The 56,407-nt window shown below is 70.6% G+C and carries 48 protein-coding genes and 1 riboswitch (1 of these 49 cut by a window edge); of the genes, 26 read left to right on the top strand and 22 right to left on the bottom strand.

Features of this window, described 5'->3' with window-relative positions; genetic code table 11:
- Together BMH31_RS02595 and BMH31_RS02590 are read left to right on the top strand one after the other, a co-directional pair.
- A protein-coding gene (locus BMH31_RS02595; RefSeq protein WP_099722564.1) for an endo-type 6-aminohexanoate oligomer hydrolase crosses the window boundary here: on the top strand, positions 1-959 show its 3' portion. The gene continues 109 nt to the left of window position 1, outside the view; the window shows 959 of its 1,068 coding nt (coding positions 110-1,068); the start codon falls outside the window, past its left edge; its stop codon occupies positions 957-959.
- A gap of 73 nt (positions 960-1,032) precedes the next feature.
- Positions 1,033-2,166 (top strand): C45 family peptidase, encoded by a 1,134-nt coding sequence (locus BMH31_RS02590; protein ID WP_099722563.1) that lies wholly within the window; start codon positions 1,033-1,035, stop codon positions 2,164-2,166.
- 280 nt (positions 2,167-2,446) lie between these two features.
- Here BMH31_RS02590 and BMH31_RS02585 read toward each other — a convergent pair whose 3' ends face one another.
- A complete protein-coding gene (locus BMH31_RS02585) occupies positions 2,447-4,477 on the bottom strand; it encodes a cyanophycinase (RefSeq protein WP_099722562.1) in 2,031 nt (676 codons plus the stop codon).
- 243 nt (positions 4,478-4,720) lie between these two features.
- On the opposite strand from BMH31_RS02585, the gene BMH31_RS02580 reads away from it, so the two are divergent.
- The gene (locus tag BMH31_RS02580) at positions 4,721-5,626 is read left to right on the top strand and encodes a MurR/RpiR family transcriptional regulator (RefSeq protein ID WP_099722561.1); all 906 of its coding nucleotides are present in this window, start codon (positions 4,721-4,723) and stop codon (positions 5,624-5,626) included.
- A 141-nt stretch (positions 5,627-5,767) separates the two neighbouring features.
- On the opposite strand, the gene BMH31_RS02575 is transcribed toward BMH31_RS02580, so the two are convergent.
- From BMH31_RS02575 to BMH31_RS02565, 3 genes are read right to left on the bottom strand one after another with little or no spacing between them, the layout of a single operon-like run.
- Positions 5,768-6,520, bottom strand: coding sequence for an amino acid ABC transporter ATP-binding protein (locus BMH31_RS02575; protein WP_099722578.1), 753 nt, complete (start codon positions 6,518-6,520; stop codon positions 5,768-5,770).
- A 53-nt stretch (positions 6,521-6,573) separates the two neighbouring features.
- Complete coding sequence (locus BMH31_RS02570) at positions 6,574-7,506, bottom strand: amino acid ABC transporter permease (protein WP_099722560.1); 933 nt, start codon at positions 7,504-7,506, stop codon at positions 6,574-6,576.
- A gap of 37 nt (positions 7,507-7,543) precedes the next feature.
- Positions 7,544-8,482 (bottom strand): ABC transporter substrate-binding protein, encoded by a 939-nt coding sequence (locus BMH31_RS02565; protein ID WP_099722559.1) that lies wholly within the window; start codon positions 8,480-8,482, stop codon positions 7,544-7,546.
- Positions 8,483-8,692: 210 nt separating this feature from the next.
- Between BMH31_RS02565 and BMH31_RS02560 the strand changes: the two genes are divergently transcribed.
- On the top strand, positions 8,693-9,865 hold the full coding sequence (locus BMH31_RS02560; RefSeq protein WP_099722558.1) for a M20/M25/M40 family metallo-hydrolase: 1,173 nt from the start codon (positions 8,693-8,695) through the stop codon (positions 9,863-9,865).
- Positions 9,866-10,049: 184 nt separating this feature from the next.
- Positions 10,050-10,565, top strand: coding sequence for a GNAT family N-acetyltransferase (locus BMH31_RS02555; protein ID WP_199068098.1), 516 nt, complete (start codon positions 10,050-10,052; stop codon positions 10,563-10,565).
- Between the two features lie 380 nt (positions 10,566-10,945).
- On the opposite strand, the gene trpS is transcribed toward BMH31_RS02555, so the two are convergent.
- From trpS to BMH31_RS02540, 3 genes are all read right to left on the bottom strand, one after another.
- Complete coding sequence (trpS, locus tag BMH31_RS02550) at positions 10,946-11,953, bottom strand: tryptophan--tRNA ligase (RefSeq protein ID WP_099722557.1); 1,008 nt, start codon at positions 11,951-11,953, stop codon at positions 10,946-10,948.
- A gap of 84 nt (positions 11,954-12,037) precedes the next feature.
- Positions 12,038-12,901 carry an exodeoxyribonuclease III gene (locus tag BMH31_RS02545; protein WP_099722556.1) on the bottom strand — a complete coding sequence of 288 codons (864 nt, stop codon included), beginning with the start codon at positions 12,899-12,901 and terminating at the stop codon, positions 12,038-12,040.
- Between the two features lie 81 nt (positions 12,902-12,982).
- Entirely contained in the window at positions 12,983-13,846 is an 864-nt protein-coding gene (locus BMH31_RS02540; RefSeq protein WP_099722555.1) for an AraC family transcriptional regulator, read from the bottom strand.
- A gap of 156 nt (positions 13,847-14,002) precedes the next feature.
- Between BMH31_RS02540 and BMH31_RS02535 the strand changes: the two genes are divergently transcribed.
- Complete coding sequence (locus BMH31_RS02535; RefSeq protein ID WP_199068101.1) at positions 14,003-15,532, top strand: DHA2 family efflux MFS transporter permease subunit; 1,530 nt, start codon at positions 14,003-14,005, stop codon at positions 15,530-15,532.
- Between the two features lie 159 nt (positions 15,533-15,691).
- Here BMH31_RS02535 and BMH31_RS02530 read toward each other — a convergent pair whose 3' ends face one another.
- Positions 15,692-16,144, bottom strand: coding sequence for a hypothetical protein (locus tag BMH31_RS02530; protein WP_199068104.1), 453 nt, complete (start codon positions 16,142-16,144; stop codon positions 15,692-15,694).
- Between the two features lie 76 nt (positions 16,145-16,220).
- Between BMH31_RS02530 and BMH31_RS02525 the strand changes: the two genes are divergently transcribed.
- Positions 16,221-16,547: a thiamine-binding protein gene (locus BMH31_RS02525; RefSeq protein ID WP_046454689.1), complete on the top strand. Its 327-nt coding sequence runs from the start codon at positions 16,221-16,223 to the stop codon at positions 16,545-16,547.
- Positions 16,548-16,574: 27 nt separating this feature from the next.
- On the opposite strand, the gene BMH31_RS02520 is transcribed toward BMH31_RS02525, so the two are convergent.
- Entirely contained in the window at positions 16,575-17,045 is a 471-nt protein-coding gene (locus BMH31_RS02520; RefSeq protein WP_099722553.1) for a YbaK/EbsC family protein, read from the bottom strand.
- Positions 17,046-17,224: 179 nt separating this feature from the next.
- Between BMH31_RS02520 and BMH31_RS02515 the strand changes: the two genes are divergently transcribed.
- The 5 genes from BMH31_RS02515 to BMH31_RS15645 all read left to right on the top strand — a co-directional run bounded on the left by BMH31_RS02515 (position 17,225) and on the right by BMH31_RS15645 (position 22,563).
- Positions 17,225-18,523, top strand: a complete 1,299-nt coding sequence (locus BMH31_RS02515) for an alpha/beta hydrolase-fold protein (protein ID WP_099722552.1) — start codon at positions 17,225-17,227, stop codon at positions 18,521-18,523.
- 2 nt (positions 18,524-18,525) lie between these two features.
- Positions 18,526-20,430 carry an ABC transporter ATP-binding protein gene (locus BMH31_RS02510; RefSeq protein ID WP_099722551.1) on the top strand — a complete coding sequence of 635 codons (1,905 nt, stop codon included), beginning with the start codon at positions 18,526-18,528 and terminating at the stop codon, positions 20,428-20,430.
- A gap of 8 nt (positions 20,431-20,438) precedes the next feature.
- Positions 20,439-21,674, top strand: a complete 1,236-nt coding sequence (locus tag BMH31_RS02505) for a pyridoxal phosphate-dependent aminotransferase (protein ID WP_099722550.1) — start codon at positions 20,439-20,441, stop codon at positions 21,672-21,674.
- Positions 21,671-22,129, top strand: coding sequence for a 23S rRNA (pseudouridine(1915)-N(3))-methyltransferase RlmH (locus BMH31_RS02500; protein WP_199068107.1), 459 nt, complete (start codon positions 21,671-21,673; stop codon positions 22,127-22,129). The genes BMH31_RS02505 and BMH31_RS02500 overlap by 4 nt, the downstream gene beginning before the upstream one ends.
- Positions 22,130-22,194: 65 nt before the next feature.
- Complete coding sequence (locus BMH31_RS15645; RefSeq protein ID WP_241898100.1) at positions 22,195-22,563, top strand: hypothetical protein; 369 nt, start codon at positions 22,195-22,197, stop codon at positions 22,561-22,563.
- Here BMH31_RS15645 and BMH31_RS02490 read toward each other — a convergent pair.
- Positions 22,560-22,877, bottom strand: a complete 318-nt coding sequence (locus BMH31_RS02490; protein WP_099722549.1) for a helix-turn-helix transcriptional regulator — start codon at positions 22,875-22,877, stop codon at positions 22,560-22,562. The genes BMH31_RS15645 and BMH31_RS02490 overlap by 4 nt on opposite strands.
- Positions 22,878-23,194: 317 nt before the next feature.
- Here BMH31_RS02490 and nrdH point away from each other — a divergent pair, with 317 nt between their 5' ends.
- From nrdH to nrdF, 5 genes are all read left to right on the top strand, one after another.
- Entirely contained in the window at positions 23,195-23,431 is a 237-nt protein-coding gene (gene nrdH, locus BMH31_RS02485; RefSeq protein ID WP_046454693.1) for a glutaredoxin-like protein NrdH, read from the top strand.
- An 18-nt stretch (positions 23,432-23,449) separates the two neighbouring features.
- Complete coding sequence (nrdI, locus tag BMH31_RS02480) at positions 23,450-23,851, top strand: class Ib ribonucleoside-diphosphate reductase assembly flavoprotein NrdI (protein WP_046454694.1); 402 nt, start codon at positions 23,450-23,452, stop codon at positions 23,849-23,851.
- Positions 23,851-25,986: a class 1b ribonucleoside-diphosphate reductase subunit alpha gene (nrdE, locus tag BMH31_RS02475; RefSeq protein ID WP_099722548.1), complete on the top strand. Its 2,136-nt coding sequence runs from the start codon at positions 23,851-23,853 to the stop codon at positions 25,984-25,986. The genes nrdI and nrdE overlap by 1 nt, the downstream gene beginning before the upstream one ends.
- A 205-nt stretch (positions 25,987-26,191) precedes the next feature.
- On the top strand, positions 26,192-27,679 hold the full coding sequence (locus BMH31_RS02470) for a tail fiber protein (protein ID WP_099722547.1): 1,488 nt from the start codon (positions 26,192-26,194) through the stop codon (positions 27,677-27,679).
- Positions 27,680-27,924: 245 nt separating this feature from the next.
- The gene (nrdF, locus tag BMH31_RS02465; RefSeq protein ID WP_046454696.1) at positions 27,925-28,893 is read left to right on the top strand and encodes a class 1b ribonucleoside-diphosphate reductase subunit beta; all 969 of its coding nucleotides are present in this window, start codon (positions 27,925-27,927) and stop codon (positions 28,891-28,893) included.
- Between the two features lie 89 nt (positions 28,894-28,982).
- Here the strand turns inward: nrdF and BMH31_RS02460 are convergent, their stop codons facing one another.
- Positions 28,983-30,737: an ATP-binding cassette domain-containing protein gene (locus tag BMH31_RS02460; RefSeq protein WP_099722546.1), complete on the bottom strand. Its 1,755-nt coding sequence runs from the start codon at positions 30,735-30,737 to the stop codon at positions 28,983-28,985.
- Positions 30,738-31,033: 296 nt separating this feature from the next.
- Between BMH31_RS02460 and BMH31_RS02455 the strand changes: the two genes are divergently transcribed.
- From BMH31_RS02455 to BMH31_RS02445, 3 genes are read left to right on the top strand one after another with little or no spacing between them, the layout of a single operon-like run.
- Positions 31,034-31,477 (top strand): DUF4440 domain-containing protein, encoded by a 444-nt coding sequence (locus BMH31_RS02455; RefSeq protein WP_099722545.1) that lies wholly within the window; start codon positions 31,034-31,036, stop codon positions 31,475-31,477.
- Positions 31,478-31,481: 4 nt separating this feature from the next.
- Entirely contained in the window at positions 31,482-32,282 is an 801-nt protein-coding gene (locus tag BMH31_RS02450; RefSeq protein WP_099722544.1) for an alpha/beta fold hydrolase, read from the top strand.
- A 54-nt stretch (positions 32,283-32,336) separates the two neighbouring features.
- Positions 32,337-32,723, top strand: a complete 387-nt coding sequence (locus tag BMH31_RS02445) for a DUF1304 domain-containing protein (protein WP_099722543.1) — start codon at positions 32,337-32,339, stop codon at positions 32,721-32,723.
- A 135-nt stretch (positions 32,724-32,858) separates the two neighbouring features.
- Here BMH31_RS02445 and BMH31_RS02440 read toward each other — a convergent pair whose 3' ends face one another.
- The 9 genes from BMH31_RS02440 to BMH31_RS02400 form a co-directional block, all read right to left on the bottom strand.
- Entirely contained in the window at positions 32,859-33,443 is a 585-nt protein-coding gene (locus tag BMH31_RS02440) for a peroxiredoxin (RefSeq protein ID WP_241898099.1), read from the bottom strand.
- A gap of 104 nt (positions 33,444-33,547) precedes the next feature.
- Positions 33,548-34,108, bottom strand: coding sequence for a DUF308 domain-containing protein (locus BMH31_RS02435; protein ID WP_099722541.1), 561 nt, complete (start codon positions 34,106-34,108; stop codon positions 33,548-33,550).
- A 146-nt stretch (positions 34,109-34,254) separates the two neighbouring features.
- On the bottom strand, positions 34,255-34,962 hold the full coding sequence (locus BMH31_RS02430; protein WP_099722540.1) for an MgtC/SapB family protein: 708 nt from the start codon (positions 34,960-34,962) through the stop codon (positions 34,255-34,257).
- Positions 34,963-34,974: 12 nt separating this feature from the next.
- Entirely contained in the window at positions 34,975-37,788 is a 2,814-nt protein-coding gene (mgtA, locus tag BMH31_RS02425; RefSeq protein WP_099722539.1) for a magnesium-translocating P-type ATPase, read from the bottom strand.
- Between the two features lie 316 nt (positions 37,789-38,104).
- Positions 38,105-38,275, bottom strand: a riboswitch (M-box (ykoK) riboswitch).
- A gap of 91 nt (positions 38,276-38,366) precedes the next feature.
- Positions 38,367-40,040: an ABC transporter ATP-binding protein gene (locus tag BMH31_RS02420; RefSeq protein ID WP_099722538.1), complete on the bottom strand. Its 1,674-nt coding sequence runs from the start codon at positions 40,038-40,040 to the stop codon at positions 38,367-38,369.
- A complete protein-coding gene (locus tag BMH31_RS02415) occupies positions 40,037-40,909 on the bottom strand; it encodes an ABC transporter permease (RefSeq protein WP_241898098.1) in 873 nt (290 codons plus the stop codon). Before BMH31_RS02415 ends, BMH31_RS02420 begins: the two co-directional genes overlap by 4 nt.
- Positions 40,906-41,949 carry an ABC transporter permease gene (locus BMH31_RS02410; RefSeq protein WP_099722537.1) on the bottom strand — a complete coding sequence of 348 codons (1,044 nt, stop codon included), beginning with the start codon at positions 41,947-41,949 and terminating at the stop codon, positions 40,906-40,908. Before BMH31_RS02410 ends, BMH31_RS02415 begins: the two co-directional genes overlap by 4 nt.
- On the bottom strand, positions 41,949-43,583 hold the full coding sequence (locus BMH31_RS02405; protein ID WP_241898097.1) for an ABC transporter substrate-binding protein: 1,635 nt from the start codon (positions 43,581-43,583) through the stop codon (positions 41,949-41,951). Before BMH31_RS02405 ends, BMH31_RS02410 begins: the two co-directional genes overlap by 1 nt.
- Positions 43,580-45,298 carry an amidohydrolase gene (locus BMH31_RS02400; RefSeq protein WP_099747339.1) on the bottom strand — a complete coding sequence of 573 codons (1,719 nt, stop codon included), beginning with the start codon at positions 45,296-45,298 and terminating at the stop codon, positions 43,580-43,582. The genes BMH31_RS02405 and BMH31_RS02400 overlap by 4 nt, the downstream gene beginning before the upstream one ends.
- 169 nt (positions 45,299-45,467) lie before the next feature.
- On the opposite strand from BMH31_RS02400, the gene BMH31_RS02395 reads away from it, so the two are divergent.
- Together BMH31_RS02395 and BMH31_RS02390 are read left to right on the top strand one after the other, a co-directional pair.
- On the top strand, positions 45,468-46,172 hold the full coding sequence (locus tag BMH31_RS02395; RefSeq protein ID WP_099722536.1) for a helix-turn-helix domain-containing protein: 705 nt from the start codon (positions 45,468-45,470) through the stop codon (positions 46,170-46,172).
- A 71-nt stretch (positions 46,173-46,243) separates the two neighbouring features.
- A complete protein-coding gene (locus BMH31_RS02390; RefSeq protein WP_099722535.1) occupies positions 46,244-47,602 on the top strand; it encodes a M20/M25/M40 family metallo-hydrolase in 1,359 nt (452 codons plus the stop codon).
- Here the strand turns inward: BMH31_RS02390 and BMH31_RS02385 are convergent.
- Positions 47,599-48,786, bottom strand: coding sequence for a helix-turn-helix domain-containing protein (locus BMH31_RS02385; RefSeq protein WP_099722534.1), 1,188 nt, complete (start codon positions 48,784-48,786; stop codon positions 47,599-47,601). The genes BMH31_RS02390 and BMH31_RS02385 overlap by 4 nt on opposite strands.
- Before the next feature lie 170 nt (positions 48,787-48,956).
- Here BMH31_RS02385 and BMH31_RS02380 point away from each other — a divergent pair, with 170 nt between their 5' ends.
- The 4 genes from BMH31_RS02380 (at position 48,957) to BMH31_RS02365 (ending at position 54,990) form a co-directional block, all read left to right on the top strand.
- Positions 48,957-50,288, top strand: a complete 1,332-nt coding sequence (locus BMH31_RS02380; protein ID WP_099722533.1) for an MFS transporter — start codon at positions 48,957-48,959, stop codon at positions 50,286-50,288.
- 52 nt (positions 50,289-50,340) lie between these two features.
- The gene (locus BMH31_RS02375; protein ID WP_099769551.1) at positions 50,341-51,981 is read left to right on the top strand and encodes a thiamine pyrophosphate-dependent enzyme; all 1,641 of its coding nucleotides are present in this window, start codon (positions 50,341-50,343) and stop codon (positions 51,979-51,981) included.
- A gap of 70 nt (positions 51,982-52,051) precedes the next feature.
- Positions 52,052-53,716: an amidohydrolase gene (locus tag BMH31_RS02370; RefSeq protein WP_099722531.1), complete on the top strand. Its 1,665-nt coding sequence runs from the start codon at positions 52,052-52,054 to the stop codon at positions 53,714-53,716.
- Positions 53,716-54,990 (top strand): M20 family metallo-hydrolase, encoded by a 1,275-nt coding sequence (locus BMH31_RS02365; protein WP_099722530.1) that lies wholly within the window; start codon positions 53,716-53,718, stop codon positions 54,988-54,990. The genes BMH31_RS02370 and BMH31_RS02365 overlap by 1 nt, the downstream gene beginning before the upstream one ends.
- A 4-nt stretch (positions 54,991-54,994) precedes the next feature.
- On the opposite strand, the gene BMH31_RS02360 is transcribed toward BMH31_RS02365, so the two are convergent.
- The gene (locus tag BMH31_RS02360; RefSeq protein WP_099750319.1) at positions 54,995-56,320 is read right to left on the bottom strand and encodes a D-alanyl-D-alanine carboxypeptidase; all 1,326 of its coding nucleotides are present in this window, start codon (positions 56,318-56,320) and stop codon (positions 54,995-54,997) included.
- Positions 56,321-56,407 lie beyond the last annotated feature (87 nt).

The following is a 56,407-nucleotide window of genomic DNA, read 5'->3' as shown; positions in this document are numbered from 1 at the left end:
ACTTCGACCTCGTGCCGCACCGCAGCACCGGCCGCGACACCCTCCGATTCGACTTCCCCGGGGTCCGCATCGGATCGGCCCACTATGAGGAAGGGCCCACGGGCGCCACGGTGATCCACCTGCCGGCCGGAGCACGCACCGCCGTCGATGCGCGCGGCGGTGCCGTCGGCCTCTCGGGAGGGTACGACTTCAACCACGCCATCTGCCTCGCCGGCGGATCGGTGTACGGGCTGGAGGCCGCGGCGGGCGTCGGCGATCTGCTGCTGCAGCGCGCGGAGCAGCGCACCGGATTCGCGGATCTGCAGCTCGTGTCCTCCGCCATCATCTACGACTTCTCCGCCCGCTCGACCGCCGTCTACCCCGACAAGGCGCTGGGCCGTGCGGCGCTCGAGCACGCCGTCGAGGGCGAGTTCGCCCAGGGGCGCGCAGGCGCGGGCATGAGCGCCTCCTCCGGAAAGGTGGACTGGGGGCGCACCGAGATCACGGGTCAGGGTGCGGCCTTCCGGCAGCTCGGCGATGTGCGGATCCTCGCGGTGGTCGTGCCGAACCCGGTCGGAGTGATCGTCGACCGCTCGGGCGCCGTGGTGCGCGGGAACTACGATGCCGCCACGGGGGAGCGACGGCACCCCGTCTACGACTACCAGGAGGCGTTCGCCGAGCGGGTGCCGCCCGTCACCCAGGCCGGCAATACGACCATCAGTGCGCTCGTCACGAACGTGAGGATGAGCGCGACCGAGCTCGGCCAGTTCGCGCGCCAGGTGCACAGCTCCATGCACCGCGGGATCCAGCCGTTCCACACCGATATGGACGGAGACACCCTCTTCGCGGTCACGACCGACGAAATCGAGCTCCCCGCTACGCCGGACTCCTCGCGCGGACGACTGTCGGTCAACGCGACCGCGCTCGGCGCGATCGCGTCCGAGGTGATGTGGGACGCGCTGCTCGAAGCAGCGAAGTAGATCGGTCGAGGGATCGCGCCGGGCGAGTCGACCGGCGCGAGCGCGGGAGGACCCCGCAGGAAGGAGGATCGGCGTGCAGATCAGAACCGCCGAGATCGAGGGACACGGGCCGGAGCAACGGGGAGCGGAGATCGGAACGCGCTTCGGCGCCGAGATCCGCGACACAGTCGCGAGATACCTCGAGTTCTTCGCGCTGAGCGGGCTCTCACGGGCCCGGGTCGACGGGATCGCGGAGCGCAGCCTCGCGGCCCTGCGCGCCTGGGCTCCCGGCCTCGCGCAGGAGATCGAAGCCACGGCGGCGGCGGGTGGCGTGCCGACTCTCGAACTCGCGGCGCTCAACGCGCGCACCGAGATCCTCGCCGCGGGCGAACCCGATCGCGAAGGGGAATGCTCCACCCTGGTCCTCGCGCCGGAAAGCGCTCGATCCCCGCTGACCCTGCAGACCTGGGACTGGCACGCGGACCTGTGCCCGACCGGACTGCTGCTCTCCGTCGCCCCCGATCCCCCGGAGGCCGAGCGCGGTCGTGGTCGTGGCCGCGTGGGTCGCGTGGGGCGCGTGCGGCTGTTCACCGAAGCGGGGATGCTCGGAAAGATCGGCGTCAACGATGCCGGACTCGGGGTCCACTTCAACATCCTGCATCACGCGAGCGACACGGACGCCGGCGGAGTGCCCGTGCACGCGATCGCGCGCCGGGTGCTGGACGAGGCGAGCACCGTCGAGGAGGCCGCGTCGATCATCAGGTCCGCTCCGGTGAGCGCGTCGACGGTGCTCACCGTCGTGGCCGACCGCGGTGCACGGCGTGCGGTCTGCTTCGAGATCTCGCCGGAGCGGGTCGCCGAGGTGCTCCCGGACCCCGACGGGGTGCTCGTGCACACCAATCACTTCTTGGCGCCCGAGCTCGCCGCGGGAGAAGCCGCGAGCGCCGCCTCCACGACGCGGACGCGGTTCGCGCACCTCTCGCGGATCGGGGGCCTCGGGGATCTGCGCGGCGCCGGGGCGAGCATCGAGGAACGGGCCGCTGATTTCTGCGGGCCCGAGGGTGCGCACGCGCCGGTGTGCATGCGGCCGGACCCGTCGCTGCCGCCGCACGATCAGTGGACGACGCTGCTGACGATCGGCCTGGACCTCGAACGGGGCCGGCTCGAATACCGGGCGGGATCGCCCGCGGAGCTCGTCGCTCGCGGAGCCGAGCGCTTCGGAGACTAGCGACCCGAGCTGTCCTGCTCTCCCCTCGAGCGTGTCTGGTGTGAGCGCTCCGATTTGAGCGCTCCCGGTTTGAGCGTGTTGTCGAGAAGGCCGGGCCTCCCGACTCCGGTTTTCCGCATGGGTCGCTGCCGCCGCGCGGATCCTGCCCCTCTGGCTGTCCTGCTCTCCTGTCGAGTGGCGCCAAACCGCTGTTTCGCAGGGCGCGAAGGAGCGGTTTGGCGCCACTCGATGCAGGTTTCGGGCGAGGGGTGGCTCGTCCGCGGGCCCGCGAGCCCGCGAGCTACGCGCGGGCGCGGAGGCGTGCGCGGGCGATCAGCGCGGCGGCTCCCGCGAGCAGCAGGATGCCCGCAGCGGGAAGCGCGAGGCCGTCCGCGGGGGTGCCGGTCTGCGCGAGCGAGCCCTGGCCCTTGGCACCGGCTCCCGTCCCGTCTGCCGCCCCGTTCGCGCCCGCCGACGTGCTGCCGGTCGCCGATCCCTTCGCGTCCGAGCTCGATCCACCCGAATCGCTCGACCCGTTCGCGTTCGCACCGGCGTTCGCACTCGCCTCGGCGCCCGAACCGACCCCGACGAACGTGATCGACGCGGTCTGCGGTGCGGTCGCGACGCCGAGCTCGGCTCCGTTCGCATCGACGGCGGTCGCGATGATCCGCAGAGCGAAGGTCTGCGAGCCCTTCGCGACGGTGCGGGTCGTCTGCAGCTGCAGGGTGCCGCCGGGGGCGACGACCGCGTTGGACGCCGGATCCGAAGCCGCCGCTGCGGACGAGACCGACGCATCGGAGGCGATCCGGAACCCGGTGAGCGGGGTGCTACCGGTGTTGGTCACGGTCACGGTGATCCCGGCCTGCGAACCCGCGGGGACCTGCGGGTTCGTGGTGCCGGTCGATCCGGTGGCGCGCGCCGCGGCCGAGAACGAGGGGATCCCGGTGATGCTCATGGCGAGGTCGGTGAAACCGCCGTCATCGTTCCACCGCGTGTCCGCCGTGCGGGTGAAGGTGGTGCGGAAGCGCGGGGACTCGGCCGGCGAATCGCAGGTGTCGCCGGTCGCGGTCGACGCCGAGGACTTCACGAGTCCCTGCGCCAGGTCCAGCGTTCCGAAGATGCCGCCCTCGCACTCGTACGAGCCCCAGATGTCGGTGGGCGCCGCGGGCGCCTCGGCGGATCCGGCCCCGCTGTGCGCCGTGCCCGCGAGGGTGATCGCGCCGGTCGCGAAGTCGATGGTGGATCCGGTCGTGAAGTAGGAGTACCGCACGCCGGCGGCGTTGCGTCCGTCGGAGGTCGCGGCGCTCGTATCGAGCAGGCTGGCTCCGAGCTGCCCGATCACCTCGCCGGTGCGGGCGGCGCGATCCACGACGAGCGCGGTCTTCTCCTCCACGCCGAAGCTGCGGTCGTGGCCCGTGGCGATCGCGAGGCGCACGATGCGGGGCTGGCGGTCGCGGCGCGCGAAGTGGGAGTCGAGCATGCCCTCGGTGAAGAAGCCGAAGCCGCCCGACGGGATCGAGGCGAGACGGTCGTCCTCGAACCAGCCGACGGTCGCGCCGTCGCGCCACGAGGGGTAGGGGTCCCCGCCCGAGATCATGTCGGCGCCCTGCTGGATCGTGAGGCCGGCGCTCGTGCCGGCGGTCACGCCGCCCGACTCGACGACCCCGCGGATCGCGGCCATGACTGGGGTGTCGGTGCAGGAGGTGAACGCGTAGATGTCGGCCGCGGCCTGGTCGGGCGCGGTGCAGTCCATGAACGCGCGGACGTAGTTGATCTGATCGCCGCCGCCGAAGTAGACGGCGTCGGAGTCGCGCACCTCCTGCGCGACGGCGGCGCTCTTCGCGTTGTCGGCGCTGTAGGGATCGCCGGGGTAGTCCTCCCCGGGGTTCACGTCGACGGGCACCGGGTACACGTCGGCGCCGTGCGCGGCGAACCAGTCGGAGTAGTAGAGACCGTTGGCGGTCGCGTTGTCGTAGGTGTTGCCGTCGGCCGCTTCGGTGGCGTTCGGCGCGACCTCCGAGGCGGTCGTGACGATCGCGATGCGGGGCTTCTTGTCGCCCGCGTGCTGCTTCGCGAGGTCGACGATCCGCTGGATGATCGCCTCGCTGTTGGCCTCGCCCGGCTTGATGGCTCCGCCGATCAGCACGATGCTGCCGTTCTGCGCGGTGGACGCCGTCGGCGTAGCCGGTGCCGCCGGTGCGTTCGGCTCGGCGGCGCGCGGCTGCGGTGCGGCCGTCGCGGCGGGGGCGATGGCGGTGGCGCAGAGCGCGCCCGCGGTGAGCGCGACGGCGACGGCGGTGCCGAGGCGCGCGCGGCGTGGGGGAAGGGGCATGCGGGATCTCCGGTCTCGTCGTTGAGGGGTGGACGGCGCAAGTATTTCACGCAAACCGAATGCCTGCAATAATCGAAACAAACATTTCAAGACCGGTGGCGACCGCGTCGGTGGAGCCTCCGTCGATAGACTGACGGCGTTTCACGTGCAACGCGGCGCTCAGGCGGCCCGCGCTGCCGGTACGGGCAGACCCGCGGCGCCGCTCGCTCGCGCGGCGGGCGCCGGACGGAGAGGATGCGACGCATGACAGGATCTCGCGAGGCGAACGGGCCGGCAGCGGAGGCGCTGCCGGGCACCGACTCCGTGGCGGCGCGGATCCGCGAACGCATGGGCGACTGCACGCCCTCCGAGCGCAAGGTCGCCCGCACTCTGCTCGCCGCCTACCCCGTCGCCGGCTTCGAGACCGTCGCCGGGCTCGCCGAGCTCGCCGAGGTCAGCGGCGCCACCGTCGTTCGCTTCACCACCCGCCTCGGCTACAGCGGGTTCCCCGACTTCCAGCGCGCGCTGCGCGGCGAGCTCGAGCAGCGCAGCGCGTCGCCCATGGCGCTCTACGAGCGCACCGGACTCGCGCGTCGCGCCGTCGCGCCCGGTGATCTCGCGGGGCTGGCCGAGGATCCGGTCGAGGATCTGCGCGCCACGTTCGCGAGCCTCTCCGACCACGATTTCGGCACGACGGTCGAGGCGATCGCCAACCCCAAGCACCGGGTCTGGCTCGTGGGCGGCCGCTACAGCACCTTCCTCGCCGAGTATCTCGCCGCCAGCCTGCAGCAGCTCCGCCCCGCGGTGCAGATGGTGCCGACGATGGCCAGCCTGCGCGCCGCGGCAGTCACCGGTTTCGACGCGAAGGATGTCGTGATCGCGTTCGATTTCCGCCGCTACGAGGCCGCCACCCGATCCGTCGTGCAGCTCGCGAAGGCACGCAAGTCGACCGTCGTGGTCGTCACCGACCGCTGGGTGTCGCCGTGCGCGACCGATGCCGACGCCGTGCTCACGAGCGTCGCCTCCGAGCGCGGCCCCTTCGATTCCGTACTGCCCGTCATGGCGCTCATCGAGGCGCTGTTCGAGACCCTCGTCACCCGCATCGGCGATCCGGCCCGCGACCGGATCGCCCGCATCGAGCGGACGGCGCAGCAGCTCGAGGTGATCTGAGGCGGGGCGGCGGCCTGAACCGGTTCGCGCACCGATCCATCCGCAATCGTCGCTTCGCTCCGATCGCTCCCGCCAGAACCGCCAGGCGACGCGAACCGGTTCAGGCCGCCGCCTCGCCTCAGATCAGATCGGACCCACGATTCAGCGCACCGCCGAGAGGAACGCGCGGGTTCGCTCGTGCTGCGGATCCCCGAGGACCTCGGCCGGAGTGCCCTGCTCGATGATCTGCCCGCCGTGCATGAACACGACCCGGTCGGCGACCTCGCGGGCGAAGCCCATCTCGTGCGTCACGACGATCATGGTCATGCCCGACGCGGCGAGGTCCCGCATCACCTTCAGCACGTCGCCGACGAGCTCCGGGTCGAGTGCCGAGGTCGGCTCGTCGAACAGCATGAGCTTCGGCTCCATGCAGAGGGCGCGCGCGATCGCGACGCGCTGCTGCTGACCGCCCGAGAGCTGCCGCGGGTACGACTTCGCCTTGTCGGCGAGACCGACCTGGTCGAGCAGCGCGAGCGCGCGCGGCAGCACCTCCGACGTCTTCTGCTTCAGCACGGTGCGCGGCGCGAGCATGATGTTCTCGAGCACCGTCATGTGCCCGAACAGGTTGAAGTGCTGGAACACCATGCCGGTCTGGGTGCGATCCTGGCAGATGTCGTTGTGGCTCTTCTCGTGCAGGGTGCGGCCGCGCAGCTCGTAGCCGACGACGTCGCCGTCGATCCAGATGCGGCCGCCGTCGAGCTTCTCGAGGTGGTTGATGCAGCGCAGCAGCGTGCTCTTGCCGGATCCGGACGCGCCGATGAGGCAGACGACCTCGCCGCGCTGCACTTCGAGGTCGACGCCCTGCAGCACCTGCAGGGATCCGAAGTGCTTGCGCACGCCGGCGGTGCGCACCATGGGTTCGCCCGGGGCCGCGATCCCGGCCCCGGCGGTGGTGATCGTATCGGTGCTCACAGCGTGGCCGCCTTTCCGGTCGCCTCGGGGGCGTGGACCCGCATCGCCTTGCGCAGGCGGTCGATCCACGAGGTCGGGGCGTGGCGGGAGGTGCCGCGCGAGAAGCGGCGCTCCAGCCAGCCCTGCCCGAGGGTGAACACGGTCGTCATGATGATGTACCAGAGGCTCGCGACGATCAGCATCGGGATCACCTGGAAGTTCTTCGCGTAGATCACCTGCGTGGAGTACAGCAGCTCGGAGACGGCGAGCACGCTGACCAGCGAGGTCTGCTTGAGCATGCCGATCGCCTCGTTGCCGGTCGGCGGAATGATGACGCGCATCGCCTGCGGCAGCACGACCTTCAGCATGGTCTGCATGCGGTTGAGGCCGAGCGCGCCCGCGGCCTCGCTCTGCCCGGCATCGACCGACAGGATCCCGGCGCGCACGATCTCGGACATGTACGCGGCCTCGTTGAGGCCGAGACCGAGGATCGCGGCCATGAGCGGCGTCACGATCTGGTTCGCGTCGAGGTGCAGGCCGGGGATCCCGAAGGTGATGTCGGGGTAGAGCGCGGCGAGGTTGTACCAGAGCAGGAGCTGCACCAGCACGGGGGTGCCGCGGAACGCGAACACGTAGAACCCGGCGGCGGCGCGCACCACCGGGTTCACGGAGAGGCGCATCACCGCGAGGATGATGCCCAGCACGATGCCGAGCAGCATGCAGACGACGGTGAGGAGCAGCGTGATCTGGATCCCGCGGGCGATGGAGACGTCGCGGAAATAGAGTCCGATGACGTCCCAGTGGAAGCGGGGGTTCGTGACCGCCGAGTACAGCAGCAGGCCGAACAGGGCGATGATGACGATCGCCGAGACCCAGCGCCACGGGTACTTCTTGTTGGCGATCGCGTAGTCCTCGTCCGCGCGCAGCGGTTTCACGGAGGTACTGCTCATGTCGATGCGTCCTTCGAGTGGTGGGGCCTGGGGTCGACTACTGGACGGGGACCTGATCCGGGGACACGTAGTTGCTCTCGTTGATGCCCCACTTGGCGAAGGCCTGCTTGTAGGCGTTCGTGGTGACGAGCTTCTCGAACGCGGCGGTGACGGCCGGGGTCAGCGCGGATCCCTTGGGCAGTACGAGTCCGGTCGGCTTGGGGGCGTAGTCGCCGCCCGCCGCGAGCTCGAACGCGCCGGTCTTCTTCGCCTGGTAGCCGAGCCCGGTCGCGCCGGAGGAGACGGCCTCGACGCGGCCCGAGCTGAGGGCGGTGATCGCCTTGTCGGATCCCGGGAAGAGCTTGATGTCGATGGCCTTCTTGCCGGCCTTCGTGCACTCCTCACTGAATGCGGGCAGGATCTCCTGGCCCTGCGTGGTGCCCGACTCTGCGCCGATGGTGCGCCCGCAGAGGCTCATGGCCTCCATCTTGAGCTTGTCGGGGTTGCCGGTCGGCACGGCGAGCCCGCTGCCCGACTGGTGGTAGACGACGAAGTCGGCGTTCTTCTTGCGCTCGTCGGTGACCGAGAAGGCCGACATCGACATGTCGTACTTGCCAGAAGAGAGGCCGGGGATGATGGCGTCGAAGCCGGACGGCGTGAACTCGACCTTGAGGCCGAGCAGCTGGCCGACGGAGTCGGCGAGGTCGACGTCGAGACCGATGAAGGTCTTGTTGTCGTCGGCGTAGCCCTCGAAGGGGAGGTAGGTGGGGTCGGTGGCGATGCGCAGCGTGCCGCGCTTCGACACGTCGGCGGGGAGCAGCTTCTGCGCGGATGCGTCGACGCTGAGCTTCTCGATGGTGTCGGGGGCCTGGGTGGACGCGGTCTTGCCGTCCGTCTGCTTCGCGGATTCCTCGGCGGCGTTGGTGCAGCCGGTCAGGGTGAGCGCGAGGATCGCCGACGCGGCGAGAGCCGCGGGCGCGAGGCGGGGGAGGTGCATGGTGGTCCTTTCTCGACACTGAGGTGAGCAAAGTGTTTCATGTAGAACGATTGATCGCAATCTCTGAAATATTCGTTACGGCTTCGTGATGCGGGTTTCGCGGCTGGCGCGACGTCGAAACCTGTGTTTCACTGTTGGGTATTCAGATCGCTAGTGACGCGATCGTTTCAGTAAATCCGTAGATCCGTGGACGATGGGGACCCCGTAGGTATGCGCGCAGGCGAGCTGCTCGAACGAGCTCAGACGATGCAGGAGGACTACGCGCGGGATCTCGCCGCGCTGGTCGCGATCGATTCGGGATCCGACGACCCCGACGGAGTGAACCGGGTCGCCGACTGGATCGAAACCCGGCTGCGCAGCCTCGGCTTCGCGGTGTCGCGCAGCTCCACCGACCCCGCCTACGGCGATGTGCTCGTGGGGCGCCGTCGAGGGGCGGGCTCCGGCACCGTCGTGCTGTTCGGGCACATGGACACCGTGTTCGAGCGCGGCGATGCCGTCCAGCGGCCGTTCTCGATCGACGCGGACGGCCTCGCGCACGGTCCCGGCGTGTGCGACGACAAGGCCGGCGTCGTCGCAGGCCTGCACGCGGCGGCGCACCTCATCGCCGCGGGCGACGAGCGCTACGGCGAACTCGTGCTCGTGTTCACGCCCGACGAGGAGATCGGCTCGCCCGTCGGCGGTCCGGCGCTGCAGTCGGTCGCCCGAGGCGCAGACGTCGCGCTGTGCCTCGAGTGCGCACGCGAGAACGGCGACCTGGTGCTCGCGCGCAAGGGTGCCGTCGACCTCGTGCTGGAGGTCGACGGCGTGGCCGCGCACTCCGGCATCGAACCCGAGCGGGGCGTGCATGCCGGGCTGGAGGCCGCGCATCTCACCGTGTTCCTGCAGGCGCTCGCGGATCCCGCCGCGCGGCTCACCGTCAACGTGGGCATGCTGCGGGCCGGGGAGCGCACCAACGTGGTGCCCGATCGCGCCGTGCTGCACGTCGAGGCGCGCGCCGCCGAGGCCGCGGTGCTGAACGGGGTCATCGACCGGATCCGTGCGCGTTGCGCCGATCCGGCGGTGCCCGGCGCCCGGATCACGGTGCGCGAAGTCGACCATTGCCCACCGATGGAAGCAGGCTCCGGCGCGCTGCGGGTCGGCGACCTGGCGCTCGAGGTCGCGGGGGAGCTCGGCTTCGCGCCGGCGCTCGCGCGGACCGGCGGAGTGTCGGACGCGAACCGGGTCGCCGCGCTGGGCGTGCCGACGCTCGACGGGCTGGGCCCGGTCGGTGGCGGAGACCACAGCCCCGTCGAATGGCTCGACCTCGCGAGCGTGCCGCAGCGCGTGGCGCTGCTCGCGACCCTCGTCGAAGAAGCACCCGCGCTGCTCCGCGGCGAAGGGTGAGGAACCTCTCCCTCCCTGCCTCGCCCTTTCCCTCACTCTTCTTCATCGAGTGGCGCCAAACGTCGGGAATGGCGCTCGATAGGAGCTGTTCGACGCCACTCGATGAGGGGCGCGGGCGTTGGCGCGCGCGTGCGTTCGCGTGCGTTCGGGTGTGCGGGGAGCAGAGGCTGACAGGATGAGGGCCATGCCCTGGATGCGCGCGCTACCGATCGAGACCGAGCGTCTGCACCTGGAACCGCTTCGCGTCGAGCACGCGGTCGAGATGCAGTCGGTGCTGTCGTCACCCGAGCTGTACGTCTTCACCGGAGGAGAGCCCCCGACCGAGGGCGATCTGCGGGCCAGGTACCTCCGGCAGTCCGCAGGACAGTCGCCGGCGGGTGACGCGGGGTGGCTGAACTGGATCATCCGGAGACGGGACACGCGATCCGCTGTCGGGTACGTCCAGGCCACGGTCTCGGAAACGGACGGAGCGATGGTCGCCGACGCGGCCTGGGTGCTCGGTGTCTCGGAGCAAGGGGCGGGCTTCGCAACCGAGGCGGCCGGGGCCATGCTCGACTGGCTGCGCCGACAGGAGGTATCGGCCGTCGTCGCGTGCATCCACCCCGAGAACCTCGCCTCCGCCAGGGTCGCTCGGCGCCTCGGCTTCACCCGGACGGAGCGCACGATCGACGGCGAATCGGTGTGGGAGCTGCGGAGCTGAACCTCCACCACCCAGCTTCCTCGCCCATCCTTCGCGGTCCCACGTCGAGAGGCGGCAAACGGCTGGAACAGCGACCCCGATGGAGCGGAATGACGCCACTCGGCGGGCACGGGCACGCGGAGACGCGCGCATTCTCGGCAGCACGCGCACGCGAAGGGCGCGCGCTGAGAGGCCCGGGCACACGGAGAGGCCCGCGAACCCGCTGCGGGGTTCGCGGGCCTCTCCGAATATGCGGGCCTTCATTCGTTCAGACGCCCGAGGTCACGCCACCGGCCACGCGTTGTCGGCCTCGCGTCGTCGCGCTCGGACCCTCGCGCTCAGACCGTCGTGTGCAGATCCTCGCGTTTCAGGCCTTCGCGCTCATGCGATCGGTGTCGGCGTCAGCGAATGAAACCGATGCGGTCGTAGACGCGATCGAGTGTGGCGGTTGCCACCTCGTTCGCGCGGTCGGCGCCCTTCGCCAGCAGGCGGTCGAGCTCGGCCGGGTCCGCGAGCAGCTCTTCGGTGCGTTCGCGGATCGGGGTGAAGGTCTCGTCGACGACCTCGGCCAGCGCCTTCTTGAGGTCGCCGTATCCGCGACCCTCGAACTCCTGCTCGATCGACTCGATCATGCGCCCGGTGAGCACCGAGTAGATGGTGAGCAGGTTCGAGACGCCGGGCTTGTTCTCGCGGTCGTAGCGGATCTCACCGTCGGCGTCGGTGACTGCGCGCATGATCTTCTTGCGCGTCACGTTCGCGGGGTCGAGCACCTTGATGAGGCCCGCCTCGCTCTCGGCCGACTTCGACATCTTCGCCTCGGGGTTCTGCAGGTCGTAGACCTTCGCGGTGCCCTTCTGGATCTGCGCCTCGGGCACCACGAAGGTGTCGCCGAAGCGGCTGTTGAAGCGGGTCGCGAGGTCGCGCGTCAGCTCGACGTGCTGACGCTGGTCCTCGCCCACGGGCACGATGTCGGTCTGGTAGAGCAGGATGTCCGCTGCCATGAGGATCGGGTAGGTGAACAGCCCGACCGAGGACGCGTCGGCGCCGTGCTTCTGCGACTTGTCCTTGAACTGGGTCATGCGGCTCGCCTCGCCGAAGCCCGTGATGGTGTTGAGCACCCAGGCGAGCTCGGTGTGCGCGGACACCTGCGACTGCACGAACAGGGTCGACCGCTCGGGATCGATGCCGGCGGCGATGTACTGCGCGGCGGTCCGGCGGGTGCGGGCCGCGAGCTCGGCCGGGTCCTGCGGGACCGTGATGGCGTGCAGGTTCACGACGCAGAAGAACGCGTCGAAGCTCTGCTGCATGTTGACCCACTGGGTCAGCGCGCCGATGTAGTTGCCGAGCTGCAGCGAGTCGGACGAGGGCTGCATGCCCGAGAAGAGGACGGGTTTGGTGTGCGAAGTCATGAGTGTCTCCCGCGGCCGATGCGCGGCCGCGTCAGGTGAGGGATTCGGAGGGTCTGCGAGGACCCCGGGGGAGCGTGCCCGTTGTTAGGCGCCGACTCGGTAGTCGACGACGACGGGAGCGTGATCCGACCATCGCTCGTCGTAGGAGGCGGCGCGATCGATCACGTAGTTCTCGACCCGCTCGCCGAGCTGCGGGGTGACCACGTGGTAGTCGATACGCCAGCCCGTGTCGTTGTCGAAGGCCTGGCCGCGGTTGGACCACCAGGAGTACGGGCCGTCGACCTCGCCGGCCCAGCGGCGCCCCACGTCGATCCAGCCGTGGCCGACGCCCTCTGAACCGTCGACGCCGACGACGGTCTCGCCGCGCGGCCCGAAGAAGCGGTCGAAGTAGGCCCGCTCGCGGGGCAGGAAGCCGGAACGCTTCACGTTGCCCTTCCAGTTCTTGATGTCGAACTCGCGGTGGCCGACATTGAAGTCGCCCACGATGGTGACGAGTTCGCGCTCTGCGGCCAGCTGGTCGAGGCGCACGCCCATCGCGTCGAGGAAGGCCCACTTGGCCTCCTGACGGGGAGTATCGACCTCGCCCGAGTGGGTGTAGTTGCTGATCACCGTGACGAGCTCGCCGCCCACCTCGAAATCAGCTTCGATCCAACGCCCGCTCGACTGGATCTGCTCCTGATCCTCCGCGGAGCCGAGGCCGACGCGGTGCGCGACGGCCGGCACCCGGCTGGCGATGGCGACGCCCGCACGGCCCTTGATGTTGCAGGGGTCGTGCAGGATCTGCCACTCGTCGCCGAAGAGTTCTGCCAGGTGGCTGTCGTCTGCCCGGACCTCCTGCATGGCGAGCACATCGACGCCGCGCGAGGTGAGCCAGTCGCCCATGCCCTTGCGGAAAGCGGCACGGACACCGTTGACGTTGACGGATGCGACACGCAGGGTTTGGGTCATGCCCACCATCCTAATTGGCGCCGCTGACATCCGGATATGGGAGGTGCGGTCGGAACGGACCGTCCCGACCGCACCTCCCGGTCAGGCGGGCTCGACGGGGAGCCGGAGCTCGCACCTGGCGCTCGTCCCCGTGAACTCCAGATAGCGGACGATCGACGGCCCCGGCCGCAACCGCCACGGCTGCGAGGGGAACCAGTCGGCGGCCGTCGCCGCCCATACCTGTTGGAGAGTCTCCGGGAAGGGGCCGTCGGCGGCGAACACGGCCCAGCGGCCGGCCTCCACCCGGATCGCGTCGAGATCGTCCGGCACGGGGGTCGTCGCTTCGAGGGCGACGCCGTGCAGATAGGTGAGCATCGATCCTTCCGGGGCCTCCGGGTCGATTCCGGCGGTGACCGCGAGGATCCCGGACGGATCGGCGTCGCCGAGGCGCTTGAGCCGGTCGTGCTCCTCCGGCGGGATCCCGGCGATGTGCTCCTGGATCTTCGGGTTGACGCCCGAGTGCACGAGCGGGACCTCGGTCGAGTACCCCGCGAGCACGAGCTCGGGCTGCTGGATGATGGTGACGTCCATCGGGATCCTTCCTTCGACGCTCAGGCGGAACCTGAGCACGGCCTGGGTGCGGAGCGGGCCGCCGTTCCGTACGGCTTCGGCGGGGGCGATGCCGTGCACCGCTCGAAACGCTCGACCGAAGGCCTCGGTCGATCCGTAGCCGCAGCGCACGGCGACGTCGAGCACCCGGGCCTCGCCCGTGGCGAGCTCCGCCCCGGCTCGGGCCATGCGGCGCCGCTTCGCGTATTCCGAGAACGGCATGCCCGCGAGCGAGGAGAACATCCGACGGAGGTGGTACTCCGTCGTGGCGTGCTCGGCGGCGACCGCGGCGACGTCGAACTCCGCGCCGAGGTCCCGCTCGACGAGGTCCGTCAGCGCGTTGAGCGCAGCGATCATGGGCTGCTCCTTTCCGTTCCCCTTCATCGTCGCCGATTGTGCAGAGCGGTGCCCGATCGTTCCGGTCCGACTCGATCGGGTGCCGGTTCCACTTGCTCGGATCCGATGTCGGACCCCGGGCGTAGGATGAGCGCGTTCTTCTCACGAAAGGCAGCGATGCGCACAACTGAAATCCGTCCATGGGCCGCTCTCTGGTCCATGGTGCTGGGCTTCTTCATGATCCTGATGGACACGACGATCGTGTCGGTCGCGAACCCCTCGATCATGCTCGGACTCGGCACGACCATGAACGCCACGCTGTGGGCCACGAGCGCCTACCTGCTCGCGTACGCGGTCCCGCTGCTCATCACGGGCCGCTTGGGCGACCGCTTCGGCCCGCGTCGTCTCTACCTCATCGGTCTCGTCGTCTTCACGCTCTCCTCGCTCGCCTGCGGCCTGTCGACCGAGATCGGCTCGCTCATCATCGCCCGCGTCTTCCAGGGGCTCGGCGCCGCACTCATGACCCCGCAGACCATGGCGGTCATCACGCGCATCTTCCCGCCGCGCCAGCGGGGATCCGCGATGGCCGTCTGGGGCATCACCGCGGGCGTCGCGACCCTGGTCGGCCCCATCCTGGGCGGCTTCCTGCTCGACGCGCTGAGCTGGGAGTGGATCTTCTTTATCAACGTGCCCGTCGGCATCGTCGGCTTCATCCTCGCGATGCGGTACGTGCCGAAGCTCGAGACCCACGCGCACCGCTTCGACTGGGTGGGCGTCGTGCTGAGCGCGCTCGGCATGTTCCTGCTCGTCTTCGGCATCCAGGAGGGCGAGACCTACGACTGGGGCATCATCTGGGGGCCCATCTCGGTCTGGCTGCTCATCATCGCCGGGGCCGTCGTGCTCGCGCTCTTCGTGGTCTGGCAGGCCGTGCAGAAGGGCGAGCCGCTGCTGCCGCTCAGCATCTTCCGCGACCGCAACTTCTCGGTCGGCACCGGCGCCATCACCACGGTGGGGCTGTCGGTCACCGCCATGGGTCTGCCGCTGATGTTCTACTTCCAGCTGGTGCGCGGACTCACCCCGACGCAGTCGGCGCTCATGCTGGTGCCGATGGCGCTGCTCTCCGCGGGCCTCGCGCGACCGGTCGGCCTGCTCATCGACCGTAGCGACCCCCGACGCCTCTCGACCATCGGCCTCGCGGTGTTCGCCGCGGGCATGCTGCTCTACATCCTGCTGATGAAGCCCGACACCGACATCTGGCTGCTGCTCATCCCGAGCGCGGTCCTGGGCGTCGCCAACGCCTTCATGTGGGGGCCGCTCGCGTCCATCACCACCTTCGGTCTGCCGCCGCAGCTGGCCGGCGCCGGCTCCGGCGTCTACAACACCAGCCGCCAGGTCGGCGCGGTGCTCGGCTCGGCGCTCATGGCCGTGATCATGCAGGCCCGACTCACCTCCCACCTCGGTGCCGCGGGTGCCTCGGGATCCGAGCACGGCACGCTCTCGCAGCTGCCCGAGCAGGTTCGGGAGCCCTTCGCGCAGGCCATGGCCGAGTCGCTCTACCTGCCGGTGGGAGCGATCGTCATCGGCGTGGTCGTCACGCTGCTCTTCGGCGCGCGCCCCGCGTCGACCCGCAGCACCCCGGTCGTCGGGGAGGCCGACGACGCCGCTGCCGAGGCGTCGGCCGACGCCCCCGCGCAGCGCGCCGAGTAGCGCGCGTCTCTCGACGCGCGAGGCGGGCACCGGGATCGACCGGCGCGAGGCGGGCACCGGGATCGACCGGTGCCCGCCTCACGCGTTTCCGGCCGGCGCGCGTTTCCCGCCGACTCTGTTCCGGACGTAGGGGGCGATCCCGGTCATCCGAAGCGCGCGCTATTCGGCGCGGTGCTTCGCGACCAGCCGACGACCCTGCGCGCGGCCGATCAGCATCCAGACCCAGCCGACGACGCACAGCCCGGCCACGACGAACGCGATGATCGTGAAGGTCATGGGCGTGCCGACCGATGACGCCGGCGTGTGACCCGCGGCGATCGCATCCTCGAGCCCGCGGCGGAACCAGAACGCCGAGGCGGCGATCGCGACGGCCGGCCCGAGGAGTCCGACCGCGAAGCCGCTCAGCAGCACGGCGCCGACGGTGCCGAGGAGCGCGACGGGCAGACCGAGCGATCGAGCGTCGTTGGTCGCGCAGCTGCCGCCGCCGCAGTCCCACTCGATCAGGTCCGCCGCGTAGGCGAAGCTGTAGCCGGCCCAGCAGGAGAGCGCGAGCAGCAGGATCGAGGCGATGAGGAACAGCGGTCTGCGGTATCGGGTCAGGATGGCACGCACGGGACGAGGCTAGCGGCGCTCGATCCACGTGTCACATACGCTTGAAGGAACGAGCAGTTCAGAAGGAGCCAACCGCATGATCCTCGCATTCTCCGTCGCCCCGAGCGGGGTCGGCCCCGCAGGTCCCGCCATGAACGAGGACGGGTCGGTGTCGGCCGCCGTCGCGGCGGCGGTGCGCGTGGTGCGCGAGTCGGGTCTGCCGAACCGGACGAGTTCGATGTTCACCGAGATCGAGGGCGAGTGGGACGAGGTGTTCGACGTGGTGAAGCGCGCCACCGAGGCCGTCGCACCCTTCGGGTCGCGCATCTCCCTCGTCATGAAGGCAGATATCCGCCCCGGTCACGTGGGCGAGATCGATGGCAAGCTCGAGCGCCTCGAGCGGGCGATCGACGCCGCGGAGTAGTCCCGCCGCACCGCCGCGCGATCCCCGCTACTCGGGCACCGTGATGTCGGCCACGGTCGCGTCGTAGGCGCGGATCAGGTCGTCGGCATCGACGAACAGGCTGAAACCGTGCGCGCCCGCTCCCATGGCCACCCGCTGCCCGACGATCGTCTCGTCGGCGAACACCGGCCACGCGGTGGAGCTGCCGACGGGGGTGATGGTGCCGCGCTCGTACCCGGTCGCCTCGAGCGCGAGCTCCGCCTCGGGCAGTCGGAGCTTGTTCACCCCGACGACGGCCCGCAGCTTCGGCCACGAGATAGACCGCCCACCGGGGACGAGGGCGAAGAGATAGGAGCCGTCGGAGCGCTTCACGACCAGGGTCTTGACGATCCCCGAGGGATCGATGCCGAGCAGCTCCGCCGCCTCCGGAAGGGAGCGGGCGGCCGGGCGTTCGCGGATCTCGATCTCGAGGCCGCGTTCGGCGGCCGCCTCCCGCACTCGGGCGTGCTGTTCCGGCATGGATCCCCCTCCGATTTCGACGGACCTCTATCATCCTCCCAGGAAGGGGATCGTCGTCGCCGGGCGGTGGGCGCCCCGCCCGCTGTCGGCAGTCTCACAGCGTCCGCGCAGCTTCCTCATTCGGGGTCCGAGCATGCTGATCTGCGGTACCCCGCACGTCCTCGTCGATCGGAACATCTATGGATTGGCTGCTGAAGCACCCGCTGACCAGCCCGCGAGTCATGCTCGCCGCGGCGATCGTCATGGGCGTGTTCGCGCTCTACCTGCTGATCCGGCCGACCTGGAAGCGGACCCTGCTCTCGATCATCGGTGCCGTCGTCGGCGGCGGCATCGGCGCGCTCGTGTTCTGGTGGGTGGTGGACGCGCAGAACATCTTCGGCGTCGATCTCTCGCAGGTGGTCCGCCTCTGGACGATCATCGGCTTCGCCGGGCTCGGGCTCGCCATCGTGAACCTGTTCAAGTCGCGCTGGTGGCGCAAGGCCGTCGCGATCATCGCGATCCCGGCGATGCTCGCGACGTCGGCGGTCGGGATCAACGCCGACTTCGGCGCCTACCAGACGCTGAACGAGGTCATCGGCGGGGTCAAGTTCGCCCAGCTGAAGGACACGACCGGGCAGCGGGGCGAGGTCGTGAAGGGCATGGTCGACTACTCCACGTGGCGCGCCCCCGCCGACATGCCGAAACAGGGGCAGATCGGGCAGGTTCCCATCGCCGGTGCCGTGTCGCACTTCAAGGCGCGACCCGCTGTGATTTATCTGCCGCCGGCCGCGCTCGTGAAGAACCCGCCCGTGCTCCCCGTGCTGATCGCGCTGTCGGGCCAGCCGGGGAGCCCGGGTACTCCGTTCTCCTCGGGTGCGCTCGGTCGGACCCTCGACGAGTACGCGGCGGCGCACAACGGCCTCGCGCCGATCGTGATCTCGCCGGACCAGCTGACCGACCCCGCGGTGAACCCGATGTGCGTCGACTCGAAGAAGTTCGGCAACTCGGAGACCTATCTCACTCAAGACGTGACCAACTGGGTGAAGGCGAACTACCGCGTCAGCAGCGATCCTCGGATGTGGGCCGTGACCGGCTTCTCGCAGGGCGGAACCTGCACGACGCAGCTCGTCGCCAAGTTCCCCCAGCTGTACGGTTCGGGCATCTCGGTCCAGGGCCAGATCGGGCCTATCCTGAACACTGTGCCGAACACCATCGCCGAGGGCTTCGACGGCTCGAAGGCCGCCTACGAGGCCGCGCAGCCGCGCGCGATCATGCAGGCCAACGCACCCTACCGCGACACGATGATGATCTACGGGGTCGGCACCACGGATCACAAGTACACCAAGTACGCGCACGAACTGCATCAGGCCTCGGTCGCGGCGGGCATGGACTCGCAGCTGATGGAGGAGCCGACGGGGCACGACTGGCGCACGGTGACGAGCGTGTTCGAACAGGCCATCCCGATCCTGGCGAAGCGAATGGGGCTCGACGCCGGATGAGTATGGGCAGGCCCGGCGGGGGAGGACGCGGCGGCGGAGGCGGTCGAGTTTCGGCGGCCGATGCCGACGCGCAGCGCGAGCTGAACCGCCAGGCCCCCGTGGTCCCCGATCTCGGGAAACGCATCATCGCGCTGTTCCGGCCCTATCGCCGGCAGCTCGTCGTGATCGCGGCCCTCGTGCTCGTCGCCGCTGCGCTCTCCGTCATCCCGCCGCTCATCACGCAGCGCGTCTTCGACGATGCGCTGTTCCCCAAGGACGGGCATCCGCAGCTGACGCTGCTCGCCTGGCTGGTCGGCGGCATGATCGCGGTGTTCGTGGCCTCGTCCGGGCTGGGCGTGGTGCAGACGCTGATCACGGCCCGGGTCGGCAACCGGGTCATGGGCGACCTCCGAGAGCGGCTGTTCTCGCACCTGCAGTCGATGGAGCTGGGCTTCTTCACCCGGACCAAGACGGGCGTGATCCAGTCCCGCCTGCAGAACGACGTCGGCGGCGTGGCCAACGTGCTGACCAATACGGTCTCGAACATCGTGGGCAACACGGTCACGGTGATCGCCGCGCTCGTGGCCATGCTGATGCTCAGCTGGCAGCTGACCCTGATCGCGATCGTGCTGCTGCCCGTCCTGGTCATCGCGCAGCGGCGGGTCGGCCAGGTGCGGGCCAAGATCGCCGGCCAGACTCAGGAATCGTTGTCGGAGATGACCGCGATCACGCAGGAGGCGCTCTCGATCTCGGGAGTGCTGCTCGCGAAGACGTACTCGCGCCAGGGCGCCGAGACCGAGCGCTACGCGGCCGAGAACCGCAACCAGATCGGCCTCCAGGTGCGGCTGACCATGAGCGGCCAGGCGTTCTTCGCGATGGTGCAGGTGTTCATGTCGGCCGTGCCCGCGATCGTGTACCTCGTCTCGGGCTGGCTCATCGCCTCCGCCCAGGGGCAGGGGTTCGACGCCGGCATCACGGCGGGAACGATTGTGGCCTTCACCACCGTGCAGTCCCGGCTGCTGTTCCCGATGATGGCGCTGCTGCGGATCGCGCTCGACCTGCAGACCTCGCAGGCCCTGTTCGCCCGCATCTTCGAGTACCTGGACCTCCGCCCCCGGATCGTCGACGCGCCCGACGCGAGGCCGATCCCGGAGGAGCCGGGTCTCGCGGGCCGGGTCGAGCTCGATCGGGTGTCGTTCGCCTACGAGGATGCGGCGGAGGACGCGCCGCCGACGCTCGACCGCGTGTCGTTCGAGGTCGCCCCCGGCGAGTTCGTCGCGCTGGTCGGCGCGTCGGGATCCGGCAAGACGACGATCGGGTCCCTGATCCCTCGCCTCTACGACGTGACCGACGGCGCCCTGCGGGTCTCGGGCGTCGACGTGCGCGAGCTGCAGCACGATTCGCTCATGGCCGACATCGGCGTGGTCACCCAGGAGCCCTACCTCTTCCACGCGACGATCGCCGAGAACCTGCGGTACGGCAAGCCGGATGCGAGCGACGAGGAGCTGGAGGCGGCCGCGCGCATGGCCAACATCCATGCGACCATCGCCTCCTTCGCCGAGGGCTACGACACGGTGGTCGGGGAGCGGGGCTACCGGTTGTCCGGCGGAGAGAAGCAGCGCATCGCGATCGCGCGCGTGCTGCTCAAGAACCCGAGGATCCTGATCCTCGACGAGGCGACGAGCGCGCTCGACACCGTGAGCGAGCGGATCGTGCAGCAGGCGCTCGACGGCGCCCGCAGCGGGCGCACCACGATCGCGATCGCGCACCGCCTGTCGACCATCGTCGATGCCGACCGCATCTACGTGCTGGGCGCGGGCCGTGTGCTCGAGCGGGGCACCCACGACGAACTGCTGGCCGCGGGAGGCGCGTACGCCGAGCTGTATGCGGCCCAGGCCGGGCGGGACCGCGTCGGAGAAGTGGAATAATCGGGATCGTGCAGCCGATCACCCAGTCGCACCGGCTTCGCGGTGTGCGGTACGACGTCCGAGGCCCGATCCTGCAGGAGGCCGAGCGGCTCGAACGCGCCGGCCACCGGATCCTGAAGCTGAACATCGGCAACCCGGCGCCGTTCGGCTTCGACGCGCCGCCCGAGATCGTCGAGGCGATCCGGGCCGCGCTTCCGCACGCGCAGGGGTACAGCGCGTCGCAGGGGATCCCCGAGGCCCGCGAGGCCGTCGCCCGCCGCTACGTCGAGGAGGGGATCGCCGACGTCGGCCCCGAGGACGTATTCATCGGCAACGGCGTCAGCGAGATGATCTCCCTCGTGCTGCAGGCGCTCGTGAGCCCCGGCGACGAGATCCTGGTGCCCGCACCCGACTACCCGCTGTGGACCGCGCAGGTGACGCTGTCGGGCGGGGACGCCGTGCACTACCCGTGCGACGAGGCGAACGGCTGGGTGCCCGACCTCGCCCGCATCGAGGAGCTCATCACGCCGCGCACGCGGGGGATCGTACTGATCAACCCCAACAATCCGACCGGAGCGGTCTACCCCGCTGAACTCGTGCGGGGCTTCGCGGCGCTCGCCGAGCGGCACGGCCTCGTGCTGTTCGCCGACGAGATCTACGAGCGGATCCTCTACGACGGTGCGGTGCACGAGCACGCGGCGAAGCACGTGAGCGAGACGCTCTGCCTCACCTTCAGCGGCCTGTCGAAGGCGCAGCGCATCGCCGGGTTCCGCTCGGGCTGGGTGGTGGCCTCCGGCAACCGCGCACGGGCGGCGGACTTCCTCGAGGGGCTGACGCTGCTCGCCAACATGCGCATGTGCGCGAACGTGCCCGCGCAGTACGCGATCCCGGTCGCGCTCGCGCCCGAGTGGCGGGATTCGGGGATCGGCGAGCTCTGCGCGCCGGGCGGGCGGTTGCGCGAGCAACGCGATACGGCGCACCGTCTGCTGACCGCGATCCCCGGGGTGAGCTGCGCGCTCCCCGGGGGAGCGATGTACCTGTTCCCGAAGCTCGATCCCGAGGTCTACCCCATCGCCGACGACCAGGCGTTCGTGATCGATCTGCTCCGCGCGACCCGGGTGCTCGTGACCAACGGCCGCGGCTTCAACCTGCCCACGCCGGACCATCTGCGGTTCGTCTCGCTGCCCGAGGTCGGCGTGCTCTCCGAGGCGATCGGGCGGATCGCGGAGTTCCTCGAGGGTGTGCGGAACGGGGCACGGGCGTGAGCGTCCGCGTGCTCGCCGTCGGGAAGAAGCACGAGGGCTGGGTGGTCGACGGGATCTCCCGCTACGAGAAGCGACTGCGCAAACCCTTCGATACCTCCTGGCAGCTGCTGCCGCACTCCTCACGCGACGGCGAGGCGGCCCGCGCCGAGGAATCGGACCGGATCCTCGGAAAGCTCGGCGCCGATGAATTCGTGGTGCTGCTCGATGAGCGCGGGCGCAATCTGGATTCCCCGGAGCTGTCGCGCGCGCTGCGCGAGGCCTTCGACCGTTCGCGGCCGGTCGCGCTCGTGATCGGCGGGGCGTTCGGCGTCGACGACCGCGTGCGGGACCGCGCCGATCTCGTGTGGAGCCTGTCGCGCTTGGTGTTCCCGCACCAGCTCGTCCGACTGATTGTCGCCGAGCAGCTCTATCGGGCGCAGGAGATCGCCGGCGGCCGCCCGTACCACCACGTCTGAGCACGGGGCCCAGGGGGCGGATCGCGCGCGGTCCGAATGTCAGTGGTCGCGCCTATCGTGTCGCCATGAATCCCTTCCGCATCTCCAGCCGCATCGTTCCCGCAGGCACCATCGCGTCCGGCGCGCCTCCCCCTGACCCGGCCCGACTGCGCGTCCCGGTCGCCGTCCCCTGGTGCGTGGTCCACCGCTCCGAGGACGGCGTGGTGGAGGTCGAGCAGCGCGCCGACGGGCCGTTGCGCGCGGTGCGCTTCGCGCTCGCCGGATCCGGGCTCCTGGGCCTGTCGCTCCCGCGTACGGTGTACCCGGGCGAGCGGGTGCGGGCGGTGCTGCGCGGCGGATCCGCGGATCGTGCGGGGACCGCGCCCGACGCCATGCTGGTCCTGCGCTGGTTCCAGCCCGACGGGACCGAGCTGCTGTGGCCCATCGCGCTCTAGGCGTCCCATTCGTCGTGGGTCCAGTGCCGGGGTTCGCGGGGCAGCAGCGGGCCGGGCGCGGGCGCGGGCTGCTCGTGGGCGCGTGTGGCGATGCTCCGGGTCAGCTCCGAGACCGTCGTGCCCAGCGCCGTCGCGACGCGGACGAGCGTGTCGAGGTTCGGGTTCGAGGTGCCGCGCTCCAACCGGCCGAGGTTCGAAGGGTGCAGACGGGCGAGCTCCGCCAGGCGGGTCTGGCTGAGCCCGAGCCTCGCGCGCAGGGCCTTGATCCGGGTGCCGACGGCCAGGGACGGGGAGTGCAGTGGGTGAAGATCCATGCCCCAACGCTCGGGGGTCCGGGCCCCACCGCGCACGGGGCGTTTTCGCCCTGTGGAAACCCCTCGGCGGCACCCGAGCGCGACACGCCGAGGGAACCGTGGACAGAGAATTTCCCCAGGGTCGCCGGCCCTGTGGATAACCCGCCCGCGGTGGCGGAAACGCGCCGAAAGTTGTCCCCAGGTCGGGCCTCCCGCCCGTGGACGACGCGTGGAAAACTACATTCGTGTAACTACAGCATGTTGTGTTTGCCGCTCGTGTGGGACACTAGATGTAGTGCCCCGAGCGGGGTGCGTCAGATTTTAGCGAAGGGCTCAAAATGGCTATCACGGTCTACACGAAGCCGTCGTGCGTGCAGTGCACCGCGACGTACCGGGCGCTCGACAGCAAGGGCATCGAGTACGAAGTCCTGGACCTCTCGCAGGACGAGGCGGCGCTCCAGGCCGTCAAGGAGCTCGGCTACCTGCAGGCGCCCGTCGTGGTGGCCGACGACGAGCACTGGTCGGGCTTCCGTCCCGACAAGATCTCGGAGCTCGCGAACCGCCTCGCCGACTAGCGCCGCAGGGAGGAGAGCATGGCCGACCTGGTCTATTTCTCCAGCATCTCGGGGAACACGCACCGCTTCGTCGAGAAGCTCGATCGGCCGGCTCTGCGGATCCCGCTCTACTCGCGGGAGGAACCGCTGGTCGTCACCGATCCGTTCGTGCTCCTGCTCCCCACCTACGGCGGCGGCCCCGAAACCCGGGCCGTGCCGAAGCAGGTCATCCGGTTCCTCAACGACGAGCGCAACCGGACCCAGCTGCGCGGGGTGATCGCCGCGGGGAACACCAACTTCGGGGAGGCCTACGGCATTGCGGGCGACATCGTCGCCCGCAAGTGCCGAGTGCCGTTCCTCTATCGATTCGAACTCTTTGGAACACCGGACGACGTCACCGCCGTCCGAGAAGGATTGGACCAGTTTTGGAAGCAGCAGTGATGGAGCACGAGTCCTCGAAGATCAGCGAGATGGACTACCACTCGCTGAACGCGATGCTGAACCTGTACGACGCCGACGGCAAGATCCAGTTCGACAAGGACCGCGAGGCGGCGCGCCAGTACTTCCTGCAGCACGTCAACCAGAACATGGTCTTCTTCCACAACTTCGAAGAGCGTGTGCGGTACCTCATCGACAACGACTACTACGAGAAGGACCTCTTCGAGCAGTACTCGGTCAAGTTCGTCGAGCGGCTGACCGACGAGGCGTACGCGATGAAGTTCCGCTTCCCGACGTTCCTCGGCGCCTTCAAGTTCTTCACCTCGTACGCGCTCAAGACGTTCGACGGCAAGCGGTACCTCGAGCGCTTCGAGGATCGCGTCGTCATGGTCGCCCTCGGGCTCGCTCAGGGCGACGAGGAGCTGGCGCGCGGTCTGGTCCGCGAGATCGTCTCGGGTCGCTTCCAGCCGGCCACCCCCACCTTCCTCAACCTCGGCAAGGCGCAACGCGGCGAGCTCGTCTCGTGCTTCCTGCTGCGCATCGAAGACAACATGGAGTCGATCTCGCGTGGCATCAACTCCTCGCTGCAGCTCTCGAAGCGCGGCGGCGGCGTGGCGCTCTCGCTCTCCAACATCCGCGAGGCGGGCGCCCCGATCAAGAAGATCGAGAACCAGTCCTCGGGCATCATTCCCGTGATGAAGCTGCTCGAAGACAGCTTCAGCTACGCCAACCAGCTCGGCGCACGCCAGGGCGCGGGCGCGGTGTACCTCAACGCGCACCACCCCGACATCATGAAGTTCCTCGACACCAAGCGCGAGAACGCGGACGAGAAGATCCGCATCAAGACGCTCTCGCTGGGCGTCGTCGTGCCCGACATCACCTTCGAACTGGCTAAGAAGGGCGAGGACATGTACCTCTTCTCGCCCTACGACGTCGAGCGCGTCTACGGCGTACCCTTCGGCGACATCTCGGTCTCCGAGAAGTACCGCGAGATGGTCGACGACCCGCGCATCAAGAAGACGAAGATCAATGCGCGCCAGTTCTTCCAGACCATCGCCGAACTGCAGTTCGAGTCGGGCTACCCCTACATCGTCTTCGAGGACACGGTCAACAACGCGAACCCCATCAAGGGCCGCATCAACATGTCGAACCTGTGCTCCGAGATCCTGCAGGTCAATACGCCGACGACCTACAACGAGGACCTGTCCTACGACCAGATCGGCAAGGACATCTCGTGCAATCTCGGCTCGATGAACATCGCGCTGGCGATGGACGGCGGCGACCTCGCCGGCTCCGTCGAGCTCGCGATCCGCGCGCTCACCTCGGTGAGCGACCAGAGCCACATCACGTCGGTGCGCTCCATCGAGGACGGCAACGACCAGTCGCACGCCATCGGCCTCGGCCAGATGAACCTGCACGGATACCTCGCTCGCGAGCACGTCCACTACGGCTCCGAAGAAGGCATCGACTTCACGAACATCTACTTCTACACGGTGCTGTACCACGCGCTGCGGGCCTCGAACCGCATCGCGATCGAGCGCGACTCCGTGTTCGGCGGATTCGAGGACTCGAAGTACGCGTCGGGCGAGTTCTTCGACAAGTACACCGAGCAGGCGTGGGAGCCCGAGACCGAGCGGGTCCGCGAACTGTTCGCGAACGCCGGCATCGAGATCCCGACCCAGGCCGACTGGCTCGAGCTCAAGGCTTCGGTCATGGAGCACGGCATCTACAACCAGAACCTGCAGGCCGTACCGCCCACGGGCTCGATCTCGTACATCAACAACTCGACCTCGTCGATCCACCCGATCGCCTCGAAGATCGAGATCCGCAAGGAAGGCAAGCTGGGTCGCGTCTACTACCCGGCCCCGTTCATGACGAACGAGAACCTCGCCTACTACGAGGACGCCTACGAGATCGGCCCCGAGAAGATCATCGACACCTACGCCGCGGCGACGCAGCATGTCGATCAGGGCCTGTCGCTCACGCTGTTCTTCAAGGACACCGCGACCACCCGCGACATCAACAAGGCGCAGATCTACGCGTGGCGCAAGGGGATCAAGACGATCTACTACATCCGCCTGCGTCAGCTCGCGCTCGAGGGCACCGACATGTCCGAGTGCGTCAGCTGCATGCTCTGAGACAGCACGCGCACAGCGCGTTCCCGCGACGGCGGGCGGTCACCGTGCGGTGACCGCCCGCCGTCGGCGTGTGTGCGCCCGGCTGCGTCGAGTGCGCAAACTGGTGCGCAAATTGGTTCACCGTTCAAGCAACTTCGGCACTACGCTCATTGTTCGCGCCCGCGCACGATCCGTGTCGCGTTCCGGCGTCTGTACTGGGGGAGATATGAACGGGTCGACGAAGACGCTGATCACGTGCGCGCTGGTCGCGCTATTGGCCGGAGGCGGCGGCGCATTCGCTGCGACGGGGCTGATGCAGGCGAACAGCGTGCGCGCGGGGGCCGCGCTGCAGGGGTGTCTCGATGCGAGCGAGGGCACCCTGGAACTGAGCTCCGCGGGCGGCGCCTGCGGAAGCGGGACCGTGCCCGTGGTCTGGCAGACGAGCGAAGCCGAGGCCGGCAAGGCCGGCGCGGCGGGCGAGAAGGGCGACGCCGGCAAGCCGGGGCCGACCGGCAAGCCGGGCGAAGCCGGGAAGGCCGGAGAATCCGGAACCCCGGGAGCGACCGGAACCCCGGGCGTCGCGGGAACGCCCGGATCGACCGGAGCCCCGGGGGCGCCGGGCCGCATCGGGGCCACCGGCCGGACCGGGACGCCGGGAGCCGCAGGCAAGGACGGCGCGCCGGGCCAGGCCGGGGCTCCCGGCGCGAAGGGCGACCAGGGAGACCCCGGTCTCCAAGGCGTCAAGGGGGACAAGGGCGATCCCGGCGTCGCCGGTGCCCCCGGGGCGAAGGGCGACAAGGGCGATCCCGGCCTGCAGGGGATCCAGGGCATTCAGGGCGTGAAGGGCGACACTGGCGACACGCCGTGGGCGACGGTCGGGGAGTGGTCGGCGACGGCCACCTACACCGCCGGCCCGCCGGCATCGCTCGTCGTCTACCAGGGATCGACCTACGTCGCTGCCCGCTCCTCCGTCGCGGCCGCGCCCGCCGTCTCTCCCTCGGACTGGATCCTCGTCGCCGCCGCGGGCGCGAAGGGCGACAAGGGCGACAAGGGCGATACCGGTGAGCAGGGGCTGCAGGGTGTTCAGGGAATCCAGGGCGTGCAGGGTGTGGTCGGCCTCACCGGCGCCATCGGTGCGACCGGTGCTGCCGGTCAGGACGGCGTGACGCCCTGGACCTTTCGCGGCGCGTTCGAGCCGACTGCGATCTACTCGGGCACGACCCCGGCAAGCGTCGTGACCTACCAGGGGGCGACCTACATCGCGACCAAACCGGGTGCGTTCTCGGCGCTGGTGCCGACCGACACGAGCGCGTGGGCCGTGCTCGCGGCCGCCGGATCGGCCGGCGCTCCGGGCGCGACCGGGCCCGCAGGGCCGCAGGGCATTCCAGGGCTTCCCGGGCAGCAGGGTCCCGCGGGTAACAGCCTGCTGTCGAGCTACTTCGGGCAGAACACCGGCAACGGCCAGCCGGGTCGCGGATCCGGTGAGTGCGTCATGGGCGAGGTGTACTTGAGCGCTGCGAACCGCACCGACGGCGTGCCGGCCAAGGGCCAGTTGGTCTCCATTCAGCAGAACTCTGCGCTCTTCGCGTTGATCGGCACCACCTACGGGGGTGACGGTCGGACGACCTTCCAGTTGCCCGACCTCCGGGCGATCGCCCCGAACAACATGAGCTACTACATCTGCGACATGGGCATCTTCCCGTCGTTCCAGTAGTGCCACATGATCTTGCGGTCCTGTCTCGCTTCGACCACAAGATGTAGGTATTTCGAGACTGTGTCGCGCACCCGACCGAGGCCGCGAACCGCTACTATTTGATGGAGCCAGCCGGTGATCCGCGAGCCTCGGACGAGGCTCGCGGATCACCGCGGCGCAGGGTCGTCCCCGTCCTCAGGAACGCGCGCGTGCGCGCGTGCACCGGGCGACCCGAGGTGCGAATCGATAGTGAGCAAAGGGAGCCGATGAACTTCAAGCTGGGGCACGCCGTTCGGGCGATCAACTGGAACCGGATCGAGGACGAGAAGGACCTCGAGGTCTGGAACCGCCTGGTCAACAACTTCTGGCTGCCCGAGAAGGTGCCGCTGTCGAACGACGTGCAGTCGTGGGCGACGCTCACGCCGCAGGAGCAGCTGCTCACCATGCGCGTGTTCACCGGCCTCACCCTGCTCGACACGATCCAGGGCACGGTCGGCGCCGTCTCGCTGATCCCCGATGCGATCACCCCGCACGAGGAAGCCGTCTACACGAACATCGCGTTCATGGAGTCGGTGCACGCCAAGAGCTACTCGTCGATCTTCTCGACGCTGTGCTCCACGCAGGAGATCGACGACGCGTTCCGCTGGTCGGTCGAGAACCCGAACCTGCAGAAGAAGGCGTCGATCATCGTCGACTACTACGAGGGCGACGACCCGCTGAAGCGCAAGATCGCTTCGACGCTGCTCGAATCGTTCCTGTTCTACTCGGGCTTCTACCTGCCCATGTACTGGTCGAGCCACGCCAAGCTCACCAACACGGCCGACCTCATCCGCCTCATCATCCGCGACGAGGCCGTGCACGGCTACTACATCGGCTACAAGTTCCAGAAGGGTCTCGAGAACGAGACCGAGGAGCGCCGTCAGGAGCTCAAGGACTACACCTTCTCGCTCATGTACGAGCTGTACGAGAACGAGGTCAAGTACACCGCCGACCTCTACGATCCGGTGGGTCTCACCGAGGACGTCAAGAAGTTCCTGCACTACAACGCGAACAAGGCGCTCATGAACCTCGGCTACGAGCCGATGTTCCCGAAAGAGATGACCGACGTGAACCCGGCGATCCTGTCGGCGCTGTCGCCGAACGCCGACGAGAACCACGACTTCTTCTCGGGCTCGGGCTCCTCGTACGTCATCGGCAAGGCCGTCGCCACCGAGGACGAGGACTGGGACTTCTGATCCCGATCCGTTGACCCCGTCCGCGCTCGCGCGGAGCTCCCGCAGGGCCCGGGATCGCGCACTGCGATCCCGGGCCCTGCGCGTTGCGGCTATTCGGCGGCCGGGGTCGCCAGCCCATCCGCAACCCCTACCCGCGAGGATCCGCTCGCGCGCTCGATCCAGCGGCGGTCGTGCGTGACGGTGACGACGGCGCCGTCGAACGCGTCGAGCGCGTCCTCCAGCTGTTCGACGAGCTCGGGCGCGAGGTGGTTGGTCGGCTCGTCGAGCAGGATCAGGTCGCCGGGCGCCGCGAGCGCGATCGCGAGATCCAGCCGGCGCCGCTGCCCGACCGAGAGCGCCGCCACCGGTCGCTCGAACGCGTGCTCGGGCAGCAATCCGAACCGGCCGAGCCGATCCACCGCATCGACCCGATGCAGGCCGACCGCACCGCCGAAGTGCTCGACGACCGAGCGCGCCGGCGCGGAGGCGACCTCCTGCCGCAGCCAGCTCGTACGCAGCGCGTCGTGGCGCTCGATCGTGCCATGCTGGGCGCCCAGCTCGCCCGCGAGCAGGCGCAGCAGCGTCGTCTTCCCGGCGCCGTTCGGCCCCGTCACGAGCCAGCGGTCGCCGCGGCGGACCGTCCACGCGTCCATCCGCAGGGCCGCGCCGTCCGTGCACCGGATCCCGCTCAACGAGATCAGCGCGCCCGTGTCGGGGCGCTGTGCCTCGGCGCCGGTCGGAGCCGAGGCCGCGATCCCGTCCGCCGTCTCGGCGAAGCCGGGGTCGAAGCGCAGCGGTTCGGGCGGGGGCGGCACGGGCGACGCGCGCAGCGCCGCGACGCGCGCCTTCGCCATGCGGATCCGGCTGACCGCGCCGTGCTCGCGGCTCCGCGCGCGGAACGCCCCGTGCCCGAAGCCGTCGAGCTCGAGCTTGCGGGGGATCGCGGCGAGACGCGAGGCGTTCGCCGACACGAGCGCCTCGCTCCGTGCCAGTTCGGTGCGCCACTCCTCGTGGAGCTCGGCCTGTCGCCGGCGCTCTGCGGCGCGCGCCGCGAGGTACCCGGCGTAGCCATCGCCCGACCGGCGCAGGCCGCCGTCGCGCACCTGCACGATGTCGTCGGCGAAACGATCGAGGAACGCGCGATCGTGGGTCGCGACCACCAGCGCACCGCGGTGCGCTGTGAGCCGGCCCTCGAGCCAGGCGAGCGCCTGGTCGTCGAGGTCGTTCGTGGGTTCGTCGAGCAGCAGCAGCTCCGCCCGTGAGGCCAGTGCGGTCGCGAGCGCGAGGCGTGCGCGTTCCCCGCCCGAGAGCGACGCGACCTGCCGCGAGCGGTCGAGGCCGCCGAGGCCGAGCTGCTCGAGCCCGGCGTCGACCCGCAGATCCACGTCGTGGCCATCGCGGGCCTCGAACCGATCGATCAGTTCGCCGAGCCGGTCGAGCAGCGCCGACTGCTCATCCGGGCCGACCGCCGCGAGGCGATCCGACACGTGTTGGATCTCGGCCTCGACCGCCCGCAGATCGGCGAGGAGCAGATCGATCGCCTGCGCCACCGTGGATCCTGCGGGGAAGCGGGGATCCTGCGCGGCGTGCGCGAGACCGCCGGGGAGGACGACTCGGGCCTCGCCGGCGACCGGGCGGACGGTGCCCGAGAGCAGCCCGAGCAGGGTGGACTTTCCGGCGCCGTTGTCGCCGACCAGGGCGACCCTGGCGGTGGGGCTGACGACGAGATCGACCCGGTCGAGCACGACCCGATCCGCGAAGCGGACCGTCGCGGATCGGAGCTCGCAGACCCGGTGGCTGCGCGCTGCTTGCGACCGGACCGCGGAGCGGGCCGGGGACGGGGAATGAACGGAAGACGGGAACATGGGGACTCCTCTGCGCGCGACGGAGGGTCGCGCGGGGAAGCGCATCGCAGATGCGGGATCGGATCCGGACCTCGGGCGCCGGGCAGCGGCGCGCGCTCAGGACCCGCTGCGGAGCAGGGCTCGACGCAGCGTCCAGATCTAGCGAATCAGAGTGCCCACGACCGGGACTCTAACAGGATGAGTCGCGGAGCGGAACCCTCGCCTTCGTCGACCGGCCTGTCCGGGTCTCACTACGATGGATCGGGGCCGCGCGCTGGTCGGCGGCCGAACCCCCGACGTGAGGACCCGCAGTGCCGATGGAGCCCCTGACCGATCCCGCCGCCGAAGTGCTGGCGCTCGTGGAAACGATGTACGCGGGGTATCTGAGCCGCGACACCTCTGCGATCGACGCGCTGCTGTCGCCCGAGCTGACCATGTTCGACTCGTCGGAGGATGCGCTCGTGCACGGCATGGACGAGTTGCAGGCGCTGCGTGCGCGGCGCGGATCCGGCTCGGATGCGCCGGCCGTGAACCCGGTCACCGAGACGGCGCTCGTCGTCGAATCGATCGAGGCGCGAACGATCGGGGGCACGATCGTCGCGACGTGGTGGCTGCGTGTCGACGCGGAGGACGCGAACGGTCGCTCGGTCTCGCCCGAGCGCTCGCGCAACACGGCGGTGCTCACCCGAGGCGCGGACGGCGCGCTCACCATCGCGCACATCCACGAGGATGTGCGCGAGCCGCTGGGCGGGGCACAATAGACGGATGCCCAGTCTGCAGTTCCCCGAGGTGCCCGAACCCCTGTACGTGATGTCGCAGGAGGGCTACCGCATCGCGACGTATATGTGGGGCGACGACGAGGCGCCGACCGTGATCGCCGTGCACGGCTTCGCCTCGAGCTGCAAGGACACGTGGGTCGACACCGGCTGGGTCGGCAGCCTGCTGCAGGCCGGGTTCCGCGTGCTCGGCGTCGACCAGCGCGGGCACGGGCGCAGCGAGAAGCCGACCGATCCGCGCGACTACACGATGCCGCTGCTCGTCAGCGACATCGAGACGGTGCTCGACACCTACATGGTCGACCCGGTGCTGTACCTCGGGTACTCGCTCGGCGCGCGGGTGGGGTGGCACGTCTGCGCCGACCTCGAGCACCGCATCGAACGGGCCGTGCTCGGCGGGATCCCCGATGGTCGCCCGCTCGGCCGTCTGGACCTGGACCAGGCCCGCGCCTACATCGCGTTCGGCACCCCGGTCACCGACCGGGCGACGCAGAACTACGTGCGGCTCGCGGAGCGGGTGCCCGAGAACAGCCTCCCCGCCCTCGTCGCCCTCGCCGGAGGGATGCGCTTCGGCGAGGAGGAGCTCGACCTCGGCAACGCCCCGATCCAGCCGGTGCTCGTCGCGACGGGCACGCTCGACGCGATCTTCGAGGACTCGAAGCAGCTCGCCGCGCGGCTGCCGAACGGCACCTTCGCCGAGCTCGACAAGCGCCACCACTTCAACGCACCGGGATCGCGGCAGTTCCGCGAGCTCGGCATCGAGTTCCTGCGGGCCGGCGTCGCCGCCTGACGGGCGCCGCGGAGTAGTCTCGGCTCAGACATCGGACGACCCGAGGAGACCCTGATGATCATCGCCGGACTCGTACTCGCGGCTATCGCCGCGCTGCTGCACGTCTACATCTTCGCGCTCGAATCGGTGCTGTGGACGAAGCCAGCCGCGCTCAAGACCTTCGGAACTTCGTCCGAGGAGGCCGAAGCGACGAAGGAGCTCGCCTTCAATCAGGGCTTCTACAACCTGTTCCTCGCGATCGTGACGGTGATCGGGATCATCCTCGTGGGGCCCGCCGCCGGCGTCGGCTACGCGCTGGTCTTCGCGGGCACTGGATCGATGCTCGCGGCGGCGCTCGTGCTGTTCGTCTCGTCGCCCGGGAAGCGCGCCGCGGCGATCAAGCAGGGCACGATCCCGCTGCTCGCGGTCGCCGTGCTCGCGATCGGACTGCTCGCGGGCTGATCGGATGAGCGCGGGTGCGCATGCCCGCGTGCCCGCGTGTGTGCACTCGCCACGCGCATCGACCGGACCCAAATTGACCATTCCTCGCGAGGAAAGGTCAATTTGGGTCCGGTCGAGAGGCGCGAGACCCGCGCCCTACGCCACCGGGTGCTCCCGCAGCCAGCCCAGCACCTGCTGCGCGTGCTCGTTCGGCGGGAACACCGGATAGAAGACGTGCTCGATGCGTCCGTCACGCACGATGAGCGTGAGCCGCGAGTAGAGGCGCGGGTGCGGCGGCGCGGCGAACGTCGGCAGGTCGAGCGCCTCGCCGAGGTCGAACTCGGGGTCGGAGAGCATGGGGAACGGCAGGCGCAACCGTTCGGCGGCCTCCCGCTGGTAGCCGGGGTCCTGGCTCGACAGCCCGAACACCCGCGCCGCGCCCGCCTCGACGAGTTCGGCGTGGTGGTCGCGGAAGTCGCACGCCTCGGTGGAGCAGCCGCGCGCGCCGGGGATCTCGTCCCAGCCGTCGGGCAGCGCGACACCGGGGCGGCCGGTCATCGGGTACAGGTAGATCACCGTGCGGCCGGGGCCGAGATCCTGCAGCGCGACCGTCTCGCACGAGCTCGTATGCAGGGCGAGCGGCGGCAGCACCGCACCCACGAGGTGCGCCGCGGCACCGTCGTCCTCGGGCACTGGCAGCCCTGCGGGAAGGCTGGTGAAATCGGTGAGCGGGTCGGTCATCGTCGACATCCTTCGCTGCGGGGACGGAACGGGCGGGGAACGGGTGGGGATCTGTGCGGAACGGACGGATCAGGCGGATCAGGCCGATTGGGCGGATCGGGAGCTCAGGGCGCGCGCGTGCCGGAGGCGAGCAGCCTGCGCAACGCAGTAGCCGAGAGGATCAGCGAGATGCCGATGAACAGCGTGAAGATGCCGGCGATCACGGCGACGAACTTCAGCGCGAAGTCGGGCCAGACGAGCGTGACGACACCGGCGAGGATCGCGAGGATCGCCGGCATGAGCACGAGCCCGCTGCGACCGCCGGCGCGGATCGCGAGGACCAGCCAGAACGCCCCGACGAACAGCACCGAGACGCCGACGAAGGTGACGAGCGCCGTCACCGTGAAGTCGGAGAAGACCATCGCGAGCACGCCGCCCGCGATGAGCACGATCCCCGCCGCGACGGCCGCGCCCGAGGGGCGCCGGACCAGGATCGCGAGGCCGTTCGCGATGAGCGCCGAGCCGAGCACGACCACGAGGAACCAGCTGGCCGCGATGAACGGCCAGAACAGCAGGCCCACGCCGGCCGCGGTCACGAGGATGCCCACGACGAGCAGGATCCACCAGGGGAATCGACGCGTCTCGGCGCGCGGTCCCGTGCTCTCCGGTACCACTTCCCAGGTCATAGCGGGCCTCCCTGCTCGTTCTGCTGCCGAGCCTAGCGGCGGAGCCTGAGCCGCGGCCCGCAGTTCGCGGGCCGCGGAACGGCCGTGATCCCGGCACGAACCGCGCACCGGGATCGCGGCCACGGGAGGCCGCAGAACGATCGGGATCAGTCCTCCCCGCGCAGCTCGGTCGCGTGCCACCGCACCGAGGTGACCTCGGCGATGGGGACCACGTCGGCGATCGCCTCCTCAAGGAATCCGTCATTGCGTTCCAGCGCGGTCATGCGCGCGGTGAGTTCCACCTGCCCGTCGCTGAGGTCGCTGGCCTCGAGCGAGTGGACGGTGAACTCCGGACGCTGCAGCGCCCGCACCACGGCGGAGCGCACCGACACCTCGGCGGCCGCGACCGACCGCACGACGAACACGTACTCGGTCGCGACGGATTCGAGCGCGCGCTCGCCGCGGCGGTCGAGCAGGCGACCGAGCGGCCGGAGCAGCGTGTTCGAGAGCATGATCGCGGCGGTGCCGCCTACGGCGACGAGCAGCAGCCCGCCGCCGGAGAGGGCGCCCACCGCGGCCGACGCCCAGAGCGTGGCCGCGGTGTTGAGCCCCGACACGGAGGCGCCCTGCTTCATGATCACGCCGGCACCGAGGAAGCCGATGCCCGAGACGATCTGGGCGGCCACGCGGGTGGGGTCGGCCCCGGCGCCGTCGAAGCTGAACGCGCCCATGATCACGAAGAGGGCGGCGCCGAGGCTGACGAGCGCGTTGGTGCGCACGCCCGCGGTGCGGGATCGGAGCTGGCGCTCCAGCCCGATCGCCGCCCCGAGGCCGAGGCCGACGGCGATGCGCAGCGCGAGATCGATGGGATCCATGCGCGGCTCCGCTCAGATCCAAACGCCGAAGCGGCGCACGAAGCGGCGCTTCGCGAACTCGACCACGAGGCAGTACGCGACGAGGGTGCCGATCAGCCAGGGGAAGTAGGTCCACGGCAGCGGCACGAGCCCGAGCGTCGCCCCGAATCCGGTGAAGGGCAGCACGAGGCCGAACACGCACACGGCGAGGGTCGCGATGAGCAGTGCCGTGCCCGGACGCGATCCCGGGGCGCCGCCGCTGCGGCGTTCGAAGAGGCCCGCGAAGGGCAGGCGGCGGGTGCGCAGCAGGTGCACGATGAGCGTCTGCGAGATGATCGACTCGATGAACCAGCCGGACTGGAACAGGGCCGCGTGGGCGGGGCTGTTCGCCGCGAAGACGAACCACATGAGCGCGTAGGTCGTGAGGTCGAAGATCGACGACAGCGGCCCGATGCGCACCATGAACTTGGCGAGGCTGTCGGCCTCCCACACGCGGGGCTTGCGCACCTGCTCGCGGTCGACCCGATCCCACGCGAGGGTGAGCATCGACAGGTCGTAGGCGAGGTTCTGGATCAGCGCGACGATCGGGATCATCGGCAGGAACGGCAGCATCGCGCTCGCGACGAGCACCGAGAAGACGTTGCCGAAGTTCGACGACGCGGTCATCTTGAGGTACTTCATGGTGTTCACGAAGGTGCGGCGGCCCTCGATCACGCCGTCCTCGAGCACGGTCAGGTCCTTCTCGAGCAGGATGATGTCGGCGGACTCCTTGGCGATGTCCACGGCGGTGTCGACCGAGATGCCGACGTCGGCGGTGCGCAGCGCGGGGGCGTCGTTGATGCCGTCGCCCAGGTACCCGACGGTGTGGCCGTGCTCGCGCATGGCCTCGATGATGCGCGCCTTCTGCGCCGGATTCGCCTTCGCGAACACGTGCGTCCGCTCGGCCAGTTCGCCGAGCTCTTCGAGCGAGAGCCCCTCGGTCTCCTCGCCGAGCACGACGCGGGTCGCGTCGATCCCGACCTCGCGGCACACGGTCGCGGCGACGAGCGGGTTGTCGCCCGTGATCACCTTGACGTCGATGCCGTGCGCGGCGAGGCTGCGCAGCGCGGGCTTCGCCGAACTCTTCGGCGGGTCGAGGAACGTGAGGAGCCCGACGAGGGTCATCTCGCGCTCGTCGGTGACGGCGTACTCGAAGATGTCGCCCTGGCCGCCGTCGACCGGGATCTCGCGGATCGCGACGCCGAGCACGCGCATGCCGAGCGCGTTCTGCTCGGCGACGAGCGCGTCGATCTCGCTGCGGCGCTCGTCGCTCAGCGGGCGGCGCTCGCCGCGCACGAGCTCCCACTCGGCGATCTTCAGGATCTCCTCGACCGCGCCCTTCGTCACGATCGTGTGCACGTCGCGGTCGGCGACGACGACCGACATGCGGCGGCGCGCGAAGTCGAACGGCATCTCGTCGACCAGCTGGAACCGGCCGACGGTGCGGTCGAGGTCGTCGCCGGCGGCACGCAGGATCGCCTCGTCGAGCAGGTTGCGCAGCCCCGTCTGGAAGTGCGCGTTCGCGGTCGCCCAGCCGAGCGTGCGGTCGCTCGAGCGCCCGGCGGTGTCGAGGTGCCGCTCGAGCACGATCCGGTCCTCGGTCAGCGTGCCGGTCTTGTCGGTCGCGAGCACGTCCATCGCGCCGAGATCCTGGATCGCGGGCAGGCGCTTCACGATGACGCGGCGCTTCGCCATGAGCTGGGCGCCCTTCGCGAGGTTCGCGGTGACGACGAGCGGCAGCATCTCGGGCGTGAGCCCGACGGCGGTGACGACGGCGAACAGGAACGCGCTGCCCCAGTCCTTCGTGAGGCCGTTGATGATGAACACGGCCGGCACGACGACGGCCATGAAGCGGATCAGGGTCCAGGTGACCTTCGAGATGCCGCGGTCGAACGCGGTCTGCGGGCGCGCGCCCTGGATCGAGGCGGCGAGGCCGCCGAACGCGGTGCGGTCGCCGGTCTGCAGCACGAGCGCGGTGCCGGATCCCGACACGACCGACGTGCCCATGAAGCCGAGGTTCTCGGCCTGCAGGGGGTCGCTCGGATCAGGAGCCGCCTCCGCGCGCTTCTCGACGGGCAGCGCCTCGCCCGTGAGCATCGCCTGGTTCACCTGCAGATCCTTGGTGCGGATCAGCCGCACGTCGGCCGGCAGCATGTCGCCGGCGGCGAGCTCGACGATGTCGCCGGGCACGATCTGCTCGATGGGGCGCTCGCCGGTCACGGGCACGCCGCCCACGAGCCGGGTCACGGCCGCGGTGGTGCTCACGAGCGCCGCGAGCTTGTCGGCGGAGCGACCCGAGCGGTACTCCTGCCAGAACCGCAGGCCCGAGCTCACGAGCACCATGATGCTGATCGTGATGACGCCCGTGAAGTCGGGGCCCTCGGCCGGGTCGGCGAGCACGACGTCGGTGACGAACATGATCGAGGCGAGCCCGATGAGGATCAGGATGAAGGGGTTCGCGAGGGTCTTCAGGTACTGCAGGATCGGCGGCAGGCGTCGCGAATGGCGCACCTCATTGGTGCCGAAGCGATCGAGCCGCTCGGCGACCTCGTCGGGGGTGAGACCGTGGCGGTCGGCGTCGACGAGCCGCAGGGCCGCCTTCGGCGTCGCGGTCATGGCCTGCGCGAGCAGGCGGGTGTCGACCTGGGCGTCGGCGGTGCGGCCGCGACGCGCGGTGCGCGCGCGGCGGGGCTTCTCGGGCCGGGGCGGGGTGCCGGGCCGCACGTCGGTGCGGGTCGCGGCGGCCTCCTGGCCGGGGCTGATGATGGGGGTCTGATCCGTCGGAGTCGGATCGATGCGGAAGGTCATGATGCGCGGTCCTTTGCACGCGGACGCGGCTCATCGCGGGCGCGCCGAAGAGCGGCGCGCGCCGGTAGGCAGCGTCGGAACGAGAGGGGAACGAGGTCGTCTCGCTCGATCCGCACGGCGGGGGCCGGGCTCGTGAAGAGCTTCGGCGCCGGAGCCGAGTCCGCGCTCAGGCCTGGGCGGCGGAGCGGGGCTCGGCGGGGCGCTCGGAGGCGGCGCCGTGCGGGTCGGCAGATCGACTATGGTCGTCGCTCACGGGTCACCTCCTCGGCTCGGCAGCGCTCGACAGATCGAGCGGGCCGGAACCGATGGTTCCGAGCGAACACCCCCACGTCAGAGCTTTGGCACTGCATGACGTATCCGAAGAGTTCGGAATCCGCTTGGGGCCGACCCTTAAGCCGGGAAGGCCTGTCCTCAGCCTGGGCGTCTCTCGACGTCGTGGGATGAGCGGACTGTGTTCACGCAGGAGCCTCGCCGAACGAAGCGCTACGCCGACAGAGTAGCCCCGAGCGCACGAGGGGCGCAACCCGGCGTCGTGGACGACGTCCGGATCGCGCCCCTCGAGCGCTCGGGCAGCGTCGCTACGCGGCCAGTTCGCGCTCCCACAGGGGCTGCGGCCGCGATTCGAGCAGCTGCACGGTGTAGGGATCCTGCGGTGCGCCGAGGATCCGGGCCGTGCGACCCTGCTCGACGGCGATGCCGCGCTGCATCACGAGGGTGTGCTCGCAGATGCGCGACACGACCGCGAGGTCGTGCGAGACGAACACGATCGTGAGGCCGAACTGGTCGCGCACCTCCTCGACGAGCGACAGCACCTGCGCCTGCACCGACACGTCGAGCGCGCTGGTCGCCTCGTCGAGCACCAGCATCGAGGGCGAGGCCGCGAGCGCCTTCGCGAGTGCGACGCGCTGCCGCTGCCCGCCCGAGAGCCCCTTGGGTCGCGATGCGAGGTGCTCGGGCAGGATCCCGACCCGGCCGAGCAGCTCGGTGGCCGTGCGCTCGGCGTCGGTGCGGTTCTGGCCGCGGTGCAGGCGCACCACGTCGGAGACGGCGCGGCCGACAGCGATGCGGGGATCGAGCGACAGGTACGGATCCTGGAACACCATCTGCGTGGTCGCGGCGAAGAGGCGGCGCTCGGCGGTGTTCAGCGGGCGCTGGGGCCGCACGGTGCCGTCGATCGTCAGCTCGCCCTCGGTGGCCTCCTCGAGGCCCACGAGGATCCGCGCGAGGGTCGACTTGCCCGAGCCCGATTCGCCGACGATGCCGAGGGACCCGCCGCGCTCGAGGGCGAAGCTCACCCCGTCGAGGGCGACGACGTCGTCGCGGCCGGGGATCCGGTAGCGCTTGACGATGCCCTCGGCGACGATCTCGGGCACGACGCCGTCGGCCGAACCGGCCGCACCGGCGGAACCGGCCGCACCGGCGGAACCGGCCGCACCGGCGGAATCCGGTGCGCCGCCCGCGTCGCCGAAGCGGTCGAGGTCGATGCGGGGCGTCGCCGCGAGCAGCTCGCGGGTGTACGTCTCGCGCGGGTCCCGGAACACGTCGGCGGTCGCGCCCTCCTCGACGACGAGGCCGCCGCGCAGCACCACGACGCGCTCGCACAGCGACGCGGCGAGGCCGAGGTCGTGGGTGATGAAGAGCATGCCCATGCCGCGCGCCTGCTGCTGCTCGCGCAGCAGTTCGACGATGCCCGCCTGGGTGGTGACGTCGAGCGCCGTGGTCGGTTCGTCGCAGAGCAGCAGCTCGGGCTCGTCGAGCAGGGCCGCGGCGATCATGACGCGCTGCAGCATGCCGCCCGAGAGCTGGTGCGGATACTGGTCGAGCAGCGCGGCGGCGCGGGGGAGCCCGACCTGCTCGAGCTGCGCGACGGCGCGGGCGGCGGCGTCCGCCTTCGAGAGCCCGTGCCAGCGCACGAGGGTCTCGGTGAGGAAGTCGCCGACGGTGCGCACGGGGTTGATGCCGGAGCGGGGATCCTGGAAGATCATCGAGGCCTTCACCCGGCGGATCCGGCGGAGCGCCCCCGCATCGGCCGTGACGGTGTCGACGCCGTCGACCCGCACCGAGCCCGTGAGGCTCGCCTGCTCGGGGAACAGGCCGAGCGCGGCCCGGGTGGTGAGGGACTTGCCTGATCCGGATTCGCCGACGAGGGCGACGGCCTCGCCCGAGCCCACCGTGAGCGAGACGCCGTGCAGCAGCGGCCCGCGGCCGGGAACGCGCAGGGTCAGATCGTCGATCTGCAGCAGTTCGGTCATGAGAAGTTGCCTCCGATGCGGTCGGACAGTTCCTCGCCGATCACGTTGATCGCGACGACGACGAGCACGACGACGAGCGCGGGGACGAACGTGGGCAGCAGGTCGCCGCTCATGAGCGCGCCGCGGCTCTCGTTGATCATGGAGCCCCAGTCGGCGGTCGGCGCCTGCACGCCGAGACCGATGAACGACAGGGCGGCGAGGTCGGCGAGCACGTAGCCGAAGTTGAGGGTGGACTGGGCGCCGACGGTCGGCACCACGTTGGGCAGTACGCGCGTGAACGCGATCCAGCTGCTGCGGAACCCGAGCACCCGATAGGCCTGCACGTAGGGGCGGGCGCGCTCCGCGACGATGAGGCCTCTGGCGAGCCGGGCGACGTACGGGACGTAGGCGATGGTCATGGCGAGCACCGGTGCGAACATGCCCTTGCCGAACAGCGCGACCGCGAGGATCGCGAGCAGCATCGCGGGGAACGAGAACAGGAAGTCGAACACCCGCGACAGCACCGCGTCGACCCAGCCCCCGCGCCATGCGGCGACGAGGCCGAGCACGAGGCCCAGCACGGTGGATCCGACGACCACGATGAGCGGCCCGATGAGCGAGGTGCGCGCGCCGAACAGCACGCGCGTGAGCAGATCGCGACCGAGGGAGTCGGTGCCGAACCAGTGCGCGGCGGAGGGGCCCGCGAGCACGTTCTGCAGATCGACGTGGTCGGGGTCGTACGGCGCGATCAGCGGCGCGAGCGCGGCCGCGACGACCACGACGGCGACGAAGCCCAGCGAGATCCGGCCGACGGGCGTCAGCAGGCGCCGGCGCTTCAGCTTGACGGGGACCGTGAGGGCCCGCGTTCCGGTGAGAGGTGCGGTGCTCATCGGGTCTCCGTTCCCGCGGCGATGCGCGGATCGATCAGCGGCTGGAGGAGGTCGACGATCGTGTTCACCGTGACGAAGGCGATGACGACGATCATGACGATGGCCTGCACGACGGGGAAGTCGAGCCGGTCGACCGACTGCACGAGCAGCGATCCGATGCCCGAGAGCCCGAAGGTCTGCTCGACGATCGAGCTCGACACGAGCAGGCCGGCGACGAGCACGCCGCTGACCAGCAGGATCGGGCTGATGGCGTTGCGCAGCACGTGCCGCAGGAGCACCGAGGGCTTCGTGAGGCCCCGGCTCGTCGCCACCTCGACGTGCTCACGTACGAACTGCTCGTTCATCGACGAGCGGGTGACGCGGGCGATGAGCGCGACGAACGCGAGACCCAGCGCGAGCGCGGGGAGCACGAGGTGGCCGAAGCGGTCGATGCCGGGATCCCCGCTGCCGAACGACGGGAACCAGCCCAGCTGCACCGCGAACAGCGCGATCAGCAGGATCGCGATCACGAACGACGGGATCGCGCCCAGCGCGGTCGACGAGATGAGGATCGCGCGGTCGGTGAAGCGGCCGCGGCGCAGGCTCGCGATGATGCCCGCCGCGAGACCGAACACGGTGATGAACACGGCCGCGAGCGCGACGAGCTGCAGCGTGACCGGCAGCCGGTCGAGCAGCACGTTCGAGACCGCGTCGCGGTACTGCAAGGAGCGGCCGAAATCGCCGTGCAGCACGCCGCCGATCCAGTTCAGATACTGCTCGACGGGCGACTTGTCGAGGCCGTACTGCTTCGTCACCTCGGCGATGGCCTCCTTGCTCGGGCTGCGGCCGCGCAGCAGGAAGCGGGCGGGATCGCCCGGCACGACGAAGCGCGAGAAGAACACGACGAGCGACGCGGCGAAGAGGGTGGCCGCGAGGCCCAGCACCCGGCCGCCGATGAACTTCGCCGTGCGCGCACCGGCGCCGGATCCGCCCTTCGCCCGCGAAGCCTCTTGGAGCCGGACGGCGCGGGTCGCCGTCTCGGTGGTCTGCGATTGCGGCATCAGTCCGCCTTTCCGATCTTCGCGGCCCACGGCGCGTACATGTAGGAGATCGAGGGGTCGACGCCCGTGATCTTCTTGCCGAGCCACAGGCCCGTGGGGATCTCGAACAGCGGGATCCACGGCAGCTGCTCGGTGGCGAGCCGCTGCACCTGTGCCGAGAGCTTCGCGCGCTCGCCGCCGTCGTCGGTGACGAGCGCGCGGTTGGTGAGGGCGTCGTACGCGGGGTCAGACCAGTGGCCGTAGTTCGAGAACTCCCCGGTGCGGATCACCGCGTACATCTCGAGCGGATCGGTGCTCGACAGGTACCACTGCGTGGTGAACAGGTCGACGCCCTTGACCGCGTTCGGGTCCGAGAACAGCAGCGTGTACGCGTTGGGTGTGCGGGTCTCGATGCGGATGTCGAGCCCGATCTCCTTGCCCGCCGATGCGACGGCCTGCGAGATCACATCGAACGACGAGTCGATGGGGGCGGTCACGTAGGTGATCTTCTTGCCCTCGGCTCCGGCCTCCTTGACGAGGCGTTTCGCCTCGGCGAGGTCGTAGTCGAGCTTCGGCAGCTGGTCGAAGGCCCGGGTGATCGTCTCGGAGCTCGCGTCGGTCCAGACCGACTTGGTGGTCAGGGCATCGGTGGGCTTCGCGTACCCCTGCACGGCAGCCTTGATGAGGGCCTGCCGGTCGAGGGAGAGCGCGAGCGCCTTGCGCACGCGCACGTCGCCGAGCGGGCCCTGCATGTCGCCGACGATGAGGCTCTGCACGGTCGTGTTGACGCCGAAGTACATCTTTCCGGTGTCGCTCGCGCGCATCAGGTCGATGGCGTTGGTCGGCACCTGCCAGGATCCGTCGATCTCGCCCGTGCGCAGCGCGTTCACGCGCGCATTCGGGTCGTTGAGGATCACGAACCGCACCTGTTCCGCCTTCGCCCGGTACTCGGGATCCCAGTAGTCGGCGAAGCGCTCCATCGTGATCGATTCGCCCGAGCGCCACTCCTTGAATGTGAAGGGGCCCGTGCAGTCGACGCCCGTGGAGGCGTTGCCGTAGTCGCGTCCGGCCGCCTTCGCGGCCTTCTCCGAGAACACGACGCCCGGCGCGGCCGACATCAGCTTGTTGAACGACGGATCGGGGATCTTCGTGTGCACCGTGACCTGATCGGCGCTCGTCTGGCGGATCGAGTCGACGTTCTTGAACGTGTCGAACCAGAAGGATCCGACTTCGGGGTCGAGGTGGTGCTCGAGCGAGAACACGACGTCGCTCGGGCGCATGAGGCTGCCGTCGTGGAACTTCACGCCCTCGCGGATCGTGTAGACCCAGGTCTGCGGATCCGGGTGATCGACCTTCGTCGCGAGCCCGGGCGAGACCGAGAGGTCCGAGTTCCAGCGCAGCAGCGACTCGCACATGTTCGACAGCACGGTGTTGTCGGCGTAGTCGAAGGCGTAGGCCGGGTCGAGCGAGAACGGCTCGGTCGCGAGCGCCCATGTGAAGGAGTCGATGCCGCCCTTCGCAGCCGGCGTGTGCGCGGTGAGCTCGTAGCTGCCGGCCTGCTTGCCGACCGCGCTCTGGCCGCAGCCCGTGAGCGCGGCGAGGGCGACCGCCGCGACGCCGGCCCCGGCGATCGCGCGGCTCAGCCGCCGCCTCACGCGACCGCCCCGTCCGCGGCGCGGCGGAACCGGCGCGCGCCGTCGATCCAGGTCTCGTCGATCCGCGCACCGTGCAACTCGGCCGCGGGCAGCTCGAAGAGGTTGCGGTCGAGGATCGCGAAGTCGGCGTACTTGCCGGGCTCGAGCGTTCCGGTCGCGTGGTCGAGGTGGTTCACCCGTGCCGTGCCCTGCGTGTAGGCGTCGAGGGCCTGCTTCAGGGTGAGCTTCTGCGAGTCGGGTCCGAGCTGCGACAGCTCGGACCCGGGAGAACGTCGGTTCACCGCGATGTGGATCGCCGCGATCGGGTCGGGCGTCGACACCGACCAGTCGCTGCCGGCGGCGAGCTGCGCGCCGGCAGCGACCAGCTCGCCGAAGGGGTAGTGGTCGCGTTCGGCGTCGTCGCGCAGGAACGGCAGCGTGAGCTGGTCGAGCTGGTCCTCGTGGCAGGCCCAGAGTGCCTGCAGGTTGGCGGTCGCGCCGAGCTCGGCGAAGCGGGGCAGATCGGCCTGCCGCACGAGCTGCAAGTGCGCGAGGTGGTGCCGGTTGCCGGTGTCGCCGTTCGCCGCCCGGGCCGCCTCGAGCGCGTTCAGCGCCTCGGTCACGGCGCGATCGCCGAGGGCGTGGAAGTGCACCTGGACGCCGTTCGCGTCGAGCTCGGTCACGAACTCGGTCATCTCGGTGGGGTCGAAGAACGAGATGCCGCGATTGCTCGTGGTGTGACCGTGCGGGTCCTTGTAGGCGTCGTGCATGGCCGCGGTCTGGTTCTCGGCCACGCCGTCGACCATCACCTTGACGCTCGCGATCGAGAAGCGATCGGGATCCGTTTCCGCCGCGACCTCGTCGCGCCGGGCGAGGACGTCGGCGAGCTGGCCCTCGCCGTTGGCGCGATCCCACCACTGGGCGCCGCGCACCCGGACGGCCAGGGTGCCCTCGCGCACCGCGCGACGGTAGATCGGGAGGGTGTCGAGGCTGCCCATGAAGACGCCGACGGCGGCGTCCTGCCACGCGGTGATGCCGTGGGAGAGCAGGTAGTCCTGGGCCGCGAGGAGGCCCGCGTAGGCGGCGTCCTCGGTCGGGCGGGGGCGCACGTGGTCGAAGAGATTCATCGCGCCCTCGTGCGCGGTGCCCGCGGGGGTGCCGTCGGGGCGGCGCTCGAAGCGGCCGTCCGCGGGGTCGGGGGTGTGCGCGTCGATCCCGGCGACCTCGAACGCGCGGGAGTTCGCCCACGCGCCGTGGTGATCGCGGTTCTCGAGGAGCACCGGGCGGTCGGGGACGACCGCGTCGAGCAGTTCGCGGGTCGGGGTGCCGCCGGGGAACATGTCCATCGACCAGCCGGCGCCGAGGATCCAGTCGAGTTCGGGGTGGGCCTCGGCGTAGGCGCGGATGGTCTCGACGGTCTCCTCGGCCGTATCGCAGCCGGTCAGGTCGCAGCTGAGCAGCTCGACGCCGCCGCTGACGGGGTGCACGTGGGCGTCCTGGAAGCCCGGGACGAGCAGGCGGCCGGCGAGGTCGATCCGCTCGGCGGCGATCTCGGCCAGCCGGGCGACCTCGGCGGGGTCGGTCGAGAGGATCCGGCCGTCGGCGATCGCGATGCCGCCGCGGTGCGGCGTCTCCTCGGTGCCGGTGTAGATCCAGCCGTTCTCGAGGACGGTGTCGACCCGGGGCGCGCCCGGTCCCGTCTCGGGCTGGGCGGTGCGGGCTGCGGTTTCGGGCATGGCGTCCTCCGGGCTGATCGTCATCGATTCAGCAGCACCATACGCAGGAGTCACGGCTCATGTCAATGTCATTGACATTCGAATTGACGACGTGTGACGCTGTAGTGATTGAATCGATACCGGGGCCGACGCGCGACGACGCGGCTCGCCCCGCGAACGGGAGGCCCACATGGCGAGCGAAACCGCCGCAGCCAGCACGCGCAGCACCGGCGCCCGGCGCGTCCGGCTGGACCCCGAGCGCATCGTCGACGCGCTGCTCGAACTCGCGCGCCGCGAGCCCCACGAGCGCCTCACCTTCAAGCGCATCGGCGAGGAGCTCGGCGTCGACGCCACGGCCATGTACCGGCACTTCCGCAACCGCGAGGCCATGACCCAGGCCGCGCTCGACCGGCTCAGCCGCCTCTCGGTCGAAGCCGGCCAGGACGTCGCGGGCGGGTGGCGCGCGCGCCTCGAAGCGCACCTGCTCGCCACCGCCGAGCTCTACCTGACCTACCCGGCCCTCGGTGCCGAGGGCGCCGTGATCGATCCGGCCGGTCCCGGCGACGCGGCCGCCGTGGAGTTCCTGCTCGCGGCCCTGCACGAGGCCGGGCTCGAGGGCGAGGCGCTCGTGCGCGCCTACGCCGCCGTCTCGGGCTTCGCCCTCTCGCTCAGCGCCGCGATGGCGCACGAGGTGATGCGCGCGGGCGGAGCGGCCGGCGCCGCGGGATCCGAGCCGTGGATCACCTCGTTCGGGCCCGCGCACCTGCCCGACTACCCCCAGCTCTACGCCAACCGCGACGCCCTCTTCGCGCTGAACGGCATGGACGTCTACCGCGCCGGCATCGCCGCGCTGCTCGACTCCGTCGAACGCCAGGCCGGTGAGCAGCGGCCCTGAGGCCGCCGCGCCCGGCGCTAGGCTGGGACGACGGTCGCCCGCGCGACCGGACGCAGGGTGAAGGAGCGCGCATGGACCGGCCGGAGAACAGTCTCGAAGACGCGGTCGCGCTGCTCCGGGCCATGATCCGCGAGGCGTGCGTCAACACGGGCGCCCCCGAGTCCGGCCAGGAGATCCGCAGCGTCCGCGTGCTGCAGCGCTACCTCGACGACGCCGTGCGCGCCGGCCGGCTCGACCTGCAGGTATTCGAATCCGCCCCCGGCCGCGCCTCCCTCGTCGCGCGCGTGCGCGGCACCGATCCCGAGGCGCCCGCGCTCGGACTGCTCGGCCACCTCGACGTCGTCCCCGCCGATCCGGACGGCTGGCGGCGCGACCCGTTCGGCGGCGAACTCGTCGACGGCGAGGTGTGGGGCCGCGGCGCCGTCGACATGCTGTACCTCACCGCTTCGTTCGCCGTGATCCTGCGCGAGGTCGCGCTCGCCGCCGAGCGTCCCCGCGGCGACCTCGTGCTGCTGGCCGTCGCCGACGAGGAGGCCGGGGGCGACTACGGCGTGAAGTGGCTGCTGCGCGAGCAGCCCGCCGCCGTGCGCGTGACCGAACTGCTCTCGGAGTCCGGCGGACAGCGCATGGGTGCGCACGTCGCCGTGGGCGTCGCAGAGAAGGGATCCGCCAGCCGGCGTCTCACGCTTGCCGGCGTTCCCGGGCACGCCTCGATCCCCTACGGCGCGACGAGCGCCGCCTACGGCATCGGCGAGGTGCTCCACCGCCTGCGCGAGGTCGCCCCGGCGATCCAGCTCGGGCCGCTCTGGTCGGCGTTCGTGGGCGCCCGCGTCGCGGATCCCGAGCTCGCGGAGCGGCTGCTCGATCCCGTCCGGCTCGACGCCGCGCTACCCGAGCTCGGCCGGATCGCGGGCTACGCGCACGCCGTGTCGCGCGTCACGATCTCGCCGACGGTGCTGCGCGCCGGGACGGCGCACAACGTGATCCCGGCCGTCGGCACGATTGACCTCGACATCCGCACGCTGCCCGGCACGAGCGACGACGACGTCGACGAACTGCTGCGTACCATGCTCGGCGACCTCGCCGACCGTGTCGAGATCACGCCGCTGCGCGGCTGGGTCGCGACCGGATCCTCGACCGAGGAACCGCTGTACGGCGCGCTCGAACGCGCGATCCGGGAAGTCTCGGGCGCTCCGGTCGTGCCGATCGCTGCGGCGGGCGGCTCCGACGCCCGGCACTTCCGCGAGCTCGGCATCCCGTCGTACGGCTTCGGCCTGCTCGGGCCCGAGTGGAGCTACGAGCGGTACCGCGACGGCGTGCACGGGCACGATGAGCGCATCGACCTCGAATCCATCGGGCTCGCGCTCGGCGCGCTGCGCCGGGTGGTGGCGGATCGGATCGGGCCGGATCCCGCTCCTTCGCCCGCCTAGCCGGCGGGGGCCTGGGCCCAGCCGATCACGAGCCGCGCTGCCTGCTCGGGCACCTGCGGATCGACGCCCGTCAGCTCGGCGAAGCGGCGGAGGCGATTCGCCAGGGTGTTCCGGTGGCAGAACAGCTCCTCGGCCGACGCCCCGACGCTGCCCGTACGGAGGAAGCTGCGCACGGCCTCCTCGAGGCGCGTCCGCTCCGCGTCGCCGCAGCGCGCGAGCGCGGCGTGCACGTCGGCCATGATCGGCGACCCCGACGCCAGCAGGCGACGGGCCGCGAGCCGCGCCCACCCGCGCGACCAGGTCATCGCACCCTGCTCGTCGGGCCGGAACAGGCGAGCCAGCTCCTGGGCCGTGCGGGCGCTCTGCCGCAGCTCCGCGAGGCCCGTGGACGCATCGACGATCCCGACGCGCAGGCGCACGAGCTGCGCGACCAGCGCCTCGACGCGCGATCCCGGGAGCTCCTGGGGCTGCGAGAAGGCGACGAGCGTGTCGCCGAGGTGGTGGGTGCGCACCGTCCCGCCGGCGCGCTCCACCTCCGAGACGAGCACGCGCAGGGCCGGGATATCGTCGCCGACCGCCGCGACCGCGACGAGCGGCGCCTCGAGCGGGAGGCCCAGCTCGTGCGCGATGGCGCTGAGGCGCTCCCCGGTCGGCTGCGGCTCCTGGAACAGCGAGGCGATGAGCCCCTGGCGCACCGAGGCCGCCTCCTCCCGCATGCGCTGCTGCTCGGCGAGGTACGCCCGCTGCGTCTGCCCCGCGTACTCGTCGACGGTGCGGAGCACGATGCCCGTGTGGCGCACGATCAGCTCGGCGTCGTCGGCGTCGGCGACGCGGGTGAGCGCCTCCCAGAGCACGGTGAAGTCACCGCGGATCGCGGTCATGAGCGCGGTGAGGGGGATCCCGGCCCGGGCGCGCGAGACGCCGACATCGCTCGAGACGGGGATCGGGCTCGTGAAGCCGCCCGAGCGCAGGCCGTCGACCAGCGCGATGAACGAGAGCCGGCCCGTGCGCCGCATCTCGGATACGGGGATCGGCGGCGGGTCGTAGCCGGGGACCGTGCCGACGAGCGAGAGGAAGGTGTCGGTCAGCTCGTCGACGTCGAGCCGGTCGAGCAGTTCGAGCCAGCGCGAGCGGTCTCCCGGTATCGGGGTACCGGTGAGTCGATGCGGAACGGAGTCGGTCATTCCCCCAGAATATGTGCATATGCACTGATTCGCGCGTCAAAACAGCGGCATCGGGCGGCGTAGTCGGGGCGAATCCCCTGGCATGCTCGATGGTGACGCCGCGACCCGCTCGCGAGCCGGCCCGCTTGCACACCGGATTCCCACCTGCGGATCCCTCGACGGAGAGAGACATGAGCGAGACCACGAAGACATCGGCCATCGAATACCAGGCCACCCAGGAACTGACCGTCGCGGAGGCCAACAGGGTCGCCCTCGGCGCACTCATCGGCACCGCGCTCGAGTGGTACGACTTCTTCCTGTTCAGCGCCGCCGCGGCGCTCGTGTTCAACGTCCAGTACTTCACGAGCGAGAACGCGACCGCCGCGGCCCTCGCCTCGTTCGCCACCTTCGGCGTCGGCCTCGCGGCCCGCCCCATCGGCGGCATGATCTTCGGACGCATGGGCGACCGCATCGGCCGACGCGTCGTGCTCATGATCACCATCGTGGGCATCGGCCTCGTCACCGGACTCATCGGCCTGCTGCCCACCTACGCCGCGATCGGCATCGCCGCGCCCATCCTGCTCGTGCTGCTGCGCGTGCTGCAGGGGCTCTTCGTGGGCGGCGAGTGGTCGGGCGCCATGACCCTCGTGGTCGAGAACGCCCCGCTGCACCTCCGGGCGCGCTACGCCGCGATCCCGCAGATCGGCTCGCCCATCGGCACGATCCTCTCGTCCGGCGGATTCTTCGTCGCGACCCTCGTCTTCTCGCAGCAGAACTTCGACGCCTGGGGCTGGCGCATCCCGTTCCTCATCGCGCTGCCGCTGCTGCTCATCGCCGTCTTCATCCGCAGCCGCCTCGAGGAGTCGCCCGTCTTCCGCCAGCTCGAGGAATCGGGCGAGGTCGTGAAGAGCCCCGTGCTCACCACCTTCCGCGACAGCTGGAAGCAGATCATCGTCGGCATGGCCGCGGCCCTGCTCGGCGTCGGCGGCTTCTACCTCGTCACCGCGTTCTGCGTCTGGTACGGCGTGAACGTGCTGCACTACGACTCCTCGCTCATGCTCCTCGGCAGCATGGTCGCGGCCGCCTTCGAGATCCTCGCGCTGCTCTGGGGCGGGCACCTCGGCACCAAGTACGGCGCGAGCCGCGTGATCCTGTGGGGCGGAGTGGCCTCGGCCGTCGTCGCGGTCCCCGCGTTCCTGCTGCTGGCCTCGGGCAACCCCGTGCTCGTCGTCATCGCGATGACCCTCGCGGTCTGCACCCTCTCGCTGCCCTACGCGGCATCGGGCACCGTGCTCACCGGCCTGTTCCCCGCGAAGACGCGCTACACGGGCGTCGGCCTCGCGCAGAACGTCGCCGGCATGCTCTCGGGCTTCATCCCGCTGCTCGCTACCGGCTTCGTCGCCTCCGCCGCGAACCACTGGTGGCCGGCCGCCGCGATGCTCGTCTTCCTCTCGCTGTTCACCGCGGTGGCCGGCGTGATCGCCCCGCGCCTCAGCGTCCGGCTGCCCGGCTTCAAGCACTGAGCCGAGCCGCACGGCCCGCCCACCAGACCGCACATCCCGGAAGGACCCCACCATGCCGCAGTCGGCAGGACACCTGATCGTTCGCACGCTCGAGACCCACGGCGTCTCCCGCGTCTACGCCGTGCCCGGCGAGAGCTACCTCGATGTGCTCGACGGCCTGCACGACTCGTCGATCGAGACGGTGGTCTGCCGCCACGAGGGCGGTGCCGGGTTCATGGCGCTCGCCGAGGGGCGGCTCACCGGCCGCCCCGGCGTCGCCATGGTGACCCGGGGCCCGGGCGCTGCGAACGCGATGATCGCGATCCACACGGCCTGGCAGGACGCCACCCCGCTCGTGCTGTTCGTCGGTCTCGTGCCCGTCGCCGACCGTGAGCGCGAGGCATTCCAGGAGTTCAGCCTGAGCGGCTGGTTCGGATCCACCGCGAAGCGCGTCATGACGATCGACGACGCGGATCGGGCGGGCGAGCTCGTCGCCGAGGCCATGCGGATCGCCGCCGCGGGCCGACCCGGCCCCGTGGTGGTGGGGCTCCCCGAGGACGTGCTCGTGCACCGCACCGACTCGGCCCCGGCCGAGCTCACCGCGCTCGTCGCGCGGATCGCGAGCGCGGAGCGCCCCGCGATCGTGGCCGGCGGCGACGGCTGGCACGACGGGGAGGGGCGCGCGCTGCTCGACTGGGCGGAGTCCGCCGGGGTGCCCGTGTTCTGCGACTGGCGCGCCTACGACGCGGTGCCGCACGCGGGCGGCGCCTGGGCCGGCTGGCTCGGCTACGGTCGCGCCGACGCGGTGGCGTCCGGCTTCGCCGAGGCCGACCTGCTCGTCTTCGTCGGCTGCGCGCGCTCCGACGTGCTGAGCGACGGATACACGCTCGGCTTCGACGCCGAGACGGTGCTCGTCTCGCTCGATCCCGAGGCCGTGCAGCACGCCGGCCGCGTCGACCAGCAGATCCTCGCCGCGCCCGCCGAGTTCTCGACCGCCCTCGCGGCGACCGATCCCGCGGCCGCCCGCGGATCCCGAGGCGACGCCTGGATGCGCGGCCGCGCCGCCGCGCAGCAGCGCTTCGCCGCCCACCGCTCCGACGCATCGGTCGCCGGCGGGGCCGGCGCTCCCGGGGGCGCTGCTGCCATCGCCGCCGGTGTCGATCTCGGCATCGCGTTCGGCGAGCTCGACGCGCGGCTCGACGGTCGCGCGATCCTGACCTTCGGAGCCGGCAACGCGACCATCTGGGCGCACCGCTTCGTCCGGCACCTCGATCCCGCGAGCCTCGTCGGCGCGCGCAACGGTGCGATGGGTCTCGCCGTGCCCGCCGCGGTCGCGGCCTCCCTCGCCTTCCCGGACCGCCGGGCGGTCGCCGTCTGCGGCGACGGCGACTTCCTCATGAACGGCCAGGAGATCGCGACCGCCATCGCCCACGGCGGATCACCGCTCGTGGTCGTCGTCGACAACGGCATCTACGGCACCATCGTGCAGCACCAGGAGCACCACTACCCCGGCCGCCCCTCGGGCACCCGCATGGCGAACCCCGATTTCGCGGCGTGGATGCGCTCCTTCGGCGGGCACGGCGAACTCGTCGAACGGACCGAGGAGTTCGCCGACGCCCTCGACCGGGCGCTCGCCGCAGGCGGGCCCGCGCTGATCCACGTCCGCATCGACTCGCGGGTCATGCCGCCCGCGTCGGCCGAGATCGCGGCCTGAGCGCCGCGGCCTGAGCGCCGCGGCCCCCGAACGTACCGCCCGAGCTGAACGAACCGGAGACACCCCAGCCATGCGACTCGACCTCATCCTGCGCGCGACCGAGATCATCACCCTCGATGCGATCCGCCCGCGCGCCACCGCCGTCGGCGTGATCGGCGACCGGATCGTCGGCTTCGACGAGGAGATCGCGGGGCTCGACGCCGAGCGCACGCTCGACTTCGGCGACGCCTGCGTGACGCCCGGCCTGATCGACGCCCACTGCCACACCGCCTGGTGGGGGCTCGGCCTCGCCGCGATCGACCTCAGCCGCGCCCGCGGGCTCGATGAGCTCTACGCGCTGATCGCCGCCGAGGTCGAGCGGCTCGACGCCGCGGGCGATCCCGACGCCTGGGTGCACGGCACCGGCTTCAACCAGGCGCACCACGGCGACCGCTTCCCCGAGATCAGCCGGCTCGACGAGCTGACCGGCGGCCGCCCGCTCTACCTGCGGCACACCTCCGGTCACGCGTCGATCACCAACACCGCGACCCTGCGGCTCGTCGGGGCGCTCGAGCCAGGTTTCGAGAACCCCGTCGGCGGCGTGGTCGTGCGCGACGGCGAGGGGCGGCCGACCGGGCTCGTCGAGGAGGCGGCGCAGGGCCTCGTGCAGGCGCTGCTGCTGCCGTACTCGACCGAGCGCCTCGTCGAAGCGCTCGATGCGGCCACCTCGCGCTACGCCGCGCAGGGCATCACGAGCTTCTCGGAGGCGGGTGTCGGCGGCGGCTGGATCGGGCACAGCCCGATCGAGGTCGCGGCCTACCAGGCCGCCGCGGAGCGGGGGCGGCTGCACGCCCGCGCCCAGCTCATGCCCGCGATCGATGCGCTCCGGCCGCTCACCGCGCACGCCGCCGACTTCCACCGCGAGGGATCCGGGGCCGGTCTCGACCTCGGCATCCGCTTCGGCTTCGGCGACGACGCGGTGCGCTTCGGGCACGTGAAGGTGTTCCTCGACGGTTCGCTGCTCGGCGCGACCGCCGCGGTCACCGAGGACTACTGCGGGCACGACCACAACACCGGCTACCTGCTCGACGAGCCCGCGGTCTACCGCGAGCGCGCCCTCGGCGCCTACCGCGCGGGCTGGCCGCTCGCCCTGCACGCCATCGGCGACGCGGCGATCGACCTCGCCCTCGACCTCATCGAGGAGGCGCAGGAGCGGTACGGCCGGCTCGCCGTCCCCTGCCGCATCGAGCACTTCGGCATCGCCCGCCCCGACCAGGTGGAGCGCGCGGGCCGGCTCGCGGTCGCCGTCACCCCGCAGGCGGGCTTCATCGGGCCCATCGGCGACCAGATGGCCGATCGCGTCGGTCCGGATCGCGCGCCCTGGCTCTACCGCGGACGCTCGGTGATCGACGCGGGCATCGTGCTCGCCGGATCCTCCGACCTCCCCGTCGCCGACAACGATCTGCGCCGCGGCATGCAGTCCGCCGTCGATCGGCGCACCGACAGCGGCGCGCTGCTCGGACCCGACGAGGCGATCACCCCCGAGGAGGCCCTGCGCACGCACACCGAGTGGGCCGCGATCGCGACCGGGCGCATCGGCGACGTCGGCACCCTCGAACGGGGCAAGCTCGCCGACTTCACGGTGTTCTCGGCATCGCCCGTCGACGCCCCGCGCATCGCCGACCTCGATGTCGTCGCCACCGTGCTCGGCGGTCGCCTGAGCTACGATTCCCGCACCACCCGGAAGGATGCATGATGACGCAGCAGACGAGCACCCCCTTCGACGCGCACGGCGAGCGCTTCCTCGCAGACTGGGCAGTGCACTCGCGCTTCGGCGCGGTCCCGGGCACGAACGGCGTCGAGCGCCAGGCCGCGAGCGCGGCCGACGGCGCGCAGCGCGCGTGGTTCGCCGAACTGCTCGAATCGCGCGGGTTCACGGTGCGCCGCGATGCGATCGGCAACCAGTTCGGCCTGCTCGAGCTCGTGCCCGGCGCGCCCTACGTGCTCACCGGCTCGCACATGGACTCCCAGCCGACCGCCGGCCGCTTCGACGGCGCCTTCGGCGTGATGGCGTCGGCGCACGCCTGCTTCCGGGTCGCCGACGAGCTGCGCGCGTCCGGGCGGACGCCCCGGTTCAACCTCGCCGTCGTCAACTGGTTCAACGAGGAGGGGTCGCGCTTCAAGCCGTCGATGATGGGCAGCTCGGTGTTCACCGGCAAGCTGCCGCTCGACGCGGCGCTCGCGACGACCGATCCGCAGGGCACCTCGGTCGCAGACGCGCTCGACGCGATCGGCGAGCGCGGCGACCTCGCCGGGCTCGATGTCGCCTCGTACGCCGAGATCCACGTGCAGCAGGGCCGCAGCATGGAGGAGGACGGGGTCACGATCGGCCTCGTGAACGCGACCTGGGCGGCGCACAAGTTCGAGTTCCGGGTGACGGGCGAGCAGGCGCACAGCGGCTCGACGCTCATGGCCGACCGGCGCGATGCGCTGCTCGGCGCCGCCCGCCTCGTCGTCGCGGCGCGCGAGCTCGTCGACGAGTTCGAGCCCGGCATGCTGCACACCGCCTGCGGCGAGATGAACGTGTACCCGAACTCGCCCGTGGTCGTCGCGAGCGACGTGGAGCTGCTGCTCGACCTGCGGTCGCCGAGCGCCGACGTGATCCGCGCCGCGCACGCCTCGCTCATGCGCACCGTGGAGCGGGTGCAGCGCGAGGACCGGGTCGGGATCGAGATCACCGCCGAGCACAGCTGGGATCAGAACCCGTACCCCGAGAGCGGCGTGGAACTGGCGCGCGAGGTCGCGGAGGAGCTCGGGCTGACGCACGACCGGGTCATGACGGTCGCGGGGCACGACTCGACGAACATGAAGGACGCGGTGCCCACCGTGATGCTGTTCGTGCCGAGCGTCGACGGCATCTCGCACAACCTCGCGGAGTTCACGAGGGACGAGGACCTCGTCGCCGGCGTGGACCACCTGACGGGCGTCGTGCGGCGTCTCGCCGCCGGCGCGCTCGTCGCGGGGGAGTAAGGCTTCAGCCCCCGAAGTACCCCTGGAACACCGTCCCGGGGTGGGTCACGCGCCACCAGAGATCCGGTTTCGCGATCGCCCGCGAGGTGACCACCGGGACCGAGGACTTGCCGGTGGGCGCCTCCGTGAGGATCGTCCCGACCGTGCGGCCGGCTGCTCCGGCCCCGAGCGCGCCGACCCGCACCTTCCGCGATGCGGTCTCGTCGGGGAGCAGCACTGCCGAAGCGGGGCGGGCGGCCCGCAGCTCGACCGTCTCACCCTGCCAGGTGCGGACGGTGCCGATCTTCGAGTCCTGATCGACGAGCGCGACCTCGGCGAACGCCTTCGGAGCGTCCCGCAGCACGGCGCGGGCATCCTTCGCCCGGGCCGCTGCGCTGGGGCGGCCGAGCACCGCGGCGATCGTGACGGCCTCGCGGTCGCCGACGCGATCCTTGCGGGCGACGAGCAGGTTGTATCCGGAGCTGCTGAGCGTGCCCGTCTTGAGCCCGATCACGTTCGCGTCGCCGATGAGCGGATTGGAGTTCGCGATCGGCCCGATGCCGGGGATGTCGGCCCAGGGCTCGGCCACGACCTCGGCGACGAGGGGGTCGGCGAGGGCGAGCCTGCCGATCTCGACGAGCTCGGTCGCGCTCGCCACGTTCTCCTCCGACAGGCCACTCGGCTCCGTGACCCGCAGCGTCTTCAGCCCGTGCTTCGCGATCCACTCGCCGACGGCCTTCTGGAAGCCCGCGTTCGTGCCGAACACGTGTCGGGCGTAGCTGATCGCGTAGTTGTTGGCCGAGGGGAGCAGCGCCAGCTCGATGAACTGCCTGGTGGTGAGCTTGCGGCCGACGGGCACGTCCGCGACGACGCCGTCGGACTCCAGCACGGTCCGCCGGATCTCCGCGTCCTGCTCGGTGAGCGCGTAGCTCGGCCCGTCCGAGCCGGCCTCCACCGGCTTCGCGTCGAGGCAGACGAGCACCGTCACGAGCTTGGTGATGCTCGCGATCTGCCGTGGAGTGTCGAAGTCGTTCGACCAGGCGCCGGATTCGCCGGCCCACCCGAGCGCGGTGGGCTTCTGCTGCTGGTTCACCGTGCGCCGCGCGCTCACCTCGGGATCCGGCCGGTAGGTCTGCTCGGCGTCGACGGACAGTCGCGGCTCGAGGTCGGGCAGCGGGGCGACCGCGCACGCAGCGACGTATCCGCCGGCGAGCACGGCCACGAGCGCGGCGGAGAGGCCGATCTTCAGTCCGCGCCGCGAGCCCGGGCGCGCGGCGGGGGTCCTCGAGGTGGTCGTGGCGGGACGAGCCGCGGGGGTGGACGCCGAGGGATCGGGGGACGCGTCTGGCATGCGATCCAGCATATGGCGGGCGCCCTGCCTTGCCCGCCCCTGCCCCGTCCCGCACCCCCGCCCCCGCCTCTTATGCACCTCTGACCT

This window comes from Leucobacter sp. OLIS6 (assembly GCF_002752355.1).
Classification (GTDB): Bacteria; Actinomycetota; Actinomycetes; order Actinomycetales; family Microbacteriaceae; genus Leucobacter.
This window is presented reverse-complemented; position numbering and strand designations above follow the sequence as displayed.

Excerpts from the sequence above, each read along its gene's own strand:
- BMH31_RS02585 (WP_099722562.1), bottom strand. The coding sequence starts at position 4,477 with ATGCCCCTTCCCCCACGCCGCGCGCGCCTCGGCACCGCCGTCGCCGTC.
- BMH31_RS02580 (WP_099722561.1), top strand. The coding sequence starts at position 4,721 with ATGACAGGATCTCGCGAGGCGAACGGGCCGGCAGCGGAGGCGCTGCCG.
- BMH31_RS02575 (WP_099722578.1), bottom strand. The coding sequence starts at position 6,520 with ATGGTGCGCACCGCCGGCGTGCGCAAGCACTTCGGATCCCTGCAGGTG.
- BMH31_RS02570 (WP_099722560.1), bottom strand. The coding sequence starts at position 7,506 with ATGAGCAGTACCTCCGTGAAACCGCTGCGCGCGGACGAGGACTACGCG.
- BMH31_RS02565 (WP_099722559.1), bottom strand. The coding sequence starts at position 8,482 with ATGCACCTCCCCCGCCTCGCGCCCGCGGCTCTCGCCGCGTCGGCGATC.
- BMH31_RS02560 (WP_099722558.1), top strand. The coding sequence starts at position 8,693 with ATGCGCGCAGGCGAGCTGCTCGAACGAGCTCAGACGATGCAGGAGGAC.
- BMH31_RS02555 (WP_199068098.1), top strand. The coding sequence starts at position 10,050 with ATGCCCTGGATGCGCGCGCTACCGATCGAGACCGAGCGTCTGCACCTG.
- trpS (WP_099722557.1), bottom strand. The coding sequence starts at position 11,953 with ATGACTTCGCACACCAAACCCGTCCTCTTCTCGGGCATGCAGCCCTCG.
- BMH31_RS02545 (WP_099722556.1), bottom strand. The coding sequence starts at position 12,901 with ATGACCCAAACCCTGCGTGTCGCATCCGTCAACGTCAACGGTGTCCGT.
- BMH31_RS02540 (WP_099722555.1), bottom strand. The coding sequence starts at position 13,846 with ATGATCGCTGCGCTCAACGCGCTGACGGACCTCGTCGAGCGGGACCTC.
- BMH31_RS02535 (WP_199068101.1), top strand. The coding sequence starts at position 14,003 with ATGCGCACAACTGAAATCCGTCCATGGGCCGCTCTCTGGTCCATGGTG.
- BMH31_RS02525 (WP_046454689.1), top strand. The coding sequence starts at position 16,221 with ATGATCCTCGCATTCTCCGTCGCCCCGAGCGGGGTCGGCCCCGCAGGT.
- BMH31_RS02520 (WP_099722553.1), bottom strand. The coding sequence starts at position 17,045 with ATGCCGGAACAGCACGCCCGAGTGCGGGAGGCGGCCGCCGAACGCGGC.
- BMH31_RS02515 (WP_099722552.1), top strand. The coding sequence starts at position 17,225 with ATGGATTGGCTGCTGAAGCACCCGCTGACCAGCCCGCGAGTCATGCTC.
- BMH31_RS02510 (WP_099722551.1), top strand. The coding sequence starts at position 18,526 with ATGGGCAGGCCCGGCGGGGGAGGACGCGGCGGCGGAGGCGGTCGAGTT.
- BMH31_RS15645 (WP_241898100.1), top strand. The coding sequence starts at position 22,195 with ATGAATCCCTTCCGCATCTCCAGCCGCATCGTTCCCGCAGGCACCATC.
- BMH31_RS02490 (WP_099722549.1), bottom strand. The coding sequence starts at position 22,877 with ATGGATCTTCACCCACTGCACTCCCCGTCCCTGGCCGTCGGCACCCGG.
- nrdH (WP_046454693.1), top strand. The coding sequence starts at position 23,195 with ATGGCTATCACGGTCTACACGAAGCCGTCGTGCGTGCAGTGCACCGCG.
- nrdI (WP_046454694.1), top strand. The coding sequence starts at position 23,450 with ATGGCCGACCTGGTCTATTTCTCCAGCATCTCGGGGAACACGCACCGC.
- nrdE (WP_099722548.1), top strand. The coding sequence starts at position 23,851 with ATGGAGCACGAGTCCTCGAAGATCAGCGAGATGGACTACCACTCGCTG.
- BMH31_RS02470 (WP_099722547.1), top strand. The coding sequence starts at position 26,192 with ATGAACGGGTCGACGAAGACGCTGATCACGTGCGCGCTGGTCGCGCTA.
- nrdF (WP_046454696.1), top strand. The coding sequence starts at position 27,925 with ATGAACTTCAAGCTGGGGCACGCCGTTCGGGCGATCAACTGGAACCGG.
- BMH31_RS02460 (WP_099722546.1), bottom strand. The coding sequence starts at position 30,737 with ATGTTCCCGTCTTCCGTTCATTCCCCGTCCCCGGCCCGCTCCGCGGTC.
- BMH31_RS02455 (WP_099722545.1), top strand. The coding sequence starts at position 31,034 with ATGGAGCCCCTGACCGATCCCGCCGCCGAAGTGCTGGCGCTCGTGGAA.
- BMH31_RS02450 (WP_099722544.1), top strand. The coding sequence starts at position 31,482 with ATGCCCAGTCTGCAGTTCCCCGAGGTGCCCGAACCCCTGTACGTGATG.
- BMH31_RS02445 (WP_099722543.1), top strand. The coding sequence starts at position 32,337 with ATGATCATCGCCGGACTCGTACTCGCGGCTATCGCCGCGCTGCTGCAC.
- BMH31_RS02440 (WP_241898099.1), bottom strand. The coding sequence starts at position 33,443 with ATGACCGACCCGCTCACCGATTTCACCAGCCTTCCCGCAGGGCTGCCA.
- BMH31_RS02435 (WP_099722541.1), bottom strand. The coding sequence starts at position 34,108 with ATGACCTGGGAAGTGGTACCGGAGAGCACGGGACCGCGCGCCGAGACG.
- BMH31_RS02430 (WP_099722540.1), bottom strand. The coding sequence starts at position 34,962 with ATGGATCCCATCGATCTCGCGCTGCGCATCGCCGTCGGCCTCGGCCTC.
- mgtA (WP_099722539.1), bottom strand. The coding sequence starts at position 37,788 with ATGACCTTCCGCATCGATCCGACTCCGACGGATCAGACCCCCATCATC.
- BMH31_RS02420 (WP_099722538.1), bottom strand. The coding sequence starts at position 40,040 with ATGACCGAACTGCTGCAGATCGACGATCTGACCCTGCGCGTTCCCGGC.
- BMH31_RS02415 (WP_241898098.1), bottom strand. The coding sequence starts at position 40,909 with ATGAGCACCGCACCTCTCACCGGAACGCGGGCCCTCACGGTCCCCGTC.
- BMH31_RS02410 (WP_099722537.1), bottom strand. The coding sequence starts at position 41,949 with ATGCCGCAATCGCAGACCACCGAGACGGCGACCCGCGCCGTCCGGCTC.
- BMH31_RS02400 (WP_099747339.1), bottom strand. The coding sequence starts at position 45,298 with ATGCCCGAAACCGCAGCCCGCACCGCCCAGCCCGAGACGGGACCGGGC.
- BMH31_RS02395 (WP_099722536.1), top strand. The coding sequence starts at position 45,468 with ATGGCGAGCGAAACCGCCGCAGCCAGCACGCGCAGCACCGGCGCCCGG.
- BMH31_RS02390 (WP_099722535.1), top strand. The coding sequence starts at position 46,244 with ATGGACCGGCCGGAGAACAGTCTCGAAGACGCGGTCGCGCTGCTCCGG.
- BMH31_RS02385 (WP_099722534.1), bottom strand. The coding sequence starts at position 48,786 with ATGACCGACTCCGTTCCGCATCGACTCACCGGTACCCCGATACCGGGA.
- BMH31_RS02380 (WP_099722533.1), top strand. The coding sequence starts at position 48,957 with ATGAGCGAGACCACGAAGACATCGGCCATCGAATACCAGGCCACCCAG.
- BMH31_RS02375 (WP_099769551.1), top strand. The coding sequence starts at position 50,341 with ATGCCGCAGTCGGCAGGACACCTGATCGTTCGCACGCTCGAGACCCAC.
- BMH31_RS02370 (WP_099722531.1), top strand. The coding sequence starts at position 52,052 with ATGCGACTCGACCTCATCCTGCGCGCGACCGAGATCATCACCCTCGAT.
- BMH31_RS02365 (WP_099722530.1), top strand. The coding sequence starts at position 53,716 with ATGACGCAGCAGACGAGCACCCCCTTCGACGCGCACGGCGAGCGCTTC.
- BMH31_RS02360 (WP_099750319.1), bottom strand. The coding sequence starts at position 56,320 with ATGCCAGACGCGTCCCCCGATCCCTCGGCGTCCACCCCCGCGGCTCGT.